Source organism: Candidatus Blochmanniella pennsylvanica str. BPEN (assembly GCF_000011745.1).
GTDB classification, from domain to species: Bacteria; Pseudomonadota; Gammaproteobacteria; order Enterobacterales; family Enterobacteriaceae; genus Blochmanniella; species Blochmanniella pennsylvanica.
On the sequence record NC_007292.1, the window covers coordinates 1 to 57,671 of the forward strand.

General features: G+C 29.1%; 44 protein-coding genes and 2 tRNA genes (1 of these 46 running past the window's edge). 29 read left to right on the forward strand and 17 right to left on the reverse strand.

Translation table 11 applies throughout. The features are described from left to right. From mnmG to glmU, 10 genes are all read left to right on the forward strand, one after another. The gene (mnmG, locus tag BPEN_RS00010) at positions 1-1,899 is read left to right on the forward strand and encodes a tRNA uridine-5-carboxymethylaminomethyl(34) synthesis enzyme MnmG (protein ID WP_011282557.1); all 1,899 of its coding nucleotides are present in this window, start codon (positions 1-3) and stop codon (positions 1,897-1,899) included. 717 nt (positions 1,900-2,616) lie between these two features. Further along, entirely contained in the window at positions 2,617-3,426 is an 810-nt protein-coding gene (gene atpB, locus BPEN_RS00015; protein ID WP_011282558.1) for a F0F1 ATP synthase subunit A, read from the forward strand. A gap of 39 nt (positions 3,427-3,465) precedes the next feature. Next, entirely contained in the window at positions 3,466-3,705 is a 240-nt protein-coding gene (atpE, locus tag BPEN_RS00020; RefSeq protein WP_011282559.1) for a F0F1 ATP synthase subunit C, read from the forward strand. 59 nt (positions 3,706-3,764) lie between these two features. After that, entirely contained in the window at positions 3,765-4,247 is a 483-nt protein-coding gene (gene atpF / locus BPEN_RS00025) for a F0F1 ATP synthase subunit B (protein ID WP_011282560.1), read from the forward strand. Then, positions 4,248-4,793 carry a F0F1 ATP synthase subunit delta gene (locus tag BPEN_RS00030; RefSeq protein WP_011282561.1) on the forward strand — a complete coding sequence of 182 codons (546 nt, stop codon included), beginning with the start codon at positions 4,248-4,250 and terminating at the stop codon, positions 4,791-4,793. A 37-nt stretch (positions 4,794-4,830) separates the two neighbouring features. Then, a complete protein-coding gene (atpA, locus tag BPEN_RS00035) occupies positions 4,831-6,372 on the forward strand; it encodes a F0F1 ATP synthase subunit alpha (RefSeq protein ID WP_011282562.1) in 1,542 nt (513 codons plus the stop codon). A 32-nt stretch (positions 6,373-6,404) separates the two neighbouring features. After that, positions 6,405-7,271, forward strand: coding sequence for a F0F1 ATP synthase subunit gamma (gene atpG / locus BPEN_RS00040; protein ID WP_011282563.1), 867 nt, complete (start codon positions 6,405-6,407; stop codon positions 7,269-7,271). Positions 7,272-7,301: 30 nt separating this feature from the next. Beyond that, complete coding sequence (gene atpD / locus BPEN_RS00045; RefSeq protein WP_011282564.1) at positions 7,302-8,690, forward strand: F0F1 ATP synthase subunit beta; 1,389 nt, start codon at positions 7,302-7,304, stop codon at positions 8,688-8,690. A gap of 37 nt (positions 8,691-8,727) precedes the next feature. Next, positions 8,728-9,162, forward strand: coding sequence for a F0F1 ATP synthase subunit epsilon (locus BPEN_RS00050; protein ID WP_011282565.1), 435 nt, complete (start codon positions 8,728-8,730; stop codon positions 9,160-9,162). Between the two features lie 131 nt (positions 9,163-9,293). Next, a complete protein-coding gene (gene glmU / locus BPEN_RS00055; RefSeq protein ID WP_011282566.1) occupies positions 9,294-10,682 on the forward strand; it encodes a bifunctional UDP-N-acetylglucosamine diphosphorylase/glucosamine-1-phosphate N-acetyltransferase GlmU in 1,389 nt (462 codons plus the stop codon). A 230-nt stretch (positions 10,683-10,912) separates the two neighbouring features. On the opposite strand, the gene mnmE is transcribed toward glmU, so the two are convergent. The 4 genes from mnmE to rpmH form a co-directional block, all read right to left on the reverse strand. Beyond that, positions 10,913-12,325 (reverse strand): tRNA uridine-5-carboxymethylaminomethyl(34) synthesis GTPase MnmE, encoded by a 1,413-nt coding sequence (gene mnmE / locus BPEN_RS00060; protein ID WP_011282567.1) that lies wholly within the window; start codon positions 12,323-12,325, stop codon positions 10,913-10,915. Between the two features lie 74 nt (positions 12,326-12,399). Continuing rightward, entirely contained in the window at positions 12,400-14,316 is a 1,917-nt protein-coding gene (yidC, locus tag BPEN_RS00065; protein WP_011282568.1) for a membrane protein insertase YidC, read from the reverse strand. Further along, positions 14,295-14,642: a ribonuclease P protein component gene (gene rnpA, locus BPEN_RS00070; RefSeq protein WP_011282569.1), complete on the reverse strand. Its 348-nt coding sequence runs from the start codon at positions 14,640-14,642 to the stop codon at positions 14,295-14,297. The genes yidC and rnpA overlap by 22 nt, the downstream gene beginning before the upstream one ends. 23 nt (positions 14,643-14,665) lie before the next feature. Continuing rightward, positions 14,666-14,818: a 50S ribosomal protein L34 gene (gene rpmH / locus BPEN_RS03285; RefSeq protein ID WP_011282570.1), complete on the reverse strand. Its 153-nt coding sequence runs from the start codon at positions 14,816-14,818 to the stop codon at positions 14,666-14,668. Positions 14,819-15,160: 342 nt separating this feature from the next. Here rpmH and dnaN point away from each other — a divergent pair, with 342 nt between their 5' ends. The 3 genes from dnaN (at position 15,161) to BPEN_RS00085 (ending at position 19,611) form a co-directional block, all read left to right on the forward strand. Further along, the gene (gene dnaN, locus BPEN_RS00075; protein ID WP_011282571.1) at positions 15,161-16,264 is read left to right on the forward strand and encodes a DNA polymerase III subunit beta; all 1,104 of its coding nucleotides are present in this window, start codon (positions 15,161-15,163) and stop codon (positions 16,262-16,264) included. Between the two features lie 310 nt (positions 16,265-16,574). Beyond that, a complete protein-coding gene (gyrB, locus tag BPEN_RS00080; protein ID WP_011282572.1) occupies positions 16,575-18,989 on the forward strand; it encodes a DNA topoisomerase (ATP-hydrolyzing) subunit B in 2,415 nt (804 codons plus the stop codon). A gap of 211 nt (positions 18,990-19,200) precedes the next feature. Further along, positions 19,201-19,611, forward strand: a complete 411-nt coding sequence (locus BPEN_RS00085; RefSeq protein ID WP_011282573.1) for an Hsp20 family protein — start codon at positions 19,201-19,203, stop codon at positions 19,609-19,611. Between the two features lie 153 nt (positions 19,612-19,764). On the opposite strand, the gene BPEN_RS00090 is transcribed toward BPEN_RS00085, so the two are convergent. Beyond that, entirely contained in the window at positions 19,765-20,772 is a 1,008-nt protein-coding gene (locus tag BPEN_RS00090; protein ID WP_011282574.1) for an AI-2E family transporter, read from the reverse strand. Positions 20,773-21,217: 445 nt separating this feature from the next. On the opposite strand from BPEN_RS00090, the gene glyQ reads away from it, so the two are divergent. After that, the gene (gene glyQ, locus BPEN_RS00095; RefSeq protein WP_011282575.1) at positions 21,218-22,132 is read left to right on the forward strand and encodes a glycine--tRNA ligase subunit alpha; all 915 of its coding nucleotides are present in this window, start codon (positions 21,218-21,220) and stop codon (positions 22,130-22,132) included. A 23-nt stretch (positions 22,133-22,155) separates the two neighbouring features. Then, complete coding sequence (gene glyS, locus BPEN_RS00100) at positions 22,156-24,243, forward strand: glycine--tRNA ligase subunit beta (protein ID WP_011282576.1); 2,088 nt, start codon at positions 22,156-22,158, stop codon at positions 24,241-24,243. A 110-nt stretch (positions 24,244-24,353) separates the two neighbouring features. Here the strand turns inward: glyS and BPEN_RS00105 are convergent, their stop codons facing one another. Next, positions 24,354-24,971 (reverse strand): Fe-Mn family superoxide dismutase, encoded by a 618-nt coding sequence (locus BPEN_RS00105; protein ID WP_011282577.1) that lies wholly within the window; start codon positions 24,969-24,971, stop codon positions 24,354-24,356. A 333-nt stretch (positions 24,972-25,304) separates the two neighbouring features. Here BPEN_RS00105 and BPEN_RS00110 point away from each other — a divergent pair. Then, positions 25,305-25,378, forward strand: a tRNA-Pro gene (locus BPEN_RS00110). A 187-nt stretch (positions 25,379-25,565) separates the two neighbouring features. Continuing rightward, positions 25,566-27,638 carry a M3 family metallopeptidase gene (locus tag BPEN_RS00115; protein ID WP_011282578.1) on the forward strand — a complete coding sequence of 691 codons (2,073 nt, stop codon included), beginning with the start codon at positions 25,566-25,568 and terminating at the stop codon, positions 27,636-27,638. A gap of 425 nt (positions 27,639-28,063) precedes the next feature. Here BPEN_RS00115 and BPEN_RS00120 read toward each other — a convergent pair whose 3' ends face one another. After that, the gene (locus BPEN_RS00120) at positions 28,064-29,686 is read right to left on the reverse strand and encodes an inorganic phosphate transporter (protein ID WP_011282579.1); all 1,623 of its coding nucleotides are present in this window, start codon (positions 29,684-29,686) and stop codon (positions 28,064-28,066) included. Between the two features lie 350 nt (positions 29,687-30,036). Here BPEN_RS00120 and ubiA point away from each other — a divergent pair, with 350 nt between their 5' ends. After that, a complete protein-coding gene (gene ubiA / locus BPEN_RS00125; protein WP_011282580.1) occupies positions 30,037-30,909 on the forward strand; it encodes a 4-hydroxybenzoate octaprenyltransferase in 873 nt (290 codons plus the stop codon). A 285-nt stretch (positions 30,910-31,194) separates the two neighbouring features. Here the strand turns inward: ubiA and zur are convergent, their stop codons facing one another. Further along, entirely contained in the window at positions 31,195-31,668 is a 474-nt protein-coding gene (zur, locus tag BPEN_RS00130) for a zinc uptake transcriptional repressor Zur (RefSeq protein ID WP_011282581.1), read from the reverse strand. A gap of 546 nt (positions 31,669-32,214) precedes the next feature. On the opposite strand from zur, the gene dnaB reads away from it, so the two are divergent. From dnaB to gltP, 4 genes are all read left to right on the forward strand, one after another. Next, complete coding sequence (dnaB, locus tag BPEN_RS00135; protein ID WP_041567527.1) at positions 32,215-33,588, forward strand: replicative DNA helicase; 1,374 nt, start codon at positions 32,215-32,217, stop codon at positions 33,586-33,588. A 456-nt stretch (positions 33,589-34,044) separates the two neighbouring features. Beyond that, entirely contained in the window at positions 34,045-34,521 is a 477-nt protein-coding gene (ssb, locus tag BPEN_RS00140; protein ID WP_041567546.1) for a single-stranded DNA-binding protein, read from the forward strand. A gap of 545 nt (positions 34,522-35,066) precedes the next feature. Next, the gene (locus BPEN_RS00145) at positions 35,067-36,710 is read left to right on the forward strand and encodes a Na+/H+ antiporter (protein ID WP_011282584.1); all 1,644 of its coding nucleotides are present in this window, start codon (positions 35,067-35,069) and stop codon (positions 36,708-36,710) included. Between the two features lie 693 nt (positions 36,711-37,403). Continuing rightward, positions 37,404-38,693, forward strand: a complete 1,290-nt coding sequence (gene gltP, locus BPEN_RS00150; RefSeq protein WP_011282585.1) for a glutamate/aspartate:proton symporter GltP — start codon at positions 37,404-37,406, stop codon at positions 38,691-38,693. 315 nt (positions 38,694-39,008) lie between these two features. Here the strand turns inward: gltP and BPEN_RS00155 are convergent, their stop codons facing one another. The 5 genes from BPEN_RS00155 to BPEN_RS00175 form a co-directional block, all read right to left on the reverse strand. Beyond that, on the reverse strand, positions 39,009-39,410 hold the full coding sequence (locus tag BPEN_RS00155) for a Rid family detoxifying hydrolase (RefSeq protein WP_011282586.1): 402 nt from the start codon (positions 39,408-39,410) through the stop codon (positions 39,009-39,011). 84 nt (positions 39,411-39,494) lie between these two features. Then, the gene (argF, locus tag BPEN_RS00160) at positions 39,495-40,520 is read right to left on the reverse strand and encodes an ornithine carbamoyltransferase (protein WP_011282587.1); all 1,026 of its coding nucleotides are present in this window, start codon (positions 40,518-40,520) and stop codon (positions 39,495-39,497) included. A gap of 268 nt (positions 40,521-40,788) precedes the next feature. Next, positions 40,789-43,647, reverse strand: a complete 2,859-nt coding sequence (locus tag BPEN_RS00165) for a valine--tRNA ligase (protein WP_041567548.1) — start codon at positions 43,645-43,647, stop codon at positions 40,789-40,791. Between the two features lie 11 nt (positions 43,648-43,658). Continuing rightward, entirely contained in the window at positions 43,659-44,111 is a 453-nt protein-coding gene (locus BPEN_RS00170) for a DNA polymerase III subunit chi (RefSeq protein ID WP_011282589.1), read from the reverse strand. Between the two features lie 114 nt (positions 44,112-44,225). Then, positions 44,226-45,737 carry a leucyl aminopeptidase gene (locus BPEN_RS00175; protein WP_011282590.1) on the reverse strand — a complete coding sequence of 504 codons (1,512 nt, stop codon included), beginning with the start codon at positions 45,735-45,737 and terminating at the stop codon, positions 44,226-44,228. 245 nt (positions 45,738-45,982) lie between these two features. On the opposite strand from BPEN_RS00175, the gene lptF reads away from it, so the two are divergent. Together lptF and lptG are read left to right on the forward strand one after the other, a co-directional pair. Then, entirely contained in the window at positions 45,983-47,104 is a 1,122-nt protein-coding gene (lptF, locus tag BPEN_RS00180; RefSeq protein ID WP_011282591.1) for an LPS export ABC transporter permease LptF, read from the forward strand. A gap of 5 nt (positions 47,105-47,109) precedes the next feature. Further along, complete coding sequence (lptG, locus tag BPEN_RS00185) at positions 47,110-48,183, forward strand: LPS export ABC transporter permease LptG (protein ID WP_011282592.1); 1,074 nt, start codon at positions 47,110-47,112, stop codon at positions 48,181-48,183. Between the two features lie 33 nt (positions 48,184-48,216). On the opposite strand, the gene BPEN_RS00190 is transcribed toward lptG, so the two are convergent. After that, the gene (locus tag BPEN_RS00190; protein WP_011282593.1) at positions 48,217-49,116 is read right to left on the reverse strand and encodes a LysR family transcriptional regulator; all 900 of its coding nucleotides are present in this window, start codon (positions 49,114-49,116) and stop codon (positions 48,217-48,219) included. Positions 49,117-49,579: 463 nt separating this feature from the next. Here BPEN_RS00190 and BPEN_RS00195 point away from each other — a divergent pair. The 3 genes from BPEN_RS00195 (at position 49,580) to BPEN_RS00205 (ending at position 51,747) form a co-directional block, all read left to right on the forward strand. Beyond that, positions 49,580-49,662 (forward strand) — tRNA-Leu (locus BPEN_RS00195). Between the two features lie 486 nt (positions 49,663-50,148). Further along, positions 50,149-50,796 (forward strand): metal ABC transporter ATP-binding protein, encoded by a 648-nt coding sequence (locus BPEN_RS00200; protein WP_011282595.1) that lies wholly within the window; start codon positions 50,149-50,151, stop codon positions 50,794-50,796. A 90-nt stretch (positions 50,797-50,886) separates the two neighbouring features. Further along, positions 50,887-51,747 carry a metal ABC transporter permease gene (locus BPEN_RS00205; protein WP_011282596.1) on the forward strand — a complete coding sequence of 287 codons (861 nt, stop codon included), beginning with the start codon at positions 50,887-50,889 and terminating at the stop codon, positions 51,745-51,747. A gap of 758 nt (positions 51,748-52,505) precedes the next feature. On the opposite strand, the gene lptB is transcribed toward BPEN_RS00205, so the two are convergent. From lptB to lptC, 3 genes are read right to left on the reverse strand one after another with little or no spacing between them, the layout of a single operon-like run. Next, on the reverse strand, positions 52,506-53,231 hold the full coding sequence (lptB, locus tag BPEN_RS00210; protein WP_011282597.1) for an LPS export ABC transporter ATP-binding protein: 726 nt from the start codon (positions 53,229-53,231) through the stop codon (positions 52,506-52,508). A gap of 45 nt (positions 53,232-53,276) precedes the next feature. Continuing rightward, the gene (gene lptA, locus BPEN_RS00215) at positions 53,277-53,786 is read right to left on the reverse strand and encodes a lipopolysaccharide transport periplasmic protein LptA (RefSeq protein WP_011282598.1); all 510 of its coding nucleotides are present in this window, start codon (positions 53,784-53,786) and stop codon (positions 53,277-53,279) included. Beyond that, complete coding sequence (lptC, locus tag BPEN_RS00220; RefSeq protein WP_011282599.1) at positions 53,764-54,381, reverse strand: LPS export ABC transporter periplasmic protein LptC; 618 nt, start codon at positions 54,379-54,381, stop codon at positions 53,764-53,766. The genes lptA and lptC overlap by 23 nt, the downstream gene beginning before the upstream one ends. A 2,583-nt stretch (positions 54,382-56,964) precedes the next feature. Here lptC and BPEN_RS00225 point away from each other — a divergent pair. Continuing rightward, positions 56,965-57,222 carry a BolA family protein gene (locus tag BPEN_RS00225; RefSeq protein ID WP_041567528.1) on the forward strand — a complete coding sequence of 86 codons (258 nt, stop codon included), beginning with the start codon at positions 56,965-56,967 and terminating at the stop codon, positions 57,220-57,222. 49 nt (positions 57,223-57,271) lie between these two features. Further along, positions 57,272-57,671: the beginning of a UDP-N-acetylglucosamine 1-carboxyvinyltransferase gene (gene murA, locus BPEN_RS00230; protein WP_011282601.1), read on the forward strand. The gene runs 866 nt beyond the window's last position; the window shows 400 of its 1,266 coding nt (coding positions 1-400); its start codon is at positions 57,272-57,274; its stop codon lies beyond the right edge, outside the window.

Sequence of the window (57,671 nt, forward strand, 5' to 3'; positions counted from 1 at the left end):
ATGTTCTATCCCATTCATTTTGACGTTATTGTTGTTGGAGGAGGTCATGCTGGGACAGAAGCAGCTTTGGCTTCTGCTAGGATGCAATGTAATACGCTTTTGATTACTCATAATATTGATACTCTTGGACAGATGTCTTGTAATCCGGCCGTTGGTGGCATAGGGAAAGGACATTTAGTGAAAGAAATTGATGCGATGGGTGGATCGATGGCTTATGCTATCGATCAATCAGGAATTCAATTTAGAGTACTTAATAGTAGCAAAGGAGCTGCTGTTAGAGCAACACGTGCTCAGGCAGATAAAATATTATATCGTCAAGCAATACGTAGTATTCTTGAATATCAAAAATTTTTGTTGGTTATTCAAGCGTCAGTAGAAGATTTAATAGTTAGTGGGAACAAGATTGTTGGAGTAATTACTCCAAAATTAGGAATGAAATTTAGTGGTACGTCTGTTGTGTTGACAACCGGAACCTTTCTCAATGGTAAGATTCATATTGGGATGAATAATTTTAGAGGAGGTCGATCTGGAGATTCGGAGTCATCGTCATTGTTATCAGAGCGATTGAAAGAATTGTCTTTTCAGATTAGTCGGTTAAAAACGGGTACTTCTCCTCGTGTGCATACCAAAGGGATAAATTTTGGTTCTTTACGTGCACAATATAGTGATGATCCCATTCCTGTGTTTTCATTTATAGGATCTACAAAACTACATCCTACGCAGGTGCCTTGTTATATTACCCATACTAATAACAAAACACATGAAATAGTTAGATCAAATTTATATCAGAGTCCTATGTATACAGGTTTAATAAAAGGAATAGCACCTCGGTATTGTCCATCTATAGAAGACAAAATAACTCGTTTTTCAGATCGTAATGCTCATCAAATTTTTTTAGAACCTGAAGGTTTGACAACACCTGAAGTATATCTTAATGGTATTTCTACTAGCTTACCTTTTTGTGTACAAATGCAAATGATTAAATCAATTCAGGGATTAGAGAATGCTTGTATAATTAGGCCAGGTTATGCTATTGAATACGATTTTTTTGATCCTCGTGATTTAAAATTAACATTAGAGAGTAAAATTATTTCTGGATTATTTTTTTCTGGTCAAATTAATGGTACTACTGGTTATGAAGAAGCAGCTGCCCAAGGATTATTGGCCGGAATTAATGCAGCTAGGTTTTCCAAAAATAAAGAAGGATGGTACCCTAGAAGAGATCAGGCATATTTAGGGGTGCTTGTAGATGATCTCTGTACACATGGAACAGAAGAACCTTATCGTATGTTTACTTCGCGTGCTGAATATCGTCTGTCTTTACGTGAGGATAATGCTGATTTAAGATTAACTGAAATCGCGCGACAGTTAGGTTTGATAGATGAGTCACGGTGGAAAGCTTTTTGTTGCAAAAAAGAAAACATTGAAAAAGAACGTCAGAGATTACGTAATACTTATATTTTCCCGTATAGCTCAGATGTTGCACAATTAAATAATTTTCTTAAAACACCTTTAACACATGAAACAAATGGCGAAGATCTTTTGAGAAGGCCAGAAATTAATTATAAAAAGTTATCTCAACTAAGTACTTTTAGTCCATCTATATTGGATCGTCAAGTATTCGAGCAAATTGAAATTCAAATAAAATATGAAGGTTATATTCGTCATCAACAAGAAGAAATAAAGAGACATATTTATAATGAAAATACATTGTTACCGACTGATATAGATTTCAATATTGTTTCTGGATTATCTCAGGAGGTCATTGACAAACTCAATAATTATAAACCTTATTCTATTGGGCAGGCTTCTCGCATTTCTGGTATCACTCCTGCGGCTATTTCTAATTTATTGGTTTGGTTAAAAAAACAAGGTTTGTTAGAGCATAATACATGCTAATCTGTTGAATAATGTATTTTCTATTAATCAAGGTATTATTTAATTTCCTATATAGGGTGTTTGTGATTGTTACAATATGGAGAGAGTTGATCGTGTAGAAAACCGGTATATTTATGTCTTTTCCAATAATAATTTTATAGAAATAATAATAGTAATTAGATTATTATTTTAATGGGTTTGTTATGTATGGCATTATTTTTAATATTATACGGTTGTTTATACGTATCTAAATTTGCGCTTTGAATTTTTTTGAAAATAGGATTATACTGAACTTTTAGTTGTATACAAGTGTATTATTTCATATTTTTGAATAAATATACGTGCTGTACTAATGGTTATTAATTACAAGATAAATTACTTGTCGACCGAACTATAGTTCGGTCGTGTGTTTGTTTCTGTAAGTTGTAACATATTATGTGAAATTTACTAATTAATTCATAGTGTCATTTTAATTCTCTTTTATTGCATTAGTATATGGTTGTGTAAAAAGAGAGAGAGTGTTCTTGTTATTTTCTATTAGTACTAATTTTTTAAAAGTTGATGCAGGCACTGTCGTTCTTTTCGGATACAACATCATTGTAAGTTATATATAAAAATGATTTAGAATTTCGACATGTTAGTGACAAGTTGTATATCGAGGTTGTAATGTTGTATTATACAAGAACATTGTAAAATATTTATAGTATATTGCAGCCAATATTTTTTGAAAGGTGGTTTATGTCAGGAATCAAAGGCACTTCCCAAGAATATATTGGACATCATTTATATCATCTGCAATTTGATTTAAGTACTTTTTCGTTAGTGAGCTCGGAGAATACTTCTTCATTCTGGGTATTAAATGTAGATTCGATGTTTTTTTCAATATTATTGGCTACTTTATTTTTATTAATTTTCGGTCGTTTGGCTACAGTGGCAACTTATGCGGTTCCCACAAAACTGCAAGTGTTTATTGAGTTAGTAATATTGTTTATTGATAGCAATGTAAAAGATATGTTTCATGGTAAAAATAAACTAATTGCGCCATTATCTATGACGGTTTTTGTTTGGATTTTTTTAATGAATACCATGGATTTATTTCCCATAGATTTATTTCCTGCTATAGCTAAATTGTTAGGATTACCTGCTTTACGTGTTGTGCCGTCTGCCGATGTGAATATCACTTCTTCGCTAGCTTTAAATGTATTTGTACTTGTTATGTACTACAATATTTACGTTAATGGCGTTCATGGTTTTATTAAAGGACTGATGTATCATCCATTTAATCATCCAACATGTATTCCTATTAATTTTATTATTGAAGTTGTTAGTTTGTTATCTAAACCAGTATCACTTAGTCTTAGATTATTTGGCAATATGTATTCTGGTGAGTTGATTTTTATTTTGATATCTGGTTTATTACCATGGTGGGGACAATGGGTTTTAAATTTACCATGGGCTATTTTTCATATTTTAGTCGTTACATTACAGGCTTTTATTTTTATGGTTTTAACGGTGATTTATTTATCTACAGCCCATGACTCCTGTTAAAATGAATCATGTAATACAGAAGATTGCAGAGAGGTTATTATGGAACATTTAAATTTTGATATGTTATATATTGCTGCAGCAATAATGATGGGATTAGCAGCAATTGGAGCGGCTATCGGTATTGGCATCTTAGGTAGTAAATTTTTAGAGGGGGCTGCACGTCAACCAGATCTCATTCCGATCCTTCGAACTCAGTTTTTTATTGTTATGGGATTGGTTGATGCAATACCAATGATTACTGTAGGTCTTGGTTTGTATGTGATGTTTTCTGCGGTTTAACAATGAAAATTAATTGCATGTATTTATTATATTGATTATTAAATATCAGGATTTGCGCTGTGAATCTTAATGCAACAATATTAGGTCAAACTATTTCATTTGTTTTGTTTGTTTGGTTTTGTATGAAGTATGTGTGGTATCCATTTATATCTATTATTGAGAAACGCCAAAAAGAAATTTCTGATAATTTAGTTTCTGCTACTCATGCCAAAACAGAATCTGAGCGTGTCAATGCTGAAGCTTTGCTTTGTTTGAGACAGGCTCGGGTCAAAGCTCAAGAAATTATAAAACAAGCAAATAAATGTAAAATGCAAATAATTAATGAAGCTAAACATGAAGCTGAAAAGGAGCAAAGTAGAATTTTATCTCAAGCGCGAGAACAGATTATTTATGAAAGAAAACGTGTTACTGACGAATTAAGAAAGCAAATTAGCGAACTTGTAATTGAGGGTACAGAGAAAGTTATAGAACATTCTATAAATGAAATGATTGATATAGATCTTTTAAATAATATTATTAATACGTTGTCATATAAGGATTAGATGTCTAGTATGCTTGTGGTTGCGCGTACGTATGCTCAAGCTATATTTGATATAGCTGTAGAACAGAAAAATATAAACAAGTGGAAATCAGTTCTTGATTTATTTTCTGAGATTAGTCTAAATAGACTAGTACAATCTTTATTTTTTAGATGTTTAGAACCAAAAAGATTGTCAGATATATTTATTGCTATTTGTGAAGATTACCAAAAGAAACAAGTTGATACCTTCAGTAAAAATATAATCTATATTATGGCGGAAAATAATCGTTTATTATTATTACCAATTGTATTTAAAGAGTTTACTTATTTATGTTCTATATATGTTCATACTGTAGAAATAGAAATTATCTCTGCTTGGCCTTTGAAGTATAATCAGCTGAAAAAAATTACTGATATAATGGCTAAACGTTTATCTAAAACAGTGAATCCAGTACACAAAGTAGATAAAGATATATTGGCTGGTGTAATTATTCGTATTGGAGATACTGTGATTGATGGAAGTATACGTGGACGTATTTTTCGCTTAAATCACGTACTACAATCTTAATATTTTAACAGTAGTTAAAAGGTATAAACAAAAGATTATGCAATTAAATTCAAATGAAATTAGTAAATTAATTAAGCGACGTATTGCCCAATTTGATATAACGTGTGAGATTCGCAATGAAGGTACTATTACTGCTGTAGGTGATGGAGTAATCCATATACATGGATTAACTAATGTCATGCAAGGTGAAATGATTGCTTTGCCATCAGATCAGTTTGCTGTAGCATTGAACTTAGAACGTGATTCTGTCGGTGCTGTAGTTATGGGTTCATATTTAAATTTGTCTGAAGGAATGGTGGCAAAATGCACAGGAAATATATTAAGAGTGCCAGTAGGAACAGCGTTGTTGGGAAGAGTAGTCAATGCATTAGGGGTTCCTGTGGATAATAAAGGAGTCATACAATGTTCCTGTTATTTTCCGGTAGAAGCTGTTGCTCCTAGTGTAATTGATCGCAAATCAATAGATGAACCTATTCAAACAGGATATAAGTCAGTCGACTCTATGATACCTATTGGACGTGGTCAACGTGAATTAATTATAGGAGATCGTCAAACTGGAAAATCTGCATTAGCAATTGACGCTATTATTAATCAGCGTTATAGCGGGGTTAAATGTATTTATGTTGCTGTTGGTCAGAAGGCAACAACTGTAGCTAATGTTGTAAAAAAACTAGAAGAACATCGTGCATTGTCTAATACTATTGTGGTTATTGCATCTGCTTCTGAATCAGCTGTATTACAATATTTAGCTCCTTATTCTGGATGTGCTATGGGAGAATATTTTAGAGATCTCGGGGAAGATGCATTAATTGTATATGATGATCTTTCTAAACAAGCTATTGCTTACCGTCAAATTTCTTTATTACTACGACGTCCTCCTGGGCGTGAAGCATACCCAGGGGATATATTTTATTTACATTCTCGTTTGTTAGAACGAGCTTCTAGGGTTAGCTCTGACTATGTGGAGCGGTGTACTCACGGAAAGATAACAGGAAGAACTGGTTCATTAACTGCAATACCTATTGTTGAAACTCAAGCTGGAGATGTTTCTTCGTTTATTCCGACTAATGTTATTTCTATTACTGATGGTCAGATTTTTTTAGAATCTCATTTATTTAATTCAGGAATTCGTCCTGCGGTAAATCCAGGTATTTCGGTATCGCGAGTTGGAGGATCTGCTCAAACTAATATCATGAAGGTATTATCTGGAGGCATTCGCACTGCTTTAGCTCAATATCGTGAATTAGCTGCTTTTTCTCAATTTGCTTCAGAACTAGATGATGTTACTCGAAAGCAATTGCAGCATGGTCAAAAGGTAACTGAATTATTAAAACAGAAACAATATGCACCTATGGCTGTTTCATGTCAATCCATCATTTTGTTTGCAGCAGTGCATGGTTATTTAGAAGATGTTGAGGTTTCAAAAATAAGTGATTTTGAGTCTGCATTAATATTGTATATGACTTATACGGAAAAGGAGCTGATTAAAATAATTGATCACGATGGTGTATATAATATTGATATTGAAAATAAATTTAAAAGTATTCTTGAGACTTTTAAATCAAATCAATCTTGGTAAACTCAAATGCGTTATCGTTGTGGAATAGGAATATGTCTGGTCTGAAAGAAATACGCGGGAAAATAGATAGCATTCGCAATATACAAAAAATTGCCAAGGCTATGGAGATGATTTCTGTTGCTAAGATTTATCAAACTCAGAGACGTATGTTAATAAGTAAACCATATGCGGAAACTATTCGTAAAGTAATTGATCATATTTCTTCAGGGACATTAGAATATAAACATTCTTATTTTTTAGAACGAAAAATTCAATCTGTTGGTTACTGGGTAGTTTCGACAGATAGAGGATTAGCAGGAGGGTTGAATATTAACTTACTTAAAACATTATTGTATGATTTTAACAAATGGAGTAACGAGGGAATAACGATTAGATTAGCTATTATTGGGTCAAAGGGCGCTTCTTTTTTACGCTCCATAAAGCAAACAGAGATAGTCAGTTGTGTTTATGGAATTGGAGATGCTCCTAAAATGTCAGCTCTAATTGGGTCTGTGAGAGTAATGTTGCAGTTGTATGATAATAACCAGATAGATAGATTATATTTAGCGTATAATAAATTTATTAATACCTTAACTCAGAGTCCTCAGATTTTACAGATTCTACCAATCATTTCCTCAAAAAACTCTATATTACAAACTAAATATTGGGATTATTTATATGAACCTGATTCTAAAGTTTTGTTAAACAGTTTATTACAAAGATATATTGAATCACAAGTTTACCAGGGAGTAGTAGAAAATTTAGCTAGTGAACAATCTGCTCGAATGATGGCGATGAAGACAGCTTCAGATAATGGAGAAGTTATTATTAATGATTTAAAGTTATTTTATAATAAAGCTAGACAAACTAAAATTACAGAAGAACTTACAGAAATTGTTTCAGGAGCTTCTGTAATATAAACTTAAAAGATAGTTAGAGGTATAATTAATATGAGTTCTGGAAAAATTGTCCAGGTTATTGGAGCGGTGGTTGATGTTGCGTTCAATCAAGATGTGGTACCGACTGTATACCATGCACTTGAGGTGCATATTGATAGTTTTAATAAAAAGTTAATATTAGAAGTAGCGCAACAATTAGGTGGAGGTATAGTACGTTGCATTGCAATGGGTAATACTGATGGATTACGTCGTGGGTTAGTAGTAATTAATTTAAAACACTCTATTGAAGTTCCGGTAGGAAAAGAAACTTTAGGTCGTGTAATGAATGTATTAGGTGAACCAATTGATATGAAAGGACCAATTAAAGAAAAAGAAAAGTGGTCTATTCATAGATCTGCTCCACTTTATTCCGAATTATCTACTGACCAAGATCTTTTAGTGACTGGTATTAAAGTAATTGATTTAATGTGCCCGTTCTCTAAAGGAGGAAAAATAGGTCTTTTTGGAGGAGCAGGAGTTGGAAAGACCGTAAATATGATGGAACTTATTCGTAATATTGCCGTAGAACATTCTGGTTACTCAGTGTTTGTTGGTGTTGGGGAGCGCACTCGTGAAGGTAATGATTTTTATAACGAAATGATAAACTCTGATGTTATTAATAAAGTTGCTTTAGTATATGGTCAAATGAATGAACCGCCTGGAAATAGATTACGTGTGGCTTTGACTGGTCTTACTATGGCGGAAAAATTTAGAGATGAAGGACATGATGTATTGTTATTTATAGATAATATATATCGTTATACTCTTGCTGGTACTGAAGTTTCTGCATTATTGGGACGTATTCCATCGGCGGTAGGCTATCAATCTACATTGTCAGAAGAAATGGGTATTTTACAAGAACGTATTACTTCTACAAGTTTAGGATCAATTACTTCTGTGCAAGCAGTGTATGTTCCTGCAGACGATCTTACAGATCCATCTCCTGCTACTACTTTTTCGCATTTAGATGCAACTATAGTTTTAAGTCGTCAAATTGCTGCTCTTGGTATCTATCCTTCGGTAGATCCATTAGATTCTAATAGTCAACAATTAAATCCGCTGATTGTAGGGCAAGAACATTACAATGTGGCTCGTGATGTAAAGTCTATCCTTCAACGTTATCAAGAGCTTAAAGATATTATTGCGATTTTAGGTATGGATGAATTATCAGAAGAAGATAAATTAATAGTATTACGTTCGAGAAAAATTCAACGGTTTTTATCACAACCTTTTTTTGTTGCTGAAGTATTTACTGGATTCTCTGGTGTATATGTTTCTTTAAGAGATACTATTCAAGGATTTAAAGAAATCATAGAAGGAAAATATGATCATATTCCAGAGCAAGCATTTTATATGGTAGGCACTATAGAAGAGGTTATAAAAAAAAATAAAACGCTTTAAATTTTTTATTTTATTGATAAAAGGTCTGGATATCAGAATGTCTGAATGTACTTATTACTTAACTGTTGTTTCTGTTGAAAGAGAAATATTCTCTGGCGTAGTTCGTAAAATTCAAGTAACAGGTATTGAAGGTGAAATGGGTGTTTTTCCAGGTCATACTCCGTTACTTACGTCGATTAAGCCAGGAGTATTGCGTATAGTAAAATCACATGATAATGAAGAATATATATATATATCTGGAGGTATACTTGAGGTTCAAAGAAATATAGTGACGATATTGGCGGATACAGCCATCCGAGCGGAAGAATTAGATGAAAAAAAAGCCAAAGAAGCTAAACATGAAGCTGAAAAACATATTAAGAATTATCGCCATAGCTCTGATATAGATTATATTAAAATAACTTCAGATATATCTAAAGCTATTGCAAAACTTAGATTAATGGAATTAACTAAAAAAAATAAGTATATGTAACTAGTAATAATATTTCTATTTGTTGTATAAATAATTTTTCTGTTTATGTATATGTAGTTATATGTTTAATGTAATAAAAATAGTTTATAACCAAAAATAAGAATCACAAAAAATATATAAAGATAAAGATTATGTCGTATATTAATTTCAGCGCGATTATCCTTGCTGCCGGTAGAGGTAATAGAATGTTGTCTGATACACCAAAGGTGTTGTACCAAATTGGTGGTAAGTTTATGTTACAACATTTGATTGATTCTGTAATGCAGGTAGGTGTGAGCTCCATATATGTAGTGCATGGATACAAAGGAGAAATGATAATAAAAGAAATTAATACGAATCAATACAAAATTCCTGTATATTGGATATTGCAACATGATCTTACTGGGACTGGAGATGCTGTTCAGAGAGTGTTACCTTTCATCAGTGATGACGAAGAAGTTCTTGTTTTATATGGTGATGTTCCTTTTGTTTCTTATAAAACATTACAACGATTGCATGTCATTAAATCCCAATGTGATATAAGTATGTTAACTGCTACACTACCTAATCCAAAAGGATATGGGCGTATTGTTCGGAACCAGGAAGGGAGTGTTGTTAGTATCATAGAACATGATGACATCATTAATGATGATCAAAAAAAAATTAAAGAAGTTAGTACTGGTATTTTTATTGCTATTTCTAATCATTTAAAGTGTTGGTTAAGCACATTAACAACTCATAAGTCAAAAAATGAATTTTATTTAACAGATATAATTCAGATAGCTCATCAATCAGGTTACAGTATACATACCATGTGTCCTGATGATACATTTGAGATCATGGGAGTAAATAGTAAATCAGATTTCGTTGATTTAGATAAACAATATCAACAAAGAAAAGTACAATGTTTATTATCATCAGGGTTGATGATTATTGATCCAAATAGGTTTGATTTAAGAGGAACGTTAGTACATGGGAAGGATGTGTACATTGATATAAATGTGATCATTGAGGGGCATGTTTCTTTGGGGAATAGAGTTAAAATAGGAGCAAGTTGTATATTGAAAGATACGATAGTTGCCGATGATGTAGAGATATACCCATTTTCAATAATTGAAAATACAACAATAGGTTTCCAAAGCAAAGTTGGACCATTTGTTCGGTTGAGACCAGGAACTGAATTAAAAGAAAAAAGTCATGTGGGAAATTTTGTAGAAATAAAAAATACCCGATTGGGAGAGCAATCCAAGGTTAAACACCTTAGTTATTTAGGTGATGCAGAAATTGGTAATCAAGTAAATATCGGAGCTGGCACTATTATTTGCAATTATGATGGCATGATGAAACATCAAACTATTATTGGTGATGACGTTTTTATTGGAGCTGATAGTCAGCTGGTAGCTCCAATCACTATTGGAAAAAATGTAACTATTGGAGCTGGAACTACAGTAACTCGAGATGTGGCAGCTAATGAAACTATTATTAGTAGAATACGACAATTTTCCATTTTAAATTGGAAGCGATTAAAAAACAAAAAATAAAATTATTTTTTGTTTAAGAATTATTCGCCAATCAAACATTATATAAACATAGCTTATTCAGAAATTATTTCTTTCTATATCTTTATCAAAGTGTATATGTTGGTTTGCATGTGTAGTCTATTCATTATTAATCTATAACCTATATGTAATTATAGCAAAAAAAAACGATTTCATTCTTGAAATTTATATTTATAAAATATTATAAAAATTATTTATAAGTTCATAAATCATCATTTTCCAATACAGAATGTAGAGAATATTCTTTTTAATAAATCATCAGGAGTAAATTTTCCAAAAATTTTGCTTAATTCTTTATGTGCTAATCCAAGATCTTCAGCAAAAAGTTCATTAATTGACATAGTAGATAATAGTTGTGTTTGGGCAGAAAAAAGGTATTTAGAAGATTTTTCAAGTGCATTTAAGTGACGTCTACGCGCAATGAAATTTCCTTGATTTTCAGAAAGATTGCTTTTGCAATCTTGCTGTATTTTAGACTTGATATTATTACTTAAATATTCTTGTAATAAGTCTGTTCCATCATTAAATAAAGCCGATAACGTGATAATTGTATAATTATTTATTATACTAATTCCGATTTGATTTTTGGTTAAATCAGATTTATTATGTATAATTGTGATAGGGGTTTTTTTATTTTTACAAAACAGCACTTTTTCTACATGTTTTAATGTGATATCATTTTCCTTATTTGTTACATCGTTAGGATCAATTACCCATAATATATGATCTGCGTTACTTAATTCTTCCCATGTACGTTTCATCCCAATTTGTTCTATTTCGTTATCGCTTTTTTTTTGTAGCCCAGCAGTGTCAGTAATATGGAATGCTATTCCATTTAATTGGATATACTCATGCAATGTATCTCGTGTGGTTCCGGATATCGTACTGATAATTGCTCTATCAATGCCAACTAATGCATTAAATAAACTAGATTTTCCAGCATTTGGTTTTCCAGCAATTACTATTTTTATCCCTTCACGGAGTAAAACACCGTGATAGGTTGATTTATACATTTTTTGTACATCGCTTATGATGTTCCTCAATTTTTTTTTTATATCTTCATATGGTATGATACTAATTTCGTCTTCTGAAAAGTCAATAGATGATTCTGCGTACATGCGTAGATTAGTAAGTTGTTCTAATATTATATATATTTTACGAGAGAAAATTCCTTGTAAAGAATTTGATGCTGATTTTGCAGCCTGATATGAAGTAGCATCGATAATATCAGCTATTGCTTCTGCTTGTACAAGATCTATTTTGTTATTTAAGAATGCTCGTTTGGTAAATTCTCCTGGATGTGCTATTCGAATATCAGAAGATGTTTTTAAAATACGTTCCAATAATATATCTAGGATTATTTGACCTCCATGTCCATGGATTTCTAGTATGTTTTCCCCGGTAAAAGAATTTGGTTCAGGAAAAAACAAGGCTATCACTCGTTCTAATATGGATCCGTCCGTGTCCAAAAAAGGTAAATATTCTGCTTTTCTGGGATTTGGTATTTTTCCTAACAATTTAGGAGCAATTTCAGGAACTGATTTTCCAGATATTCGTATAATTCCAATACCTCCACGGCCTGGAGGTGTGGAAATAGCAACCACTGTATCTATTGTATAGTTCATAATTTTTATTATACTTTAAAACATATTATAATGCGAAGATATACTTGAGTTATAAATTTTTTTGAATATTTTTATTAGTTATTTTTATTGTATAATCCTCGTTTTTCTAGTTCTTGATAAATCATGTATTGTTGAATAATGGTGATGATATTGCTTGCTATATAATATAATACTAAACCAGATGGGAACCATAAAAAAAATATAGTAAAAATGATTAACATGATAGTCATCATTTTTTTCTGTATCGCATCAGTAATTGTAGTCGGCGACATTTTTTGTATAAAAAACATAGTAATTCCCATTAATATCGGTAATATGTAATAAGGATCCTGAGCAGATAAATCATGAATCCAGAAAGCAAATGCAGCGTGCCTTAATTCTACAGAACCTGATAACATATAATATAAAGCTAAGAATATTGGCATTTGGATTAATAAAGGTAAGCATCCCCCCAATGGATTCACTTTTTCTAACTTATATAATTCTATAGTTTTTTGATGGTATTGATACTTATCATGTTTATATTCTTCTTGTATTATAGACAATTTAGGTTGTAGCATACGTATTTTTGCCATAGAAGTATATTGTGCTTTAGTTAAAGGATACATGATTAGACGTATAATTAATGTTATTATAATAATAGATATTCCCCAATTTTCTATGTAACTGTAAATAAAGCTCAATAATTTAAACAATGGTTGAGAAATAAACCATAACCATCCGTAGTCAACTAATAGATCTAAATTTGGAGCTATTGCTTTCATTTTTTCTTGAATTTTTGGACCTATCCATAATATAGATTGGAATGTACCTGTTTCTCCTATCGGGAGATCTATTGAATTAGATTGAAAACCTATAGAAGCGCTATTATTGTTATGGTAGGTAGTATAAAATGTATTATTCCCTTGAGTAAGGGGAATCCAAGCTGTCGCAAAATATTTTTGTGACATTGCTATCCAACCTTTAGAAGTATTAATTTTTAAATTCATATTTTTTATATCTTTAAAGCTGTATTTTTGATATTTTTTTTTATCAGTAGAGTATGCTGATCCTCGATAGGAGTATAAAGGAAAATTATCTCCGTTATCGCTGTTATTATGTGATTTGGGATAATGTTCGGATTGTACTATATTACCAAATAACTTAATTTTTAATGGATAAGTGCTCATATTATTTACGGTATAGAATACATATATAGAGTAATCATTTCTATGAAAAATATAATTCTTAGTATATGTAATCCCATCGGAAGCGTAATGCGTTAAAGTTAATTGTAATTTATTTTCATTTTTTGGTATGATATATAAACTTTTATCAGTTGCGGTAGTGTATATAAATTTTTTATTATATGACCGGCCCGGTATGTTTTCAGTTATTAGCCCGCTGTTTGTTTGATATGTAAATGCTTGTGATGTACTTAAGAGATGAAAAGGTTCTTTAGAATGTAAATTCTCTAAATAATTCACGAGATATGCCTCTTCAATATCTCCCCCATAAGTATTTATTTTGAGTAACAACACATCTGTTTTTACTGTAATCACATGATTTGTATGATGTACATATTTTATTGCATCATTATCTTCAGAACGAATTAATGGATATGTATTTTCATGTATATTTATTTTTTGAATATTAGTTCTCTGATGATATTCTGTTTGCCATATCTGCCATAGTATAAACGACATAATTAAAAAAGCTATCACAAAGAAATTACGTTGCGAATCCATGTTGATTATGTCCTGAATATGTGAATGTGAATAATATTTAAAATCTTCATTGTTATTTAAAGTTAAAGGATGGCATTGCAATATACGAATACATGTCATCCAGATACCTCGTAACACCCCGAATTTATGTATTGATTCCACCCCATATTGAGAACATGTTTTTTGAAAACGACAATGATGGCCCAATATAGGACTGACACTGACTTGGTATCCATATATCAGCCATATTATGCTTTTTTCTATTAACACAAATGGTGATACCATAATTTTTCGAGTTCTTGTATCAATGTTTTATTTTTGTAATAAATAATCTCTTTTGAGCGAATAGTTAGAACAAAGTCTTTAGCTAATAAGTTATGTTGACATGTACGAAAAGTTTCACGAATATGTCTCTTTATTCTATTGCGTTCATGAGCATACTTAACATATTTTTTTGAGATAGCTAGCCCAATACGAGGATACCCTAATCGATTGGATCGACTGAACAAAGTGATTCCAGTTGTTTTGACGCGTTCTGGCTTTTGAAATACAAAAATAAACTCATTTAAATTTAACAAGCGTGCCCGTTTAGGTAAAAATTTTCTATTCATTTGGTTGCTGCACTAATAAAATTTTAGTGAATATTTAAAACAGATACAACCAATCGAACGCGCCCTTTAGACCTACGCCTTGATAATATTTTACGGCCTTGTCTTCTTGACATTCTTACTCTAAACCCGTGCGTTCTATTGCGTTTTAATATGGAAGGCTGAAAGGTGCGTTTCATATTTACATTCTTGTGTATTTATTTGATAATGAGAACAAAATTATTTAATTATTGCTATCTAATTATTAGATGCTGATAATTGAAACTCATATTATAGGATATAGTATATAAAGTCAAAATATTTAAAGTTTGTTTTATCATATTTGATAATAATTATTTTCTTAAGAATAGCACTAATGGAGGTAATTACTTGCATGGATATGTTATTCAGTTTTTAATGCGTTAATGTGTTTATGTTTCAATTTTACATATTATACTATCGCGATATGTGTTTGAGATTTTTAAAGTGATATCACATTGTTATGTGATTATTTAAAATGTTGTCTTTTACTGAGTTTGGTTATGAATTTTGTAATAGATAGGAAATTATTATATCAATCTTTGCAAAAAGTAGTGGGCATTCTTAGCGGACGCCCGAGAATGCCCATATTAACTCATGTGTTATTAGAAGTGAATGATAATTGCTTATGTATTACTGCTACGGACTTAGAAATAGAGATAACAGTTCGCGTTATATTACAAGATAAATATCCCATTGGGTCTGTGATAGTACCAGGGCGTAAGTTTTTTGAAATTTGTCGTAGTTTATCTGAATCATCAAAAATCTCCATAGTATCAAAAGACAAAAAAATGATTATTTGTTCTGGATGTAGTAAATTTTATTTATCTACGTTTTCTTCGTTAGATTTTCCTAAATTAGAAAAATGGGGCAATAATCTAAAATTAGTTATATCCCAGGCTATTTTAAAAAAAATGATTGAATTAACTCAATTTTCTATGGGCCATCAAGATGTACGTTATTGCCTAAATGGGATATTATTTGAAACTAAAGAACATATTTTGCGTATTGTTGCGACAGATGGACATCGATTAGCAAGTTGTGAAATAACTATGGATTTATTATTACCCAATCAATCATCGATTATACCTCGTAAAGGAGTTATCGAAATCTTACGTTTGTTAAACGTTAAAGAAAAATTAGTTAATATTCAAACAAATAGTAATAATCTCCGAATGGAGACAGAGAATTATACTTTTACTTCTAAATTGATTGATGCTGTGTTTCCAAATTGTCATGATGTTTTTATAAAGCGTTCAAAAAATGTTTTGGAAGTAGAATGCGGTATTTTGAAGCAGGCTTTAAAACGTGCAGCTATTCTTGCAAATGAAAAACTTCGTATCGTTCGATTTACATTAATTACTAATCAATTAAAAATAACCGCGCATAATTTTGAACATGAAGCATCGGAAGAAATTTTAGACGTTTTATATTCAGGAAAGAGTATTAAAATATCTTTTAATGTAGATTATTTGATCGATGTTCTTCAGGTAATGGATACTCAGTTTTTACGGTTTTATTTGACAGATGAAATATCCAGCGTGCAAATTGAGAGTACCGAGAAATGTCATGGAGCAACATATATCGTCATGCCAATTCGGATATAATAATGATTTACAGATTGTAACCTAACATGTATTTTAATGTTATCAAATGTGATTGAATTGATAGCACGCAGTAACAATAATACTAGAACATATAAATTAATCTACGTGATTATATATTTAAAAATTAAAAAATGTAGGTCAGTATACTTTTCTTATGAAAATAAATATTTGTGTCATAAGAAATAATTATGTATACATGTATGCGTGTATATTTGGTAAATGTAATAGTTCGATTGGAGTTATCTTTGGTTATATGTATTTTTGAAAAAATTAGTTCATATTATATGTGTATTTATACAGGAATAAGATCATGTTGAGTGCTTATGATTCTTCAAGTATTAAGATCTTAAAAGGGTTGGATGCAGTACGAAAACGTCCTGGGATGTATATTGGAGATACTGACGATGGAACAGGATTGCACCACATGGTATTTGAGGTAGTAGATAATGCTATTGATGAAGCTATTTCGGGGTATTGTAAAAAAATAGTAGTAATAATTCATCAGGATCATTCAGTATCGGTTCAGGATGATGGACGCGGTATTCCCACGGGTATACATGAAGAAGAAGGAGTATCTGCGGCTGAAGTTATTATGACTATATTGCACGCTGGAGGTAAATTTGACAATAGTAATTACAAAGTATCAGGAGGATTACATGGTGTTGGAGTATCAGTAGTAAACGCATTGTCGGAGAGATTAGAGTTAGTAATAAAAAGAGATTTTAAAACCTACAAACAGGTTTATTGTGAAGGAAGACCGTTATCACCTTTAGAAATTATAGGCGATAGCAAACATAGTGGCACCATAGTGCGATTTTGGCCAAGTCTTAAAACGTTTACGGGTAAGACTGAGTTTCAATATGATATTTTAGCTAGACGTTTTAGAGAATTATCATTTTTAAATTCTGGAATCGTAATTATTTTGCGTGATTGTCGTAACAATAAAGAAGAAAATTTTCATTGTGCAGGTGGAGTGAAAGCTTTTGTAAAATATTTGAGTGTCAATAAAACACCAATTCATCCTAATATATTTTATTACTTAGGTAATAAGGGGGAAATTAGTATAGAGGTTGCATTACAATGGAACGATAACTTTCAAGAAAAGATATATTCTTTCACTAACAATATCCCTCAACGGGATGGAGGGACTCATTTAGCAGGATTAAGAGCTGCTATTACAAGAACAATGCATTTTTATATGGATAAAGAAGGATATAATAGAAAAGTTAAGGTTGTAACCATAGGAGACGATGCTAGAGAAGGACTTGTTGCTATATTATCTATTAAAATACCGGATCCAAAATTTTCTTCTCAAACTAAAGATAAATTGGTGTCATCAGAGGTGAAAACTGCCGTTGAGTCATTAGTTTATGAAAAGTTAATAGAATTTTTTTTAGAAAACCCAATAGATTCTAAGAATATAATAAATAAAGTTATAGGGGCTGCTCGTGCTCGAGAAGCAGCGAGAAAAATTAGAGATTTGACACGTCGTAAGGGTTTGTCAGAGTTTTCAACACTTCCAGGTAAATTAGCTGATTGTCAAGAAAAAAATCCAGTTTATTCTGAACTATATTTGGTAGAAGGAGATTCTGCTGGTGGTTCTGCAAAACAGGGTAGAAATCGTAAAAATCAAGCAATATTACCGCTTAAAGGGAAAATCTTGAATGTAGAAAAAGCACGTTTCGATAAAATGTTGACTTCTCAAGAAGTAATGACATTAATTACTGCTCTTGGATGTGGCATTGGTCCAAATGAATATAATCCAGATAAATTGAGATACCACAATATCATAGTCATGACGGATGCAGATGTTGACGGCGCGCATATTCGGACTTTGTTATTGACTTTTTTTTATCGCCAGATGCCAGAAATTATTGAAAGAGGACATATATTTATCGCGCAACCTCCTTTATATAAAGTTCAGAAAGGACGCCAAGAACGATATCTTAAAGATGAAGAGGCAATGAGTAAATATCAAATATCAATAGCAGTAGGAAGTTCTCGTTTTTACATTAATCCTGATACGCCTCCTTTGAAAGGAAAAATATTGGAACAATTAGTTTTTGAATATTATTTAATACAAAAAATTATTGTTCGTATGGAACATCAATTTCCCAAGATACTATTGAATAGATTAATTTATCATTCAGTTTTATCTGAGGAACAATGTTATTGTTATGAAAGCGTTAAAATATGGATGAGATCTTTAGTTGACTCTTTGAGTAGTTTTGAAGAATATGGCAGTAGTTACGATTTTGTTATTTTAAAACATCATGAGAATGAATATTTTGAACCCATATTACGGATACGAACATATGGAATCAACATAGATTATGTATTAAGTATTGATTTTATTAAAAGTCATGAATATAAAAAACTAGTATCTTTTGGAATGCAAATGAATGAATTGTTTCTTTCAGACGCATATATAGAATATGGGATATATCGTAAACAGGTACATTCTTTTGATCAAGCAATGGAATGGCTTATGCAAGAATCTAGAAAAGGATTAGTAATACAACGTTATAAAGGATTAGGTGAAATGAATCCAGATCAATTATGGGAAACAACTATGAACCCAAAAAACAGATGTATGTTGCGTGTCACAATAAAAGATGCGATAGAAGCTGATCATTTATTTACCACACTCATGGGTGATTTAGTTGAACCAAGACGTGCATTTATTGAAAAGAACGCGTTAAAAGCAACAAATGTAGATTACTAAATTATAAAGATAATTTTTTTTATATGAATTTTATATAGAAAAATGGTTTCGTGAGTCAATAGATTGTTATTATGTAATTATGTATTGATATTATAGGCGCAAATTGTATTATAATACAAGTGGGTGATATTAGAGTGAAAGATATAGTAATTAAACCTTATTTATTTTTGTATTCATAAAAATTAGCAAACACTTGATTAGGAGTATTATTATGCATAATTTTGATTTTTCTCCGTTGTATGGCTCTGTCATTGGATTTGATAGATTAGTGAATTTTTTGGAGATTGGACAAAATAATGGAAATTATCCACCTTATAATGTTGAATTAGTTAGCGAACACAAATATTGTATTTCTATTGTAGTAGCCGGTTTTACAAATAGTGAGTTGGATATTACAATGCATGATAATATGTTAGTAGTAAAAGGAATACATATTGATTCTCATCAAAATTCTAAAAATTATTTGTATCAAGGCATTACTGAGCATAATTTTGAAAGAAAATTTCAATTATCTGAACATATTCAAATAACAGGTGCAAATTTGGAATATGGAATTCTTTATATACATTTAGAAAGAATTTTACCAGATACATTAAAACCAAGGCGTATAGAAATTAAATAGGTGAATTTATTGTTATATTTATTTGCTAAAGTGCGCGATAGTCAAGCCGGGCTTTATTAATTGTATATATATGGAGCTCGGTTTTTTTTTGGTAATTTTTCGATGTTTAATTAGTCATTAGTTACTTATATGTATAAGTTTTATACTAAAATATTAGATTAATTTTTTCGAACGTAGTTCATTTTTTAGATAAGCATAAAAAATTGGGGCTGCTATTAAGCCTTCTAATCCAAATATTGATTCTAGTAAAAGCATTGAAAGTATTAATTCCCAAGGGTTAGCATTGATTTTATTTCCAATAATTTCGGCATTCAGAAAATATTCTAACTTATGAATTAATATTAAATAAATGAGCATCATTACTCCGATACTTAATGAGATGGATAAAGCTGCAATAGTAATCATAATATTGGAAATAAGATTACCAATAATTGGTAACATACCAAAAATAAAAGTAATGACAGTTAAGGTCTTTCCTAATGGTAAAGATTGCCCAATTAATGGTAGTAAAACAAAAATTATAATAGATGTTAACAATGTATTCACTGAAGAAATTTTAATTTGAGCAAAAACAATGTTACGAAACGCCCTAGAAAGATTATATATACGTTCTGATAATTGAGTAATAAAAAATGTATCATGAGTGTGTTGTTTTGTAGATTTGGAACAAGATACTAAAACACCAACTACTACTCCTACTAGTAAAGCAATAAATCCGTGTAGGAAAGTATGCCCCATATTTCGAATAAGAATTAAGTTTGACTCAATCCAATTAAATATTTGATCTTTTAGTTCTTCGGTAGTATTTGGTAAAAAAGAGGGTAAAAAATCAGGAAGTCTTTTTTTAAAATCAGAAAAAATTCTATTAATTTCAATAGAAATAGTAATTTTATTAATATCTTCTGTGAAAAAATTAGTACAATTAATAATTCCTATAGTTATAACAATAGATATACTTATAATAATGAATGCTACTGCAGCCCCTCGAGCACGATTTATTCCAATAAATCGTTCAAAGTAAGACGCAAAAGATACTATAATTTCATAAGTTAAAAATCCAGAAAAAAAACAAGGAAATAAACCTAATGGTATTACGATCATTATAAAAATAAACATTATTAGATAAGAAATTATTATAATTGGTGTTTCTTGGGAAATCATTGTTATACCCTAATGCATGTAGAATTTCTGCAATATGCAATTCCTTATCAATATTAAGGACAAAACCATGGTGTTCATTACATATGAATGTGGATTGTTTACTTCGTTTATATAGCATATTTATAAAACCGATGTAGAATCAATATGTTTTAAATAATTTATTTTAAAAATATCTCGTAATTATATATATGTTTAGAAAAAATAATATCTATTTTGATAGATATAAAAATGTAAGTATTGGTATTTTATAATGCTCTATACATGTATAATGCATACTGATTTTTTAATTTAAAATATTTTTAGTTACATGATAGCAATTATTTTCTATAAACATAGATTCAGTTTTCATTATATTATAAATATTATTAATAATAATTCATGAATAGTTGTTATTATCGTAAATAGATGTGGAACCACAATGATCCTTTAAAATAGATAAAATAAAATGTACGATAACAATGATGCAAAAACTTTTCAAGGACTAATACGGGCATTAGAAAGTTATTGGGAAGGTTGCGGTTGTATTATAGCTCAACCATTAGATATAGAAGTTGGAGCGGCTACTTCACATCCTATGACTTTTTTTAATGCTATTGGCCCAGAACCTGTCGCTGCCTCTTATGTTCAGGTATCTCGCCGACCGATGGATAGTCGATATGGTTACAATCCAAATAGATTACAACAATATTATCAGTTTCAAGTAATTATAAAACCTTCTCCAAAAAATATGCTGCAATTATATTTAGATTCTTTAAAAAAAATTGGATTAAATCACATAAAAAATGATATTTTTTTTGTTGAAGATAATTGGGAAAACCCTACGCTTGGAGCATGGGGATTAGGTTGGGAAATTTGGTTGAATGGTATGGAGATAACACAACTTACTTATTTTCAGCAAATAGGCGGATTAGAATGTAGACCTGTTACTGGAGAAATAACCTATGGTTTGGAACGCTTATCTTTATTCCTGCAAGGAGTAAATCATGTTTATGATTTGATTTGGAGTTATAGTTCATTAGGACCTGTTACGTATGGAGATTTATTTCATCAAAATGAATTGGAACAATCAATTTATAATTGTGAGCATACGGATATTGAATTTTTATTTAAAATTTTTAGTCAATATGAAAATGAGATAAAATATTTAATCACTATGACACGACCATTGCTTATGCCAGCATATGAACGAGTTTTAAAAGCAATACATATTTTTAATTTATTAAATGCTAGGAAAGTAATTTCCATTACAGAAAGAAAAAATTATATTTTACGTATTCGCAAATTATCAAAAATGATAGCAGAAGCTTACTATGCATCTCGTAAAAAATTAGGATTTCCTATGTGTATGAGGAAATTATAATATAATGCAAGGATAATTTTATAATGAAAGTATGTACTTTTTTAGTAGAGATTGGTACTGAATCGTTACCATCTAAAATTTTAAAAAAATTAGGAAAAGACTTTTTTTATCAAATTATTAGTGGGTTTAAAAAAAATAATTTTGTTTACGATAAGGTTAATTGGTTTGCATCTTCATGTCGTTTAGCAGTCAAGGCTAATTTAATAATAAAAAGTGATTTTAATACTAATATTGCATGTGTTGATCAATCAGATACTGGTGACACATATGATAAATATATTAACAATACAGATACTCAAATCAATCATATAGTTAATAATATAAATATTAGAAGTGGTGTGTGCGTGAATAATGTTCAAAGAACATTGGAATGTGATACAAATATAGTAATACATAAAAATTTAAAATATTTATTGTGTAAAATTATTAGTTCCGCTTTAGAAAAATTAAATAATTATGAAATGATGCGTTGGAGTGACATAGATATTCCATTTATTCGACCTGTTCGTACTGTGACTATATTGTTAGATACATATCTTATTCCGGGTTATTTTTTTGGAATGAAAACAGATCGGGTATTGTATGGCAATAGATGTATGGAAGACGATAAAATTACTCTTGAACATGCAGATCATTATCCAGATGTTTTGATTAAAAACGGTTGGGTAATAGCAGATTACGATATACGTAAAAATATTATATGTTCGGAGATAGAAAAAGAAGCTAGAAAACTTGGGGGAGTTGTAGATGTTCAGGATGAAAAAATTTTGTTAGAAGAGGTTACTTCGTTAGTTGAATGGCCTGTAATTCTTTCTGGCCAATTTAATAATAAATTTTTGGTATTACCACGCGAAGTAATACTTCATATTATGAAATACGATCAAAAATATTTTCCGGTGTATAATGTTATCGATGGAGTTTTATTACCGTATTTTATTTTCGTATCGAATACGATTTCAGATAACTATAAGAAAATTATTGCTGGACATGAAAATGTGATAATTCCACGTTTAATGGATGCAGAGTTTTTTTTAATGCAAGATAATAAATGTCGTTTGGAAGATTATATACCTAAATTAAATTCTGTGCTATTTCATAGCAGGCTTGGTACTTTGCGTGATAAAAGTTGGCGTATAGCAGAATTATCTGGATGGATTGCTGAAAAAATAGGTATAGATATAGAACAGACAAAACGCGCTGGGTATTTGTGTAAGTGTGATTTAATGAGCAATATGGTATTTGAGTTTCCTTCAGCTCAAGGAACTATCGGTATGCATTATGCTCTCCGTGATGGTGAGTCAGAAGAAATAGCATTAGCACAAAAGGAACATTATCAACCACGTTTTTCTAAGGATACACTTCCTACTACTCATATTTCTTGTGCTGTATCTATCGCAGATAAAATGGATACTATATCAGGTATATTTGGTGTGAAAGAGTTACCGAAAGGTAATAGAGATCCGTTTGCTTTAAAGAGATCTGCAATTGGAATTTTACGTATTCTTATGTATAAAAAATTACCAATAAATTTGTTTGATCTAATACAAAAGTCAGTAAAATTATATGGTTCGCAATTAATTAATACGACAGTTATTAATGATATTCATCATTTTATGTATAATCGTTTACTTTCCTGGTATTCCTCGAGAGGTTATAAACTAGATGTTATTAAAGCAGTTTTAAGTGTTAAATCTGATAGCGTAGTAGATATCGATGCCCGAATACGAGCAGTTACTGATTTTTTTGGATTACAAAAAGAGGAAAATGTTAAGGTAAATTTAATTTATAAACGCATATCTAATATACTATTAAAAAATAAAATATCTTGTAATGAGGATGTGCAACATTTTTTATTAAAAATACCAGAAGAAATATGTTTAGCCATGGAGGTGATTTTGATAGAAAAGAGGCTACAGGTATTGTGCATGCACCATCGTTATTATGATGCACTAACTATTGCTATAACAATAACAAGCGCAGTAAATGCATTTTTTGATAATGTTATAATTATGGATGAAAATGAAGATGTAAGAATTAATCGATTAACCTTGCTAAATAAGGTTAAAAATTTATTTTTAAGGGTAGCGGATATTTCTTTATTAAAATTTTAAATATACGAATATACATCTCAAGACACTTACGGATTGAGATTTAGAAAGTGGTCATAAGTTTTACATGAATGTTAAAAAATCTGACCACTTTAGTTAATTAACAAGCATTTTTATACTTGATTAAATTGTGCGTATACTTCATCCCAGTTGACTACATTCCAAAATGATCTAATATAATCTAAACGCCGATTTTGATATTTTAAATAATAAGCGTGTTCCCACACATCTAATCCAAGAATTGGATATCCATTTGTTCCGGAGATATCTATCCCCATTAATGGGTTATCTTGATTGGCAGTAGATACTATAGATAAAATATTATTGTGTTTTATGAGCCATACCCAACCAGATCCAAAACGACTGATAGCAGTTTTTTCAAAATGCTCTTTAAAAGAAGAGATACTTGAAAAGTTATATTCTATTGCATCTTTTAATGATCCTTGAAGTATAGTATTCTTTTTAAGATACTTCCAAAAAAGGCTATGATTGATATGTCCTCCGGCATTGTTGCGTAATATGGTTTTTTTGTGATTAGGTAAATGATTTAATTTTTTTATTAATTCTATGACAGGTAGATTGGAAAATTCAGGTAAATCAATTAGTGCTGCATTAGCGTTATCAATATATGCTTGATGGTGTTTTGTATGATGAATCTTCATAGTTTTTTCGTCAAGAAATGGCTCTAAAGCATCATATGAATAAGTTAAAGAAGGTAATATGAAACTCATAATAAAAATTTCTCCATAGTTATGTAAATATTAAAGCATAGTAATTCTAAGAACAATTTAAATTATACATTTATTAATAAATAATGTATACAAGTAGATTATTTATTAATAAATGTATAAAAATAATTGCGTTATTAAAATGATATTTATGTATATATTGATTTTTAATGAAACTTGATATTATAAATAATATAATTTGAATAATATATTCAGGGCTTATCTTATTGATAAGATTGAATTGGTAATTTTATATTTTATTGCTATTAATTGTGTTAATGAGAACGAAAATATTTGTATTTAAATTGCAATTATATATTATTATTACTTATAGTACGGTGAGTAGCGTAGTTTGGTAGCGCAATACGTTCGGGACGTATAGGTCGAAGGTTCAAATCCTTCCTCACCGATATAAAAGTAGTAATATATTTTTATTTAATTTTTTATGCGAAATGATACCGTAATCAAGATCATTTAATAAATAAATAAATGTATATCATCAGATATACATGTGTCCCGTTTAGATATATAAACTCGATACAACGGAAGATTTCAAATTTGGCTACATAATAGTTACTAATTTTTAGGTTTTATTATATGGATAATAATCCGCTATTAAATTATTCTATATTCCCTCCATTTTCTTCTATTAAGATAAATCATGTAAAAGAAGCTGTACAAAAGATTTTGACTAATTGTTATAATACGGTAGATCAGATTGTATCTGAAAAACGTATAACTTGGGATACGTTATATTATCCGTTGATGATTGCAGAAAATGAATTGCAACGCATTTGGTCTCCGATAACACATTTAAATTCTGTACAGCATAATTTAGCATTACGTAAGGTTTATGAAGAAAGTCTGTCATTTATTTCTGAATATAGGAATTGGATCAATCAACATGATGGATTGTATAAATCTTATCAATCATTACAACGTGGAGATTCCGGTCAAAAGTTGAGCATAATACAGAAAAAAGTATTAAATAATATTTTACATAATTTTAAGTTATCGGGGATTTATTTATCTCCCCAGAAAAAAAAAATATATGCATATATAACTTCTAGATTGTCCCGATTAAGGTCAAATTATGCTAATAATGTATTTGATGCAACGCTAGGTTGGAGCAAGTTAATTACTGAAAAAAAGTTATTATCTGGGATACCAGATCATGCATTGGAGATTGCTCGTTTAGCAGCACAAGCTCGTGGAGAAAAAGGATGGTTATTTACACTGCAATACCCTAGTTATTCTTCAGTTCTTTTGTATTGTGATACCAAAGAACTTAGAGAAGAGTTATATTGGGCTTTTAATACTCGTGCTTCTGACCAAGGACCTAATAGTGGAAAATGGGATAATACTTTAGTAATGGATGAAATTCTTGCATTACGCTATGAGTTAGCAAAAATATTAGGATTTAGAACTTATTTTGAAAAATCTTTATCAAAAAGAATGGTACAGAGCCCAAAAAAAGTATTTAATTTTCTTATGAATTTATCTATCCAGATACGTTCTTCTGAATATAAGGAATTTTTAGAAATACAAAATTTTTCTAAAAAAAACAGTTCTTGTATATCTTTAAATCCATGGGATATTGCATATTATAGAGAGAAACAGAAACAATATCTTTTTTCTATTAAAAATGAAGAACTATGTTGTTATTTTCCTGAAAAAACAGTACTTCATGGAATGTTTTCAGTAGTGAATCGTATTTACGGAATTACTATTAAAGAGCGTTCTAATGTAGAAACATGGCATTCTGATGTACGATTTTTTGATATTTTTGATGGAGAAGATAGATGGATGGGAGGATTTTATTTAGATATGTATCTTAGAGATGATAAACGTGAGGGTGCTTGGATGGATGAGTTAGTAGGTAAGATGTATCGAAATGATACTATTAGCCAAAAACCTATCGCATACTTAACTTGTAACTTTAATTGTTCAGAGAAGCAAAAATCATCATGTTTGTTAACGCATCATGATGTGATGACTTTGTTTCATGAATTTGGCCATGTACTACATCATATCATGACACGTATTGATATTCCGGAAATATCTGGAGTTAATGGAGTACCTTGGGATGCATTAGAATTACCTAGTCAACTTATGGAAAAATTTTGTTGGGATCCCGATGTATTACAATTAATTTCTATGCATTATCGAACAAAAGAACCGCTACCTGGTTATATCATAAATAATTTATTAAAAACAAAAACATATCAATCATCATCTTATCTTTTACGTCAAGTGATATATGGGTTATTTGATTTACGAATACATCATGAATATATACCAGGAGAAAAGAGGAGTGCATTAAAAATATTTAACGAAGTAATAAAACAAGTATCAACGTGTCATCTTTCAATGGATTGGGATCGTTTCCCTAACTCTTTTCTGCATGCTTTTTCTGATGATTATTCTGCGGGGTATTATAGCTATTTATGGGCAGATATGTTAGCATCCAACGTTTGGTGTCGTTTTCAAGAATTAGGTATTCTTAATTCAAAAATAGGGAAATTATTTCTTAATGACATCCTTGCGTTGGGAGGTACTATCGATTTGAAAAAATGTCTGGTAAAATTTTGTACACAAACTATGACAGTAGAACCTATGCTAAAGTATTACGGGATCCCTGTTTCTGTTGACCATTCCATGCCAATATAATATGCACAAATTATTAAAAATATTATTTTATATGTGAATCATTCTTCAATTAAGAATGATAGATTGATGTTTTTTAATTTTTATTATAGACAAAGAATGTGAGGTTTTTATTTTTTAAAATAATATGTGTATTTTTTGAATTATTTATTAAAAGGATTATCGATATACTGATATTGAAGATTTTTTCATATTAGTTTTCATGCTAGATATTTTGATAGTCATGTGTAAAGAAATCTGGATAATCGTGTTATCTATAAATAAAAGTGTTAATTAATAAATCGAAATGGTAATAAGTATTATTTTTTAATGCTTACAAAATTCTTCATTTTAAAAATATCATTTGAAATGAAGAACTTTCTTTTTAATAAAAATATAGAACAATATTACAAGTTTGTTGATTTAATTTTTTATTTATGTTTTATTTTTTATATTTGAATATATTTATGTAATAACCGTAGTATAGCCCAATAAAAACTCCCGCTGAGCACGATAGAAACAGGTACAGTTAATGACCAAGTTATTAATATATTTTTTATTGTTTTCCCTTGTACTCCCCATCCCCGAATTAGCATACTTCCCGTAATGGATGAGGATAACACATGAGTTGTGGAAACAGGCATACCAGCATAACTTGCCGTACCTATGGAAATAGCTGTGGTTAATTGAGCTGATAAACCTTGTGCGTAAGTCATCTCTTTTTTTCCTATTTTTTCACCAATAGTGGTAGCAACTCGTTTCCATCCAATGATCGTTCCCAGAGATAATGACAATGCAACAGCTAAAATAATCCAGGTCGGTGCGTATTCAATTGTGTGCAGCAAATGTTCTTTTAAATGTTTAAGAAAATTTTTGTTTTTATATGAAGTTTCTGGAAGTACTATGATTTGGTCTAAAATATCTACTATATATATGAGTAATTGTCTCATTTGGGAGCGTTGATCTATGTTTAATTGCGCATAATTATCTAAATTTTCAAGTAGTAATAAAGCGTTATTAATAATAGTAAGAGTTAGTGACAAATCATGAAAAATTTTTCTTAGTTGTATCTCTGTTTCTGAAGTAGATAGACATTTATTAAAATATGTTACGTTATTGTTATTTATAAAAAATTGCGTAGAGTCTTTAATGGAAGGAACGATAACTTTTAGTTGATTTAATGCTAATGATATAGGCATAGATGTGATTTCTGATGGTATGATAGTTTTAAAATTGTTATAGTTTTGAGTATAATATTCATAAAAATTGTTAACGGCATTTCGAGTACGGGCTATTTCATGACTGCTAGCATGCATATTCAGCATGAAGTTCGCTGGAGCTACTCCTATTAACAGTAACATAATGAGTCCAATTCCTTTTTGCCCATCGTTTGCTCCATGAGAAAAACTAACTCCAGCTGCAGATAAAATTAATATAATACGAGTCCATAATGATGGTTGGGGTCTTCCATATTGTTGCGTTTGTTGAGTTGGAGTAATATGAATGTTTTTATGTTTTTTGTTGTTATTCCAGTATCTACATAATATTAACATAATTATTCTAGCTAGTGTCAAACCTATTATTGGTGATATTATTAGTGATAAAAAAATATTAATTAATTTTGGAATATTCAATCCTTGCATCATTGGACAATGCGTAATAATTGCGTGCACTAATCCGATCCCAATTAATGTTCCAATTAAAGTATGAGAACTAGAAGTAGGTAACCTGAAATACCACGTTCCAAGATTCCATAGTATTGCTGCAAATAATGTAGAAAAAATCATAGCTAAAATATGGTTAGCATTGGTATTCATAAAAAAATGTGTGGGAAGTAAGTGGATAATTGTATATGCAACACTTAAACCGCTCAATGTTACGCCTAAAAAATTAAATATTCCCGACATTAACACTGCGCTATGAGAACGTAACGCGCAGGTGTAAATTACAGTGACTACAGAATTAGCAGTATCATGAAAACCATTAATAGCTTCATAAACAAATACGAGAATCAATGCCAGAATCAACATAATGCTGATGTGTATTTCTAAGTTAAAGAGAAAATGTGACATAAGAAATACGCCATTATTAAAATGATAAAATTCGTATTATCTAAGAGAATCTATGTAGAGAAAAAGAAAATTATATTTTTTTATGATGATCATGTGCATATATGATATATTTTGCTATTGTATGATCATGTTTTTTATAAAAATATTTCATGTCTGCTTCCTATTGTAGGGCACAATATTTATTGGTTTAACAAATTGGCAATGGATACAATTACAGTAATACGTAGTTATTTCATGAAATACAAACGAAATAAATATCCGCAATGCCATTCTATATACTATGATGATGATATCTATCATTGATAGTATTATCGGTAAAAGTTATAACGATTATATTATTTACTAATTTTATGTCAAACAGGCTTTTTTTTATCAAAAAGTGCTATAATTTAGCACAGTTAATGCGCATTAATCAACCTATTGGGTTTTTTCTATTACTATGGCCTACTTTATGGGGGCTGTGGTTATCACACAAAGGTATCCCTGATAAAGTTGTTTTGATAGTGTTTGTTGCCGGAGCACTGTGTATGCGCTCTGCAGGTTGTATAATCAATGATTATGTTGATTACGATATCGATGGTCATGTTCAACGTACTAAAACGCGTCCTTTACCATCTGGAATGATCAGGAAAAAAGAGGCATTAGTGGCGTTATCGATACTTCTTTTTATTGCATTCATATTGGTTTTAAGTTTGAATTTTATTACTATCTTTTTATCTGTAGTAGCCCTAATATTATCTTGGATATATCCGTATCTTAAAAGATATATTTATTTTCCCCAAGTAATGTTAGGATTATTGTTTAGTTGGCCTATTTTAATGGCGTTTACTGCAATTAATAATCCCATAAATAGTACTGCTTGGTTATTATTTCTAATGAATACTGTATGGACAATAGTATATGATACGCAATATGCTATGATAGATCGGGAAGATGATATATATGTTGGAATAAAGTCATCTGCTGTATTGTTTGGTGACATGGATAAATTTTTAATAGGAATATTGCAGTTATGTATTGTATTTATATTGGGAATTATTGGATGGAAGGAGAGATTTACTGTAGTATTTTATTTTTTTTCATTATTTGGAGTCATCATATTATTTATGTGGCAACAAATATTAATTAATAAAAGAAAACGAATAAGATATTTTCAGGCTTTTTTAAGTAATAATTATGTAGGTATGTTAGTGTTCATAGGTATTGCTTCGAGTTTCCATTAATTTAAATATAATCAATTTCACTCTAAACAATAAGAATATGCAGGATAAACGTATTTAAATGAATACGATTGCTGTGTGTAAGAAAATATTAATAATAAGTTTGTGGTTAATTTTTATGTAGTTTTATAGATTTTGAACATTAATAATTTTAGTTTAAGTTAGTATTAATACCATAGGTATAGTTGCAACATCGATTTTTACTTAAATTGATTGATGCGTGTCATTACGTTAATTAATGACGTATATATTAGTATTTTATTAATGTCATTACATATATTAAAATAATTAGGGTTTAAAATGTGGTCGCAATTCAAGGGTAATACATTTCGGACATAGTCCGTGTGCTTCAATAACATTATTAAACATAGTAAATCCTGTAATTTTAGCCGTATTTTGTAAAATTTCTTCGATTCCTTTTGTAGTTTGTTCGGTAACTTGTTTGCAACTCTTACAAATAAAGAAAGCAAAATTATGTGATAATTCAAAAAAATAGCGGCATAACATAAAACTATTGGTAGATTCAATGCGATGAATAAATCCTTGTGCTAATAGAAAATTTAAAGCACGATAAATAGTAGAAGGTTTTGCATGAGGTAGTGAAGATTGTCGCAGTAAATGCAGTAAATCATAAGCGCTTATAGCTCCGTTATATTGGGACATCAATCGTAATACAGCCAAGCGTTGCGGTGTCAAACGCACGCATCGTTGTTCGCATAGTTTTTTAATTTGAGTTAATATTTTTTGGATATTAGTATTCATACTGTTCCTTAATTATTAATGATGTGTTTGTATTGCTATCAGCATAGGACGTATAAATAAAAAATTATTAGGTATGTACTGAAAAGATGATGCTAAAAAGTAATTATATAGTATATAAAAAATTATGGATTTATAAAATAAATACATCTTTTGTATTTATAAGTATACAGTTTACAGTAAACGAATATGAATGATATTACAGGATAATTACACATAAGCGATGTTATTTTTCGTTTATAACAGATGTTTATTTGTTGTATGTTTTTAATTCATTAATAAACTGTAAGTATTTTCAAATTACGTTAATAAAAAATGCTGAGATTATTTAATATAACAGTGTATTTTTTAATTTTATTTATATTATTTTAAATAACTCTAATGTATGTACGCATGATGTCTGTAAATATGGTTTTATGATTTATATCAGTGTAATTATTTTAGGTGTTTTATATGGTATTGTAATAGTGGAAATTAAATTTTTCGTGTTTAAAATTTAGATATTTCTTGTTAAGGAAAATAGAAATTTATGCGGGGAAAATATTAAAAATGCATGTTTCTCATGATCAGCAAGTAAATAATATGAAAATACCACCGTATTCATTAGAAGCTGAACAATCAATGTTAGGTGGTTTAATGTTAGATAATACTCAATGGGAATATATATCAGTACAAATAAATTCTGATGATTTTTTTAATTATGCTCATAGAATTATTTTTACTGAAATGAAACGTTTACTGGAAACAAATAAACCTATTGACTTAATAACACTGTCAGAATCTTTAGAGATTCAAGGAAAATTGGAATTAGTAGGAGGATTTGCGTATTTAGCAGAATTATCAAAGAATGTTCCCAGTGCTTCTAATGTAGTTGCATATGCAGATATAGTACGCGAACGATCAGTAATACGCGCAATGATTTCTATAGCAAATAAAATTGCTGATGCCGGATATAATCCTCAAGGCCGAAGCAGTGATGAGCTATTAGATTTAGCTGAATCTCTCATTTTTCAAATTTCACATAGTAAAAGCAATCATAATATTAATCCAAAAGGAATAGACCATATTTTAGAAAAGACAGTCGCTCATATTGAGCAGGTATGTAATAGACCAAAATATGGTGTTACTGGTGTTTCTAGCGGATATAGAGACTTGGATAAAAAAACTGATGGTTTACAAAAATCTGATCTTATAATTATTGCCGCTCGCCCTTCTATGGGAAAAACTGCTTTTGCTATGAATTTGTGTGAACATGCCGCAATGACTGAAAAAAAACCAGTATTGATATTTAGTTTAGAAATGCCTGGCGATCAAATTATGATACGTATGTTAGCTTCATTATCTCGAGTTGATCAAGTACGTATTCGCACGGGACGACTGAATAATGAAGACCGAGAAAGAATTACTAGTGCTATGGAACTTCTTTTGGAAAAGCGTAATATATATATTGATGATTCCTCGTGTTTAACACCTGCTGAAGTGCGTGGACGGGCTCGTAGGTTGTTCCGTGAACATGATGGTTTGAGTTTAATTATGATTGATTATTTACAATTAATGAGAGTACCGTCTTTATCTAATAATCGCACATTAGAAATTTCAGAAATTTCTCGATCGTTAAAAGCTTTAGCTAAGGAATTGAAAGTACCAGTCATAGCGATTTCTCAGTTAAACAGAGGTTTAGAACAACGCACTGACAAGCATCCCGTTAACTCAGATTTGCGTGAATCCGGAGCAATTGAACAAGATGCTGATCTTATTTTATTTATTTATCGTGATGAAGTGTATCATGAAAACAGTGAAATGAAAGGGATTGCTGAAATTATTCTAGGGAAACAACGGAATGGTCCCATTGGCACTATACGATTGATGTTTAACGGAAAATGTTCTCGATTTGATAACTATGTTAAATCTGGTCAATATTAATATTCTATTAGTGATATGGATTGGTTATAGATATTATTATATGAAATAATTTATGTATTTATTCTATGATAAAGTTTTGGTATCTGTTTTATAAAAAATGGCCATAATGTATGTATATTATTTTTAATATATTTTATACTGTAACAAATATAACACATGGAATGAATGATTATTTGAAATTTACTATTATATATTTATTGTAAATATGATTTACATTTGTTCATAAATACATTAAATAATTTTAAATTATTTTTACTAATATAGTGCGGTGTTAAGTGAAGAATATTGATTTTTAATATCATGCATTTTATTGCGTGGGTTTTTTGTAAAGATATTAGTAATAATATTGATTTTTATTTAAGTATATTAAATATACGGGTTTATTAAACGGCAATAGCGTGATTACGTTAATAAAATATTAAAAATAAACCATACGATGTAATGAATGGAGGAGTTGTGGCTAATAGGGGAATTAATAAAGTTATTTTAATAGGGTATCTCGGTCAGGAGCCAGCAGTTCGTTATATGTCTAGTGGTAGTATGGTTACTAATATTTCAGTAGCTACTACTGAATCCTGGAAAGATAAACAAACTAACGAATTTAAAGAAAAAACTGAGTGGCATCGTGTGGTGTTATTTGGGAAATTAGCAGAAATTGCATCAGAATATCTGCATAAAGGTTCTCAGGTATATATTGAAGGATCGTTAAAAACTAGAAAATGGCAAAATCAAAATGGACAAGATCGGTATATTACTGAAATTATTGTTAATATCGGAGGCGCAATGCAAATGTTGGGTAGTCGTCATTCAGGAGAAAATGTATCGTTAGATAATCAGAATGTAATGAATAGCGGCGATAAAACCATATCGAATGATGTATCAGTGGGTGACCCGGCCGATGTTAATTTCGATGACGAGGATATTCCTTTTTAGATGGGTTAAATGTATTAAAAATTAATGAGTCATTTTCATTATTGTATAGGCGGTATAGGTTGGATTTTTCAATAATTATTTTTTACGTTCATATACACTTATAAACACAACATGCGTAGTATACTAAAATATTTGATATTATTGTTGTGTTTTTTAAACATAAAAGCACATCAAATATGTACTTATGTTCTTGCTGGTATTCAATCCATGTAATTATATTAAAGCGTGTTAAATGTTCCTAAACCTATTGCAAAATATATATCTAGGATGTTGCGATCAGTATAGTATTACATATCAGTACTATACTGATTGTACTTAAATAACAAAATTATAAAATTTATATTGTTAGAGTAAATATAAAAATATTTCATTTCTTATGAGTAGTGTATAATTAAAGGTCGCATATATTCATATATAATTTTATCATTTTGTTTAACACTTTATAGGTGTGCCATGCTTATTCACAATATGAAGTACATATAAAAAATAAATACTATATTTGTAGAAAAATACTTATTTTTTTGGATATGATTGAGATTTAAAGTATGGAGATTTTTTTTACGATTCTGATTCTTACTTTAGCTGTCTCTATTTCAGGAGTTATAACACGAATTTTGCCGTTTCAAATGCCATTGCCTCTCATGCAAATTGTATTAGGGGCTTTATTAGCTTGGCCTAGATTTGGATTACATGTAGATTTTAATCCTGAGCTATTTTTATTGCTTTTTATCCCCCCGTTATTATTCTCCGATGGTTGGAAAACCCCAATGCGTGAGTTTTTACGTCATGGAGGTGAAATTGTTATATTAGCATTGGTGTTGGTAATTATTACTGTGGTTGGTATTGGATATTTAATTCATTGGATGATACCAGACATGCCTCTTGTAGCAGCGTTAGCACTGGCAGCGGTTTTATCTCCAACTGATGCAGTAGCGCTTTCAGGTATCGTAGGAGAGGGACGTATTTCTAAAAAGCTTATGGACATTCTTCAAGGAGAAGCTTTGATGAATGATGCGTCAGGATTAGTATCTCTTAAATTTGCTATTTCAGTAGCTATGGGCACTATGGTTTTCAGTGTGAGCGGAGCTTCTATAGAATTTATTAAAATATCTATGGGTGGTTTATTAACGGGGATAGCTGTTACTTGGGGATATAGTAAATCATTAAGGTTTATTACTCATTGGAGTGGTGGTGATCCTGCAACTCAAACAATACTTCTTTTATTGTTACCTTTTGCGGCATATTTAGTTGCTGAGCATATTGGAGTATCTGGAATATTATCGTCAGTTGCCTCAGGAATGACTATTGGCCAATCAGGAATAATCCGTAATGCCCCGTTAGCTATGCGTTTGAGGGGAAATAGTGTTTGGACAATGTTAGAGTTTGTGTTTAATGGTATGGTGTTTATTATGCTGGGATTGCAATTACCAGATATTTTATCGACTTCTATTTCACAAGCAGCAATGGATCCAACTACTAAAACATGGATGTTATTTGTATATGTAATTCTTATTTATTTCGCATTAATGATACTTAGATTTGGATGGTTGTGGTTAATGAAAAATATAAGTTTATATTTTATGACTAAACGTCCAATGGTATTTAGCGAATATAGTGTACGAGAAATTTTAATTGCTTCTTTTGCTGGAGTACGGGGTGCTATTACATTAGCAGGAGTACTTTCAATACCACTTTTTTTAAGAGATGGATCAGCTTTTCCGTTTCGTTATCAATTAGTTTTTATTGCCACTGGTGTTATTTTATTCTCTTTATTATGTGGTGTAATTGTTCTTCCGTGGTTGTTGCAGGGAATTATAGTATCTGATAAATTATTACAACGAAAAGAAGAGCGTATGGCACGGGCTATAGCAGCAGAAGTAGCTATTGAAAGTTTATATAAACTAGAAGAACGGTTAATGCATAGCCAAGAAGAAAATATTGATAGTCAAATTATTAATGAGGTAAGCGCACGTGTTATAGGTAATTTACGCCGTCGTATAGACGGAAATAATGATGTAAATTCTATGTTAACTGAAGAGTTAGAGAGACGGATGAGGTTAAACGCATTACGTGCTGAAAGAGGAGAATATTATCATTTACGTGCGCAACAAAAAATTAGTAATGAAACGTTAACTAAATTGTTACGCGACTTAGATTTTTTAGAAGCTTTATTAGCAGAGAATGAATAATATTACCTTATTTAATAAGGGTGATTGCAATTTTTATAAATATTTATATCATTAATGCTGAGAAATTTTAAGGAATTAACAGGAATTGATGTAAAGATCACACATATTCCATTGTCATAGTTTTTGATATAGTAAAGCGCGATTACATATATTATAAAATATATTATTATTGTTATGGTTGTTACATATTAACGCAAGATATAATTTGTTAATAAAAATGAAATTTTTTATGAATATTTAATTACGTAAACCAGTTGACTTAAACGATGGATGATCTTATCCTTTGTTGAAAAGGTAATTTAAAAAATTGTTAAGGGTATATCTCTATTTTGGAAGTTATAGATATTAATGTTAGTGTTCTTGTGTCTCGTTGTAAGTTTTTATAAATAGTTGATATATAATTTTAGATGTTCAGTATATATATTACTCAATGCACATAAAAAGATGTTGCGTTGAGTTTTGTTTTTTCAAGTGATTGTGTTTAATAAATAATTTATAGGTTATGTGACATTTTTTTTGATATGAAGGTTAAGAAATTTTCTATAAATTAATTTATATTTAGTTAGCAGTTTCTTGGCGTACGTTTGTGTTGTTTAATGGGGATTTTTTGGAAGAGAATTTAAATCAGTTGATATAATTAATTCCGGATTGATGTGAAATAAAAAAATAACTCATTTTAATTAAGGGGTAACTATGATGATTAGAAAGTTTAAAATTACCCTTGCTTGGAAAATTTTTTTTGCTTTAAACTTGGGTATTGTTTTAGGAATTGTATTGCATAATCAAACAGAATTAAAAGATTGGATGATCACGACATTTCTTTCTCCAGCTGGAGAAATTTTTATTCGTATGATAAAAATGATCGTGGTTCCCATTGTAATGGCTACATTGGTGGTTGGAATCGCTGGTATTGGAGATGCAAGAAAATTGGGAAGTATTGGTTTAAAGACTATTATTTATTTCGAGATTATTACAACACTTGCTATAGTACTTGGTGTAGCTTTTGCTAATTTGTTGCATCCTGGTTATGGAATTGACATGTCTCTTCTTTCGAAAACGGATATTTCAATGTACGAGCAAACTACATCTGAAATACAGTCAAATTTGGTAAATACTATGTTATCGTTGATTCCTTCGAATATTATTAATTCTATGGCTAAAGGAGATATGTTACCAGTTATTTTTTTCTCGGTAATTTTTGGACTTGGATTAGCTACATTGCCAGAAAAAACTAAAACTCCATTATTGGACATTTTTAATTCTGTAGCGGATACTATGTTCGAAGTAACACATATAGTGATGCGTTATGCTCCTATTGGGGTGTTTGCTTTAATTTCAGTTACAGTTGCGACTTTTGGATTCAGCTCTTTGTTGCCTCTTACTAAACTTGTATTATTAGTTTATGGTGCTATTGTTTTTTTTGCATTAGTAGTATTAGGTATAGTGGCACGCATATGCAATCTTAGAATTTGGAAATTAATTTGTATTTTAAAAGAAGAACTGATTTTATCTTTTTCTACTGCTAGTTCAGAAACTGTATTACCACGTATTATAGAAAAAATGGAAGCTTATGGAGCTCCATCAACTATCACTGGATTTGTAGTGCCTACTGGTTATTCTTTTAATTTAGATGGATCAACTTTATATCAAAGTATTGCTGCTATTTTCATTGCACAATTATATGGTATTGAATTATCTTTAAGTCAGGAAATTATTTTAGTATTGACTTTAATGATCACTTCTAAAGGTATCGCTGGTGTTCCAGGAGTTTCCTTTGTAGTATTGTTAGCTACATTAGGTAGCGTAGGTATTCCATTGGAAGGGTTGGCGTTTATAGCAGGTGTGGATAGGGTTTTAGACATGGGTCGTACAGCGTTAAATGTTATAGGCAATGCTTTAGCGGTGTTAGTAATTGCAAAGTGGGAGAATCAGTATGATACAGAACAAGCTCTGATATATGAATCAGAGATGCTATCTAAATGAATAATATGTTTATTATTCGTAATTATTGCAAGAATAAGATTAGATTATACAGTATTTGGTATTATCAGATCTTTCTTTTTGAAAGAAAGAATGTATGCAATAATGATGAAAAAATTTCAGTCATATTATGACTATGTTGTTTTTATATAAATAAATACAGACAAAAACATAAACTATATCGCGTCTGTATTTATTTATATGCTTTTTATTTTTAATAAATAACCGTGAGAGCATTTCTATAATAATAGGGATTATGCGAAATAATTTGTTCGTTTGTTGTTTATTAGTGTTTTATTTTCACGATTATTATTAAATTTATAAAATACGTGTAGCAATAGCATCGATTTCTATTTTAGCATTCTTTGGTAATCTAGAAACCTCTACACAGGAACGTGTTGGTAAAATTATATCTTCATGTAAAGAAGATGAATGAAAAAATTTCATATAGCTGACATTTATAGTAGGAATATCATTGATATCAACAATGAATAATGTAGTTTTAATAATATTATTGATTTGTAGACCAGCGGTTTCTATGATATTTTTGATATTTTCTAGTGATTGATACGTTTGATCGTAAATGTTGTCGGGGATAACATTTGTATCTGGGCGCATTCCTATTTGCCCAGATACAAATGTTATGTTTCCTATGTCTATCGCTTGCACATAAGGTCCAAGAGGGATGGGAGATTTTTTTGTACTGATAACCTGAAGCATATAATTTATCCTAATGAATTTGCGTTAAAAATAAGGTATTATTTTTAGTATTTATATAAAAAATAATAGAATCCTATTCTATTACTATTGATTAAAATTAGTGGAATCAGGAAGTAATGTTGCCAGAATCAGAGCTTTGACAGTATGCAAACGATTTTCGGCTTGATCAAACACTACACTATACGGAGATTCGAATATGTCATTTGTTACTTCTATTCCATTTTTTAAATTATATTGTCGTGCTATTTTTTTACCAATAGTGGTTTCACTGTTGTGTAATGCCGGTAAACAATGTAAAAATTTTACATTTGGATTATTGGTATTTTGGATCATACGATGATTTACTTGATATGGAGATAATAAAGAAATACGTTCTTTCCATACTTTTTCATTTTCTCCCATAGATACCCATACATCAGTGTATAGAAAATCTACGTCCTTTATTCCGATAGGGATATCTTCAGTAAGCGTGATATTTCCATTATTACGTTGTGCAATATTTTGACACTTTATAAATAGCTCTTGTGTTGGCCAAAATATTTTAGGTGATACTAATCTTAAATCGAATCCCATTATTGCGGCAGCTTCTAATAAAGAATTACTGATGTTGTTTTTTGCATCTCCTATATAGGCTAATTTCATTTGATGAAACATTTTATGGGGTAGTTGTTCTTTCATAGTCATAAGATCAGCAAGTAATTGTGTTGGATGAAATTTCACAGTAAGTCCATTCCATACTGGTACTCCAGAATATTGTGCAAATGTAGTAACTGTATCTTGACTATAACCACGATATTGAATCCCATGATACATCCTTCCTAATATTTTAGCAGTATCTTTAATAGATTCTTTATGCCCAATTTGACTAATATTTGGAGTCAAGCAGGTCACACACGCGCCTTGATCAAATGCTGCTACTTCAAAAGCACATCTTGTTCTAGTTGAATGGTTTTCGAAGATGAGTACAATGTTTTTGCCGTTTAATTTTTTAATTTCAGTATGTGTATTTTTTTGGTGTTTTAAATAACTGGATAATTGTAATAGATAATAAATTTCATTTATAGTGAAATCTATTAATCGTAAAAAAGACCGTTTATATAATTGATTCATATGACATTTACCTATCTGTTGATATTTATATAGATAATGTGGTTATTTATATTTCAATGCAAAATGTCATTTAAAAAAAATTTTATTATATTAAATTTAAGTTTTTTAAATGTGTAGAAATTAATTTTGATGAAACATAGCGTGACAATTATTTAACAATTAATTAAAAATAAAGAAATAAATTTATTATTAAATTTTTAATACTTAAAATACGAATAGAAAATTTATTCTCCAAGTTATTTTATTTAGATATTGTTATATAAAATAATTACAGTTTCTTCATGATAGCACATTGATCAATCAATTTATTTTGAATTAGTTCATAATAATTTAATAGTGCTTGTTTGTCTTTGATGACAGATTTTGGCGCCTGATTAATGAAATTATTGTCATCTAGTAGTTTTTGTATTGTTTCAATTTTACGATTTATTAATTCTGATTCTTTTTTTAATCTATTTATTTCGTTTTCTTTGTTAAATGTGTCTGGTATACGTATTAATAGTTCTGATGAATCTAAAGGCATTGTCATTGATTTTGGATAGATTGTGCCTTTTGATATGAAATGGATACTTTTTAATTGAGCAATATGACATAAAATTTTGGAATTTTCTGTAATGCGTTTTTTAACTTCTGATGAAGTATCTCTAAATACTATCTGTAGGGGTATATTATATGATATATTCATGTTTACACGAGCGGTACGTATTGCTAAAACGGCGTTTTTAATCCATTCAATATCTATTACGGATTTCATGTCAATCACTGATTCATCATATTTTGGAAATGGTTGTAACATGATAGTTGTTCCGTTATTCCCAGTAACTGTTTTAACTTCTTGCCAAATCTTTTCTGTAATAAAAGGAATAATTGGGTGTGTTAATCGCAGTAATGATTCTAATAATGTGATTAATGTGTAACGTGTACCTCTTAGTTCTAATGCATTTCCATGATAAAGTATTGGTTTCGTTAATTCTAGATACCAATCACAAAACTGATGCCAAATAAATTCATGTAAAATATTTGCTATTTCATCAAAACGATAAATTTCTAATTTTTTATGAAAAATTTGTACTGTTTGATGAAATTTTGTAATGATCCAACGATCTGCTAAGGAAAATGATTTTTCATTGATATTGATAGATATACCACAATCTTGATTTTTGGTATGCATAAGAACAAAGCGACTAGCATGCCATAATTTATTGCAAAAATTACGATAACCTGTTAGTCGTTGCATATCCCAATGTATATCGCGTCCAGATGATGCTAATGCTACCAATGTAAATCGTAAAGCATCAGTTCCGTGAGGTTTAATTCCATTAGGAAATTGTTTTATAGTATTATTTATAATATGCTTAGATAATTGCGGTTGTAACATGTTTTTTGTACGTTTTTTTAATAAATTTTCTATTGAAATACCATCTATTATGTCTATTGGATCAATAATATTTCCCTTAGATTTAGACATTTTTTGACCTAATTCGTCGCGTATAAGACCAGTAATATATACAGTTTTAAAAGGAATTTGTGCCGATCCGTTATCATTTTTAATGAAATGCATAGTTAACATAATCATTCGTGCGATCCAAAAAAATATGATGTCAAATCCACTGATTATAATATTAGTAGGATGAAATACATTTAATAAATTAGTATTTTTGGGCCAACCTAAAGCAGCAAATGTCCAAAGACTTGAAGAAAACCATGTATCTAATACATCTTTCTCTCTATGCAATATTACGTTATTATTTAATTTATTTTTTATTCTGATATCTTTTTCGCAGTATCCTACGTATATTGTGTTGTTATCATCATACCAAGCAGGGATTTTATGTCCCCACCAGATTTGACGAGAGATGCACCAATCTTGAAGGTTGTTCATCCAACTGAAATACATATTTTTATATTGTTTCGGAACGAAATTAATTATATTTAAATTTACCGCGTCTATCGCGTGTTGTGTTAAATGTTTAACGCGTATATACCACTGATCAGTTAACATGGGTTCAATTATAGTGCCAGTGCGATCACTATATGGAATTGTTAAATCGTGAGGTTCTATATTATGTAACAATTTAAGTGCATTGCATTCGGAAATTATTTTTTTTCGTGCATTATCACTGTCAAGATTATGGAATATTTGGGGAATTTTGCAGTATAATTGATCGGTAAGTTGTCCAGAACTGTTAAATACTTCTAGTTTTTTAAGAATTTTGCCATTAAGTGAAAAAATATTTATCATAGGCAATCCATGTCTTTTTCCTATAATATAATCATTAAAATCATGGGCAGGAGTAATCTTAAGACAACCAGTGCCTTTAAACATGTCTACGTTTTTGTCAGAAATAATAGGAATACGTCTGTTAGTTATGGGTGCAATAACGTATTGTCCAATATAATTTTTATAGCGGGTATCTTCCGGGTGCACTGCAACGGCAGTATCTCCTAACATAGTTTCTGGTCGCGTTGTTGCGACAATTAAGTGATGAGAATTCGAACTGATAGTAGCATTATCTAATTTATAATATATATACCATATAGAGCCTTTTGTTTTTTTATTTATAACTTCTAGATCAGAAATTGCGGTTTGTAATTTACAATCCCAGTTTACTAACCTTTTTCCTCTATAAATTAAATTTTTTCGATATAATCGAATAAAAGCTTCTGTTACTGCATAAGACATTTCTGTGTCCATGGTGAAACGTTGTCGTTTCCAATCTACTGAATTTCCTAATCGTTTCATTTGGTAAGTAATAAACTGTTCAGATTGACTTTTCCATGCCCAAATATTTTTTATTAATTCATCTCGTGTGTAATCATGTCTAGTTTTACCTGTATTATTATAAATTTTATGTTCTACTAGCATTTGAGTGGCAATTCCAGCATGATCTGTTCCTGTTTGCCATAAAGTATTCTTTCCTTGCATTCTTTGATAACGAATCAAAACATCCATAATAGTTTGTTGAAATGCATGTCCGAGATGTAATTGTCCTGTAATATTAGGAGGAGGCATCATAATGCAATAACTTTCTTGAGATGTATTTCCATGGGGACTAAAGTAGTCTCCATATTCCCAAAATTTATAAATTGGTTCTTCTATGTTTTTAGGATTATATATTTTTTCCACGATATAATTACTCATTCAGTTGGTGTATTAACAACGCTTACCTGAAATCCATTTCTTTTGTAAGATCGGTATCTGTATCTTGCCCATTTTTTTAAAATGTCAGATATGGGAACGAAATCTATTATTTCGTTAAAATTTAAGAAAAAATTCATATTTTTTAGCATAAGGTTTATTAATAGATCTTTTGGTTGATTATCGTAGCAACATTGACTCCAGTATATGACGATTGGAGCATGCTGGATGGTTTTTCCGAATAGATTATGTGGCACAAATGAATTTTGGTCAAATGTCCATAATATTTTGTCTATTTTTGTAGCTTGATGTTCATTTTCACAAGTTACTAAGATGGTTTTTCCAGATCTCCATTGTGTGCTTATTAACTTACAAGCAAGCTGTTCTATGTAATTAGGTCTATTTTTTTGTTCAAATTCTTGAGATAGTAAATAAAAAATACTTCGTTTCATATGTTATTAATTTTTATTATTTTTATAATCAATGATAATTGATTATAAAAATAAAATATAAATTTATTTTGGTGTGATTCTGTTATAAAGTTAGTATTGATTAATAAAGATAATTTAAATTTTATGGGATGATCTATTAATCAGATATTGTGATAAAAGCGCAACGGGTCGACCTGTTGCGCTTTTATCACAATAATCAGATATCCATGCTGTTCCAGCAATATCTAAATGGGCCCAACGATATTTATAGGCAAACTGATGAAGAAAACATCCGGCTGTAATAGCGCCACCAGGTCTACCTCCAACATTTGTCATATCCGCACATGTAGATTTTAATTGTTTTTGGAACACTTCGTCTAATGGTAATTTCCAAACATAATCTTTAGATTGTTGTCCAGCCAGAATTAGTTCGTCGGCTAAATTTTTGTTGTTAGACATTAAACCGCTAAAATGATGTCCTAAAGCGATAACACAAGCTCCAGTTAATGTAGCTATATCTATTACAACATCTGGTTTATAACGTTCTGCATATGTCAATGCATCACATAGAACCAAACGACCTTCAGCATCGGTGTTTAATACCTCCACTGTTTTTCCAGATAAAGTAGTCAGGATATCACCTGGACGAAATGAAGTATGACTTATCATATTTTCACAAATAGCAAGTATTCCGATAATATTTAATGGTAAATCTAGTTCTATGGCTATACGCATAATTGCATATACTACGGCAGCTCCGCACATATCATATTTCATTTCGTCCATTTTATTTGATTCTTTGATAGAAATTCCACCAGAATCAAAGGTCAAACCTTTTCCTATAAGTACAATGGGAGGAACATTAGCCCCTTCAGGATGCCCTCTGTATTTAATTATAGGCATTGTGGGAGCATAATTAGACCCTTTTCCTACCGCTAAATAAGCATTCATACCTAATTTTTTCATTTCTAAAGCATTGATTATATTTATTGTGACGTTATCACAATTAGATAATTCATTTACTTGATTTACAAAGTAATCAGGAGTACAAAAATTAGGAGGCATATTTCCTAGGTCTTTAGCTATTTTTATTCCATGAACGATAGATAATCCATCTCTAATAGATTTTTTACAACATCCTAATTCATTTTCATTAGGTATATGTAATATTATTTCATTTAGTGATTTATTCAGTGTAGTTTTTTTGCTATTTTTAAATTTATTAAAAACATACAACTCTTCATTAACGATTTCCATGGTTTGTCTTATTTTCCAATAATTATCGTATCCTTTTATATTTAATTCACTTAAAAAAAGTAATATTTTAATTATAGGTATCTCTTTACATAAGATTGTTATTTTTCGAATTAATTTTCTATAACAATTTTCATCAAAATCAGATTTTTTACCGCACCCAACTAATAAAATTTGTCTATTATGTAAATGAGGAACATCGTATAATAAGAGCGTTTGTGCGACTTTTCCGTGTAACGCGCCACGACGCAACAATGAACTGATGTATCCTTTGCTTACGTCATCAATTTTTTTTGTTGAAGGAAATAAATTTAATTCTTCAAATGTACCAGTAATTATGCAACTATCAGGATATAATTCTTGATGCCCGCTAGTAACGCTAAATTTTATCATAATATTTCCTGTATATAAATATGTCAAATGACATACTCAAAAAATAAATCAGTCACAATATTTACAATTTTTATATTTTATATAAAACATTGAAATACATCAGGGTGAGATTGTGTTGTGTTTATAACGTAATGAATAATTTTCTTACATTATAAAAAACGAATATGTATCATTTTTTAATACCACAATCTGTTATTATTACGATACTTATTTTTTATTTAAAAACAAGTTTTTTAGGTAAAATAATGATATTTACCAAATATATATTGAAAGAAATATTTAGAAATCAGTTAATCATTCTAACATTATTATTTTTAGTGTGTTTTTGTCAAAAATTGATCAAAATGTTGAGTTTGGTGATAGATAGTGGTATTTCAATATATTTGATTTTTCTATGTCTTGGATTAAATATGCCAGAATCAGGAAAATTACTTATTCCCTTTAGCGTATTTTTGAGCGTTTTAGTAACGTTTTATCGATTACATGCTCATAATGAAATTATAGCTATGTATTCTTGTGCCGTAGATAAATACATTTTTATAAGAAGTATATTTTTTTTTAGTGGGATCGTTGCTACATGCACTATGATTAATATCTCGTGGTTATCTCCTTATTGTTCAAGTTATCAAAGTAAATTACTGTATAAAATTAAGGAAAACATTAATTTAGTTATTTTGTCAGAAAAAAAATTTCAACCATTGGCTACTAAATATTTAATTTTATTTTCGGATAGCATTCAGGGAAATAAATTAAAAAATGTGTTTTTGTCAAAAACAAATCCAGATAAAGATAACAGTATGTTTATAATTATTACTTCAGATCAAGGCAGTGTTTGTAGAAATCCTGATGGCTCCCGATTAATTATTTTAAAAAAAGGTACATATTATGAAATTTATAATAAATGTGAGTTGTGCCAGGATGTGCTTATTACTGATTTTTCTCAGTATCAAATGTTAATCAATAGTACTATTAAAACATTTTATGAAAAAAATGAATCTGTTGATCATATGTTTATGCATCAGTTATGGCGTTCTAATAAATCAGAGATGCGTGCAGAGTTACATTGGCGTTTAACTTTATTAGTATCTATTTTTCTTATGCCAATGATCACAACGTTATTAATTACTGTTGTTTCGTATAATTATTTAATAAATTTATTGGTAACTGTTTTTTTATATATAATTTTTTTTATTTTTCATATTTTATTACGTTCCTGTGTTCTTTTAGATAACATAAATCCTATAGTATGGATGTGGGTTATTAATAGTATTTATCTATCGATAGTTTTATTGCTTAATTCATGGGATACTTCTTATATAAAAAAATTAGTTTTAATAATGTGTTATCGTTATCATATAAAAACATAGTGTATATGTACAACATTTTAAATTATTACATTGTAAAAACGGTAATATCAAGTACAACAACGGTTTTTTTAGTGTTATTATCTTTATCTAGTGTAATTAAATTAATTGATGAATTGCGTAAGATAGGAGAAGGAAATCATTCTTTTTTTGACGTTATTATTTACATGATTTTAAGTTTGCCAAAAGATTTTGAATTATTTTTTCCCATAGCTACTTTATTAGGTGGGCTTTTAGGTTTGTGCATGCTTGAAGTACATAATGAATTTATAGCAATGCAGATTTCTGGATTTAGCAGGTTACAGATCACTTTATCAGTCATAAAAGCTTCTGTTCCTGTATTATTATGCAGTATCATTTCTAATGAATGGATAGTGCCTAATAGCGAAAAAATAATGTGCATGTATCGTAATCAATCACAACATGATGCTTCTTTACTTTCTATAAAGATTAAAAATCTGTGGTTCATAGATAAGAATGATTTTGTTTGTGTTGAAAATGTAATAGCCTATAATGAATTGTTAGGAGTAAAGCTATATAATTTTAACGAAGAAAGAAAGCTAAAAAAGATATGTTATATCGAACGGGCAGTGTTTGTTGATAAAGTATGGCATTTGATTAATGTAAATGAATTGGATATTTCTCAAAAAACATCCGTTGTTAATAAAAACATACCACATTCTAAATGGAATGCTGAATTAACCCCATATAGATTATCCATGATGATTACTCATCCAAATTTTTTATCTATCTCTAAATTATATCATTGCGCTAAATATTTTAATAGGATTGGGCAAAATTCTAAATATTATCAAGTGATTTTTTGGAAGAAAATATTATCCCCTATCTCTGGATCCGTTATGACCATAATGGCATTAGCGTTTACTTTTGGCCCATTATATAAAAAAAAGATAGGTATTAGATTATTCGTAGGAAGTATAGCGGGGTTTTTATTTTATATTTTAAATCAAATATTTGGAATATTAAGTGCTATACACAGTGTTTCTCCAATAATTGGATCAATATCACCCAGTATAATATTTTTGGTAATTAGTGTTATTATTATGCGGATATATTCATAATTTTGTGAACATAAAAATTTTTAATAAATTTTATTATACTATACTAGTTAAAAATATTTTTTTAGTAAATTCTCGTAGCCATTTATGAGCGGAAGAGCGGTTGTGTTTAGAATGCCATGCTTGAATAATGCTTTTTTTTCCTAAATTTAAATCAGTATTAAAATGTGTGATTGGTATATTTAATTTTTGTATCATTGTTAATATAAATTCTGGTATTATCGCTAGTGCATCTGAATGAATTATAGCGTTTACAGTAGTGATATATTCTGGGGTAATACCAATTAAGTTACGCTCCGACCAAAAATATTTACTATGTTCATCGGAGTTGGTTAAATACTCATGTTTGGTTTTAATGAATTGATATTTTAATAAATTATCCATATTTTTAGTTTGAGACAAAATAGGATGATGATTCCGAGATATTATACAACATTTGGATACGTAGATAGTTCGAATAGTTATTTCTGGGTTAAGTGCGCGCATTTCTCCTATATATAAATCTATGGTATGGTTTCTTAAAAAATTATCATCGTAGTCTGAGTCATTTACTAAATGAATAAATGCTTTGGGAGCTTTATCTTTCATTTTTTGAAATAAGATGGTATTAAGGATAAAAAGAATAGCGTTGTTCGATGCAATAGTAAATGATATAGTGGTAATTTTAGGTTCAAATACTATGTTGTTGTTGAATATTGATTCAATACGGTTCACTAATTCTTTAATATTTTCTTTTAGAGAGATTGCTTTAGGCGTAGGGATTAATTTAGTTCCACTACGTACTAAAATTTGATCATTAAATAGAATGCGTATTTTGTTGAGAGATTTACTAATAGCTGGAGCAGTGACATTTAATTTTTTTGCCGCTAAGTTTACGCTATACTCTTCGAGTAGTGCATTGAGAATTATTAGTAAATTGAAATCAAAATTATTCATATAATAAATTTTTATGTAATATTTATTTTACCCTGTATTATAATGTATAAATATACAAGAGTAAAATATATTAAATGTATTTAAGAATAATATGCTCGTCAATCACAGATATAATCGAGCACACGATACGATTGTATTTTTATAAGCATAAGCAGTGTCAGTGATGATATGGTTGATATAAGTAAAAATTATTACATTATTATAATGTAGCCCATTAAATGTGTATTTAGCAATTGTTTATGTTGCTACGATGACATATTTGTAGATGGTTTTGTAAATATTTTTAATATTTTTTAAAATGATACCTTGTTAAAAAATTGTATTATGTTTACAAATCTAATGTTTAAATTGAATGATTGTGAAGAAATTGATTCTGTATATTGAATTCTTTTGAAAAATTTGGTAAATTTTAGTGGCTGCATAGTTTTATATCAGATGGATTTGTTAGATATGTTCGTGTTTTGCCGAAGTGGCGAAATAGGTAGACGCAATTGACTCAAAATCAATCACCTTAATGGCGTGCCGGTTCGAGTCCGGCCTTCGGCAGTATTATATCAGTATCAAGTAATTATAAAAAATAATCCTAGATGAACAAGTATTGAATTTTAATTTTTTATTTTGAAATTATAGTAATCACGTTGTGTCTGTTGTGACAAAAATGTCATATGTTTATAAAGTAAGTTTTATTTTAATTAAAATCTAATAATTTTAGTAACAATGTAAATTGTAGCATAAAAAATCTAGAATATTTATATGAATTTATTAAAGTTAAAAGGATTATATGTTGATTTGTCTTTTTAGTGACAAAAAAGTAGTTGGTTTTTGTTTCATGTATGTTATGTTATAACATAACTAAATTATTAAGGAAATTTATCGTTGTCGTATCACTCTAAACAACGTTTGTCTATTGGTATGAAATTGTTTCTTACTTCAGGTTTGATTCGTATGCTCATAGTACTGGTTGTATTGTTATGCTCATGGGCTGCCATTCTTTGGTCCTCTTTGTTGCCATGAATAATACAATTTAAAACTATGATGACATTATATAACTTAATAGCGGGTTACTGTGGTCGCAATGTTAGTCCATCTGTAAGTGGTCGAATCAAGTATGGTAGCATGATTGCTATTATAGGACCCAATGGAATAGGAAAATCTACTTTATTAAAAACATTAGCTGGGTTGTTGCCTCCAGTTTCCGGTCGATTGGAATTTGGAAAAAAAGGTAGACCTCGTATGGGTTATTTACCTCAAAACAGAAATATAGATCCCTATTTTCCATTAACTGTATTCGACGTAGTATCTATGGGTTGTTGGCCGAGAATAAATTTATTAAAAAGACTGAATCAACATCAAAGAGCAGTAATTTGGCGTGCTTTAGGTCAGGTAAAATTGTTAAATGTATTAAATCAATATATAGAAACTTTATCAGGAGGGCAAGTGCAACGTATGTTATTTGCTAGAATATTGGCTCAGCAAGCATCATTAATTTTACTTGATGAGCCATTTCAAGGAATTGATATAAATACTTGTAAAATAATGATACGTGCTGTAAATCTATTGTGTAGACGTGGATGCACTGTGATTGCTGCGTTACATAATAATAATGAATTCATAACTGAATATTTTCCTAATACATTGTTGTTAACTTGTTCTCGTAGTATTTGGAATTCATCCATATAAATGCGAAAAATTTAATTTTATGGTATTGTGAACTGATTATATACATCCATGTATATGGGAATATTTATTTCGGGGAAAGAAAAGGTTTTTATGATGATTCATATGTTATTTGATCCTTTTATTAATTGCGGATATATGCGAAGAGCTATAGTTGCTTGTTGTGTATTATCTATCAGTATAACGCCAATAGGTAGTTTTTTAATGTTGAGGCGTATGAGTTTAGTGGGAGATGTGTTATCTCATGCTATATTACCGGGCGTAGCGATAGGGTATTTTTTTTCAGGAATGTCATTTATGATAATGAGTATAGGAGGATTTATTTCTGGTTTAATGGTTGCAATATTATCTACTTGGATTAGCGAAAAAACATTGTTGCAACAAGATGCTAGTTTTGCTGGACTCTATCTTGGATCTTTGGCATTTGGAGTTGTATTGATGTCGTTACATGGTCCTAATGTGGATTTGTTGGATTTGTTATTTGGATCTATTTTATCTGTAAATTTATTAAATTTAGAATGTATTGGGATCATTAGTACTATAACTTTACTTACTATCGCATTATTTTACAGAGCTTTAATTATTGAAACATTTGACCCAGATTTTTTAAGAGATAACAATATTGAAGTATCGAGATGTATTCAAATATTTTTTTTATCAATAGTTATGTTAAATTTAGTAGCGAGTTTTCAAGTAACTGGTACTTTAATGTCTGTTGGTTTAATGATGTTACCTGGGTTATCAGCTCGGTGTTGGGTTAAGAGTTTAATGCATATGTTATTGTTATCGGTATTTATTGCTTTTTTTTGCTCGTGGATAGGGTTGATTGGATCATTTTATATGTTTTTGCCTGCAGGGCCTACTATAGTGTTATGTGGTAGTATAATTTTTTTAATTTCAGTGTTGTTTGGCAGGAATAGAGGTATTTTATTTTTTGTTATATACAAAAAATAAAATTTTTTTCGTGTTTATTTAATTAAATTTTTTCTTATATCTAACGAGGAATTCAGTGTGTTTTCAAGATATAATTTTAGATATAAATGATTGGATTATATAATAATGCCGTGTATAATATATCTTAACATTAATCCGTATATGTTATGTTAATAACAGCAATATATCTTGATTGTCGTTTAAATAGATATCTGGAAGGTCTAAATAAATTTGAATATTGATTCAAGAGGGTTCAGGGTAATATGAAAAATAATTAGTTTTGGGTGCAATTAGAATAATTGTAAGATATAAATAAGAATAAATTATTAAAATAATTTATTAGAAATATAGCTGATAATATTCTTCATATCTTGCTATTTATATTTGTAAAAAAAATAACTATTCTAGTTAAAGTAGTGCTAATTTATTAAAAATATAAATGTATTTCATATTTAAAATATCATCAATTTATAATTGTTTTTCTTGATTACTATATTTAGTATAGTATCCCCGTTTAAAAATTGCTTCTAGGTTCTAATTATCTAGTTGATAATGCATATATTTTATTATATGGTACATAAAGTATCTGTTATTAGTTATTTCATATTTACTTTAATTTAGAGTGTTAAATTTGATTATTTATAGATTAATTTACATGATATTTGTAATATGTATATTACAAATTATTTTTTAAATTATTCGGTGTGGTTTTTGAGTTTTAAATTGTTAAAATTGTTTGGTTAAATTATTTTATATATAAATACGATTTATATCGTGTCTTATAGCTTAAATATATCTCCCAAGTATACTTGTTGTACGTGTTTGTTATTTAATATTTCATTAGGAGATCCATGAGCAATTGATTGTCCTTGATTAACTATATATGCTCGCTCACATATACGCAATGTTTCTCTTACATTATGATCGGTTATTAGTACTCCAAGTTTTCGGGTTTTAAGTTGTTTAATAATTTTTTGTATATCTGTTATTGAAATTGGATCGACTCCAGAAAATGGCTCGTCAAGTAATATAAATTTAGGATTAGCAGCCAATGCTCGTGCAATTTCTACACGTTTTCGTTCTCCTCCAGACAATGTCTGTCCAATATTATTTTTTAAATGACTAATATGAAAATTATTCATTAATTCTATAATAAGCTTATTACGTTTTTTTGTATTAAGATTACGTTGAGTTTGTAATATAGCCATTAAATTGTCAAATACAGTTAATCGACGAAAAATCGAGCTTTCTTGAGGCAAGTAGCCAATCCCTAATCGAGCTCTACGATAGATTGGTAACGTGCTAATATCTTTTTCGCCAATTAAAATACTACCGGAATTGTGTTGAACAATTCCTAATATCATATAAAATGTCGTAGTTTTTCCTGATCCGTTTGGGCCTAATAATCCAACAATTTCTCCAGAAGTTATGTATAAGCTTATATTTTTAACTACATATCGTCCTTTATAAATTTTAGATAGATTTTTTATAGTCAGTGTTGTCATAAAATTAAACTATAACTAATTATATAGTGTCTGTTAAATATGTTTTTAGATGGATTTTTTTGATAAAATTGTTATAACTTTATTTCCTTGGTTGGAAATGGCTTTTATTTGTTTGTTTTTTATTGAGTATATGATCTTATCACTTTGTATAGAATTTCCTGATTGTTTTATATAAGCATTACCAATTAGAGTAATAGTGTCATCGCTGGTATTGTAATGTATTATCGATGATTGAGCAAATATCATATTTCCCATTTTTTGTGTTTGATTTAAAGTAACAGGATTTCCGTGTGCTTCTATCATGGATAGATGATGTGTATCTTCTGTATGAGAGATTAATATTTTATCTGCGTAAAGATCAATGTTTTTATATTTAAGCATAACTCGATCTGTAAAGATTATTGTATTAGTCAACATATTAATTGATTGACATTCAGAATATATTTGAAGTATTTGTGATTTTTTGTATGCTAAAGCATGAGAATATGTAAACGCTAAAAGTATATTGATATAAGTAAGTATTATTTTGTATTTACCATATGCGTTGGATTTCATAACAAGTTTGTACGTTATCAATTAATTTTGCCGTTTGTGTATGTAAATTGGCATGTATTTTCATCCCAATAGAATAAAAATAATGACCATGTATAATTACTTTTTTGTTTGAAATAATATCTTGAGTTATTAAGTTAATTATCGCTTGATTTGTAATAATGGATTGAAAGTATCTATTATGTATTAAATTATTGATATATACATATCCGTATAAGTGTAGTGTTGTTTTGTAACTTAGTTTAGCTTGATTTGCTGTAATTTTCCATGTTGGGATATTTTTGTCATCAAAAGCTATAATGCTAGGACATGTAAACAAAGTAATTCTTTGATTTGAAAAATGTTGAATGCGGTGCGCTGTCAATTTAAATTTCAGTTGTCCTGTTTTACTATATACGTTAATCGTTACATCGGTGCCTTGATGAGTGCATATATCATTCCGAGTTAATGGGTGTAATGATGCATTAAACATAATTAATGATTTTTTTATAATAAAAGATAGCAAGATTATTATCAATACGAATAAAATTGAAATAAAAGTGTATTTTTTATTTTTTTTCAGTGATTTTGAAATATAAAACATTATGTGGGATCTCATATTTAATGATTGTAATTTAATATTTTTTATTTTTAAACGACAAAAGATATTCTTGGAGAGATGGTTATGATTTAATATTATTGTTACGATTGTTGGTTTTAACTTTTTTTTGCATGAAATACATATTAAAATAACTAGATATTTAAGATATATAATATTAAATATTTTTAGATTGTCTTTTACAAGACAATGCATAAGAAAATTGTATTAAGATATAAATTATAAATATAGTTGTTAATACTTCATATTAATATTGTTGGCATATTATATTATATAATTTTTTTGTTTCTGTGATATACAGATTTGCGGGATATTGTGTATTTTCAAACCTTTATCTATAACAAGATCGCGTATGTTAAGTAGCATTGCTAAGTCGTGTAAATAGTATTCATTATATATGAATATATTCAATGTGAGCAATTGTTAGTTAATTAATGAATTTTAATGTAAAAAACACAATTACTGTTGATTTACATAAATTTGCAATTATTTAATAAGTAATTAAATAAAACACCTAAATTTATTTTTTAAATAGATTTTAATGATGAAAATCATAATGCATATCATATATGTATTTATATACAGAAAATAGATTCTTAATTTTTGATATATATTTGTAATGAAGTATTATGCGTATTTTAGAAAAATAACTTGTGTCATAAAAATAATTATGTTTTTAGGTGAAAATATGGAGCAATCAGGAATATTTTATCATTAAAATATATGATGTATAATCTTTATAAAAGATTAATTTAGTATCATTCTTAATGATTATTTATGTTAAAGATTTGTTGTTATTTATTCGTTAATATGGTAGACAGAGTGTCTGTGATCACTTAATGAGTTTTTAATGTTTCAGTAAAAATATTAAATAAATTATATATTATAACTTATTACATTAATCGGATGTGTATATTTTAATTTTTTATTTTTATAGAAAAATATTATTCTTAAAATTAAATTGTTATTTATGATGATAAATATAGTTAGAATATAGAGTATAAATAATTAAAATAATAGATTATTAATAATAGATGGAATGATTGACAGTTGCTTTATAAATAAAGATATAAGCGTTAAGTGATTTTTTGAAAATAAGTATTAGAGTGTATTTAAATAAAAAGTGTTATTATGATTTTTAAAAATTAAAAAAGAAGAATTTGATTTTTAATAAAGTTAAAAATTGAAAATTGGAAGGTATTTGAACTTTATAAGAAAATTTTCATTTAAGAATATTTAACTATAGGTATTAAATTACATTTACGCTAGAATTAGATTATCCAATATTATTTATTGATCGATAGTGATGATTCAAGAATTATTAAAATTTTTGTTAAATTGTTATTTATTTTTGATGATATTAATAATTAAAAATATGTATAACCTAAAATGGTTAAAGATATCATCTATCCATGATAGATAGTGTGAGAAATTATTAATTATAGTTGTTGATTGATTGTATGTAGTGTATATAAAAATGTAAGTAAAGTGCTATTTATTTGATGTTTATTGAACGGATGCATTACAACATTTAGTGTGATTTTAGTATTAATATGTGAATATTGTTTCATCATTAAAAGTTATTAAGATATAGTTGACATTAGTTTAAATTAGCGACTAATAATATTAATGTGAATTAAATAATCATTGATATGTACATTAGGGTTGTATGAATTACAATAGTAAATAATATCAATTATAATTTTATTACTCTTTAAAGTTTTAGTATTGAAGTTATAAGAATATGTGTATTTGTATTGAGCAATTACAAATAAAATAGACTTTATATTTATAATAAATAAAAAATAATTTTTAATTGTATAGATGCTGCTTATGATCAATATCTCTCTCTTTAAAGGGAGATGATAACTCTGTACCAGTTAATTATATGATAGATTATATAAATAATCAATTTTTATTTTTATTATAAATGAATATAATTGTCCTGATTAAAAGGGATTATAATTGATTTTGATATATTAAGTATATGTTTTTTGTATATAATATTATTATTGAATTAATAATTAAAATAAAACTTTTTCAATATAGAACATTACAGCTTATAGATACAATAATATATATTTTAACAAGAATAGTTATTTATAGTATTTATGCCAAAAAATAGAATTAGATCTTATTTATTTTTCATATTTGGATAAATATTTTAGCAGCAAATACTGATATTGTAGGAATGAGATATATAATTATTTTGATTTATAGTTGAAAGGATATTGTTATATGTTTTTATTTCTTAGAAATATAGAGTTTTTCATATTTATGCATATTAATATAATTATATAAAAATATTCTATTTAATAACGGAAAGTATTGATATTTTTTGATTATTTTGTGAATATTTTATATTGTAATTTATTTCTTAGAAAAAGTGAGAATAGCAACTAATTAATTAAGTTATATTAGTTATTTTAGTTTAAATCATGCATTATTTAAATGCATAATGAAATATAAATGATTGATATTTTGAAATAAAAACAACAATAGAATAATAATTCTATGGCATAAAAATATGAGAACATAATTCTGCGTTTTGCTGTTATTATAATTATTCAAATGGTGGACATTATGGACGTGGATGATATTAAAAGTATTTTATTAAAAAATTTGGTATTAGATGAAGCATATGTCTCTTTATATAAGGATAATTATCAAATTATTGCTGTAAGTCATATTTTTTATGATGGTATGACTGAATTAGAACGGCATAAAATTATATATGCTCCTCTTATGAAGTATATATTAAATAATGAAATTCATTCAATATCTATTCAAGCATTTAATCCTCAGGAATGGAACAAAAAGCGTGGATTATGCGGGGTGTGAAGTAATTTTTAAATTAATATGAATTAATTATAATGATTGATATTAGGTCATGACAGTGGATAGATTTTATATTCATGGTCCTACTCCTTTAAGTGGTGAAGTGAATATATCAGGTGCTAAAAATTCTGCATTACCAATTTTGTTTGCTACGTTATTAACTGAGGAACCGGTAGAAATTTTTAATGTGCCTAAATTAAAAGATATTGATGTTACTATAAAATTATTAACACAACTTGGAGCAAAAGTGGATCATTGCGATGTAGTTTTTGTAGATACTAGTAGTGTTAATACGTGCTGTGCATCCTATGATCTAGTTAAATCCATGCGTGCTTCCATTTGGGCATTAGGACCATTAGTAGCACGGTTTGGAGAAGGTAAAATTTGGCTACCTGGAGGATGTTCAATTGGGAAAAGATTAGTAGATTTACATGTTAATGGTTTGGAGCAGT

Excerpts from the sequence above, each read along its gene's own strand:
- BPEN_RS00200 (WP_011282595.1), top strand. The coding sequence starts at position 50,149 with ATGATGACATTATATAACTTAATAGCGGGTTACTGTGGTCGCAATGTT.
- atpD (WP_011282564.1), top strand. The coding sequence starts at position 7,302 with ATGAGTTCTGGAAAAATTGTCCAGGTTATTGGAGCGGTGGTTGATGTT.
- ubiA (WP_011282580.1), top strand. The coding sequence starts at position 30,037 with ATGTCAAACAGGCTTTTTTTTATCAAAAAGTGCTATAATTTAGCACAG.
- gltP (WP_011282585.1), top strand. The coding sequence starts at position 37,404 with ATGATGATTAGAAAGTTTAAAATTACCCTTGCTTGGAAAATTTTTTTT.
- lptF (WP_011282591.1), top strand. The coding sequence starts at position 45,983 with ATGATATTTACCAAATATATATTGAAAGAAATATTTAGAAATCAGTTA.
- BPEN_RS00120 (WP_011282579.1), bottom strand. The coding sequence starts at position 29,686 with ATGTCACATTTTCTCTTTAACTTAGAAATACACATCAGCATTATGTTG.
- dnaB (WP_041567527.1), top strand. The coding sequence starts at position 32,215 with ATGCATGTTTCTCATGATCAGCAAGTAAATAATATGAAAATACCACCG.
- BPEN_RS00030 (WP_011282561.1), top strand. The coding sequence starts at position 4,248 with ATGTCTAGTATGCTTGTGGTTGCGCGTACGTATGCTCAAGCTATATTT.
- argF (WP_011282587.1), bottom strand. The coding sequence starts at position 40,520 with ATGAATCAATTATATAAACGGTCTTTTTTACGATTAATAGATTTCACT.
- zur (WP_011282581.1), bottom strand. The coding sequence starts at position 31,668 with ATGAATACTAATATCCAAAAAATATTAACTCAAATTAAAAAACTATGC.
- rpmH (WP_011282570.1), bottom strand. The coding sequence starts at position 14,818 with ATGAAACGCACCTTTCAGCCTTCCATATTAAAACGCAATAGAACGCAC.
- lptA (WP_011282598.1), bottom strand. The coding sequence starts at position 53,786 with ATGAAATCCAACGCATATGGTAAATACAAAATAATACTTACTTATATC.
- BPEN_RS00145 (WP_011282584.1), top strand. The coding sequence starts at position 35,067 with ATGGAGATTTTTTTTACGATTCTGATTCTTACTTTAGCTGTCTCTATT.
- atpE (WP_011282559.1), top strand. The coding sequence starts at position 3,466 with ATGGAACATTTAAATTTTGATATGTTATATATTGCTGCAGCAATAATG.
- glmU (WP_011282566.1), top strand. The coding sequence starts at position 9,294 with ATGTCGTATATTAATTTCAGCGCGATTATCCTTGCTGCCGGTAGAGGT.
- BPEN_RS00205 (WP_011282596.1), top strand. The coding sequence starts at position 50,887 with ATGATGATTCATATGTTATTTGATCCTTTTATTAATTGCGGATATATG.
- BPEN_RS00225 (WP_041567528.1), top strand. The coding sequence starts at position 56,965 with ATGGACGTGGATGATATTAAAAGTATTTTATTAAAAAATTTGGTATTA.
- BPEN_RS00115 (WP_011282578.1), top strand. The coding sequence starts at position 25,566 with ATGGATAATAATCCGCTATTAAATTATTCTATATTCCCTCCATTTTCT.
- yidC (WP_011282568.1), bottom strand. The coding sequence starts at position 14,316 with ATGGTATCACCATTTGTGTTAATAGAAAAAAGCATAATATGGCTGATA.
- lptG (WP_011282592.1), top strand. The coding sequence starts at position 47,110 with ATGTACAACATTTTAAATTATTACATTGTAAAAACGGTAATATCAAGT.
- lptB (WP_011282597.1), bottom strand. The coding sequence starts at position 53,231 with ATGACAACACTGACTATAAAAAATCTATCTAAAATTTATAAAGGACGA.
- gyrB (WP_011282572.1), top strand. The coding sequence starts at position 16,575 with ATGTTGAGTGCTTATGATTCTTCAAGTATTAAGATCTTAAAAGGGTTG.
- mnmG (WP_011282557.1), top strand. The coding sequence starts at position 1 with ATGTTCTATCCCATTCATTTTGACGTTATTGTTGTTGGAGGAGGTCAT.
- BPEN_RS00105 (WP_011282577.1), bottom strand. The coding sequence starts at position 24,971 with ATGAGTTTCATATTACCTTCTTTAACTTATTCATATGATGCTTTAGAG.
- atpB (WP_011282558.1), top strand. The coding sequence starts at position 2,617 with ATGTCAGGAATCAAAGGCACTTCCCAAGAATATATTGGACATCATTTA.
- glyQ (WP_011282575.1), top strand. The coding sequence starts at position 21,218 with ATGTACGATAACAATGATGCAAAAACTTTTCAAGGACTAATACGGGCA.
- BPEN_RS00155 (WP_011282586.1), bottom strand. The coding sequence starts at position 39,410 with ATGCTTCAGGTTATCAGTACAAAAAAATCTCCCATCCCTCTTGGACCT.
- glyS (WP_011282576.1), top strand. The coding sequence starts at position 22,156 with ATGAAAGTATGTACTTTTTTAGTAGAGATTGGTACTGAATCGTTACCA.
- atpA (WP_011282562.1), top strand. The coding sequence starts at position 4,831 with ATGCAATTAAATTCAAATGAAATTAGTAAATTAATTAAGCGACGTATT.
- BPEN_RS00090 (WP_011282574.1), bottom strand. The coding sequence starts at position 20,772 with ATGATTTCCCAAGAAACACCAATTATAATAATTTCTTATCTAATAATG.
- BPEN_RS00050 (WP_011282565.1), top strand. The coding sequence starts at position 8,728 with ATGTCTGAATGTACTTATTACTTAACTGTTGTTTCTGTTGAAAGAGAA.
- BPEN_RS00175 (WP_011282590.1), bottom strand. The coding sequence starts at position 45,737 with ATGATAAAATTTAGCGTTACTAGCGGGCATCAAGAATTATATCCTGAT.
- mnmE (WP_011282567.1), bottom strand. The coding sequence starts at position 12,325 with ATGAACTATACAATAGATACAGTGGTTGCTATTTCCACACCTCCAGGC.
- lptC (WP_011282599.1), bottom strand. The coding sequence starts at position 54,381 with ATGAGATCCCACATAATGTTTTATATTTCAAAATCACTGAAAAAAAAT.
- BPEN_RS00170 (WP_011282589.1), bottom strand. The coding sequence starts at position 44,111 with ATGAAACGAAGTATTTTTTATTTACTATCTCAAGAATTTGAACAAAAA.
- atpG (WP_011282563.1), top strand. The coding sequence starts at position 6,405 with ATGTCTGGTCTGAAAGAAATACGCGGGAAAATAGATAGCATTCGCAAT.
- BPEN_RS00190 (WP_011282593.1), bottom strand. The coding sequence starts at position 49,116 with ATGAATAATTTTGATTTCAATTTACTAATAATTCTCAATGCACTACTC.
- rnpA (WP_011282569.1), bottom strand. The coding sequence starts at position 14,642 with ATGAATAGAAAATTTTTACCTAAACGGGCACGCTTGTTAAATTTAAAT.
- BPEN_RS00085 (WP_011282573.1), top strand. The coding sequence starts at position 19,201 with ATGCATAATTTTGATTTTTCTCCGTTGTATGGCTCTGTCATTGGATTT.
- dnaN (WP_011282571.1), top strand. The coding sequence starts at position 15,161 with ATGAATTTTGTAATAGATAGGAAATTATTATATCAATCTTTGCAAAAA.